General features: G+C 69.6%; 47 protein-coding genes and 3 tRNA genes. 21 read left to right on the top strand and 29 right to left on the bottom strand.

What is annotated here, in order from left to right; translation table 11 throughout:
* Positions 1–976 (bottom strand): exodeoxyribonuclease VII large subunit (gene xseA, locus ACJQWL_RS03660; protein WP_330969861.1); only part of this gene is annotated, 976 nt, incomplete at its 3' end.
* Positions 977–1,230: 254 nt separating this feature from the next.
* On the opposite strand from xseA, the gene ispG reads away from it, so the two are divergent.
* The gene (ispG, locus tag ACJQWL_RS03655) at positions 1,231–2,499 is read left to right on the top strand and encodes a flavodoxin-dependent (E)-4-hydroxy-3-methylbut-2-enyl-diphosphate synthase (RefSeq protein ID WP_330969860.1); all 1,269 of its coding nucleotides are present in this window, start codon (positions 1,231–1,233) and stop codon (positions 2,497–2,499) included.
* Positions 2,462–3,253: a phosphatase PAP2 family protein gene (locus ACJQWL_RS03650; protein WP_330969859.1), complete on the top strand. Its 792-nt coding sequence runs from the start codon at positions 2,462–2,464 to the stop codon at positions 3,251–3,253. Before ispG ends, ACJQWL_RS03650 begins: the two co-directional genes overlap by 38 nt.
* Positions 3,254–3,272: 19 nt before the next feature.
* On the opposite strand, the gene ACJQWL_RS03645 is transcribed toward ACJQWL_RS03650, so the two are convergent.
* The 11 genes from ACJQWL_RS03645 to rnd form a co-directional block, all read right to left on the bottom strand.
* Positions 3,273–4,178, bottom strand: coding sequence for a DMT family transporter (locus ACJQWL_RS03645; protein ID WP_411300710.1), 906 nt, complete (start codon positions 4,176–4,178; stop codon positions 3,273–3,275).
* 31 nt (positions 4,179–4,209) lie between these two features.
* The gene (murB, locus tag ACJQWL_RS03640) at positions 4,210–5,289 is read right to left on the bottom strand and encodes a UDP-N-acetylmuramate dehydrogenase (RefSeq protein ID WP_330969857.1); all 1,080 of its coding nucleotides are present in this window, start codon (positions 5,287–5,289) and stop codon (positions 4,210–4,212) included.
* A 55-nt stretch (positions 5,290–5,344) separates the two neighbouring features.
* Complete coding sequence (locus tag ACJQWL_RS03635) at positions 5,345–6,406, bottom strand: quinone-dependent dihydroorotate dehydrogenase (RefSeq protein ID WP_330969856.1); 1,062 nt, start codon at positions 6,404–6,406, stop codon at positions 5,345–5,347.
* A 4-nt stretch (positions 6,407–6,410) separates the two neighbouring features.
* Positions 6,411–6,695 carry a DUF4190 domain-containing protein gene (locus tag ACJQWL_RS03630; RefSeq protein ID WP_330969855.1) on the bottom strand — a complete coding sequence of 95 codons (285 nt, stop codon included), beginning with the start codon at positions 6,693–6,695 and terminating at the stop codon, positions 6,411–6,413.
* 22 nt (positions 6,696–6,717) lie between these two features.
* Entirely contained in the window at positions 6,718–8,250 is a 1,533-nt protein-coding gene (gene amaB / locus ACJQWL_RS03625) for an L-piperidine-6-carboxylate dehydrogenase (RefSeq protein WP_330969854.1), read from the bottom strand.
* 129 nt (positions 8,251–8,379) lie between these two features.
* Positions 8,380–8,456 (bottom strand) — tRNA-Arg (locus tag ACJQWL_RS03620).
* A gap of 80 nt (positions 8,457–8,536) precedes the next feature.
* The gene (locus tag ACJQWL_RS03615) at positions 8,537–9,877 is read right to left on the bottom strand and encodes an APC family permease (RefSeq protein ID WP_330969853.1); all 1,341 of its coding nucleotides are present in this window, start codon (positions 9,875–9,877) and stop codon (positions 8,537–8,539) included.
* Between the two features lie 34 nt (positions 9,878–9,911).
* On the bottom strand, positions 9,912–10,703 hold the full coding sequence (locus tag ACJQWL_RS03610) for a L,D-transpeptidase family protein (RefSeq protein WP_411300709.1): 792 nt from the start codon (positions 10,701–10,703) through the stop codon (positions 9,912–9,914).
* 40 nt (positions 10,704–10,743) lie between these two features.
* Positions 10,744–12,183 (bottom strand): C40 family peptidase, encoded by a 1,440-nt coding sequence (locus ACJQWL_RS03605; RefSeq protein WP_411300708.1) that lies wholly within the window; start codon positions 12,181–12,183, stop codon positions 10,744–10,746.
* A 70-nt stretch (positions 12,184–12,253) separates the two neighbouring features.
* Positions 12,254–12,329, bottom strand: a tRNA-Ala gene (locus tag ACJQWL_RS03600).
* Positions 12,330–12,482: 153 nt separating this feature from the next.
* Positions 12,483–13,574, bottom strand: a complete 1,092-nt coding sequence (gene rnd / locus ACJQWL_RS03595; RefSeq protein WP_330969556.1) for a ribonuclease D — start codon at positions 13,572–13,574, stop codon at positions 12,483–12,485.
* Positions 13,575–13,728: 154 nt separating this feature from the next.
* On the opposite strand from rnd, the gene ACJQWL_RS03590 reads away from it, so the two are divergent.
* Both ACJQWL_RS03590 and ACJQWL_RS03585 read left to right on the top strand, forming a co-directional pair.
* Entirely contained in the window at positions 13,729–15,594 is a 1,866-nt protein-coding gene (locus tag ACJQWL_RS03590) for an SUMF1/EgtB/PvdO family nonheme iron enzyme (RefSeq protein WP_330969539.1), read from the top strand.
* Positions 15,595–15,661: 67 nt separating this feature from the next.
* Positions 15,662–16,573, top strand: coding sequence for a M48 family metallopeptidase (locus ACJQWL_RS03585; protein ID WP_330969540.1), 912 nt, complete (start codon positions 15,662–15,664; stop codon positions 16,571–16,573).
* Positions 16,574–16,665: 92 nt separating this feature from the next.
* Here the strand turns inward: ACJQWL_RS03585 and phbB (ACJQWL_RS03580) are convergent, their stop codons facing one another.
* From phbB (ACJQWL_RS03580) to gluQRS, 4 genes are all read right to left on the bottom strand, one after another.
* On the bottom strand, positions 16,666–17,412 hold the full coding sequence (gene phbB, locus ACJQWL_RS03580) for an acetoacetyl-CoA reductase (RefSeq protein ID WP_330969541.1): 747 nt from the start codon (positions 17,410–17,412) through the stop codon (positions 16,666–16,668).
* Positions 17,413–17,441: 29 nt separating this feature from the next.
* The gene (gene phaR / locus ACJQWL_RS03575; RefSeq protein ID WP_330969542.1) at positions 17,442–17,930 is read right to left on the bottom strand and encodes a polyhydroxyalkanoate synthesis repressor PhaR; all 489 of its coding nucleotides are present in this window, start codon (positions 17,928–17,930) and stop codon (positions 17,442–17,444) included.
* A 186-nt stretch (positions 17,931–18,116) separates the two neighbouring features.
* Positions 18,117–18,857 (bottom strand): acetoacetyl-CoA reductase, encoded by a 741-nt coding sequence (gene phbB / locus ACJQWL_RS03570; RefSeq protein WP_330969543.1) that lies wholly within the window; start codon positions 18,855–18,857, stop codon positions 18,117–18,119.
* A 58-nt stretch (positions 18,858–18,915) separates the two neighbouring features.
* Positions 18,916–19,839 carry a tRNA glutamyl-Q(34) synthetase GluQRS gene (gene gluQRS / locus ACJQWL_RS03565; protein ID WP_330969544.1) on the bottom strand — a complete coding sequence of 308 codons (924 nt, stop codon included), beginning with the start codon at positions 19,837–19,839 and terminating at the stop codon, positions 18,916–18,918.
* A gap of 126 nt (positions 19,840–19,965) precedes the next feature.
* Between gluQRS and htpX the strand changes: the two genes are divergently transcribed.
* On the top strand, positions 19,966–20,862 hold the full coding sequence (htpX, locus tag ACJQWL_RS03560; protein WP_330969545.1) for a protease HtpX: 897 nt from the start codon (positions 19,966–19,968) through the stop codon (positions 20,860–20,862).
* Between the two features lie 129 nt (positions 20,863–20,991).
* On the opposite strand, the gene ACJQWL_RS03555 is transcribed toward htpX, so the two are convergent.
* Together ACJQWL_RS03555 and epmB are read right to left on the bottom strand one after the other, a co-directional pair.
* Positions 20,992–23,070 carry a GGDEF/EAL domain-containing response regulator gene (locus tag ACJQWL_RS03555; RefSeq protein ID WP_330969546.1) on the bottom strand — a complete coding sequence of 693 codons (2,079 nt, stop codon included), beginning with the start codon at positions 23,068–23,070 and terminating at the stop codon, positions 20,992–20,994.
* Between the two features lie 124 nt (positions 23,071–23,194).
* Entirely contained in the window at positions 23,195–24,211 is a 1,017-nt protein-coding gene (gene epmB, locus ACJQWL_RS03550; protein WP_330969547.1) for an EF-P beta-lysylation protein EpmB, read from the bottom strand.
* Between the two features lie 113 nt (positions 24,212–24,324).
* Between epmB and efp the strand changes: the two genes are divergently transcribed.
* The 7 genes from efp (at position 24,325) to ACJQWL_RS03515 (ending at position 31,788) form a co-directional block, all read left to right on the top strand.
* Positions 24,325–24,891, top strand: coding sequence for an elongation factor P (efp, locus tag ACJQWL_RS03545; protein ID WP_330969548.1), 567 nt, complete (start codon positions 24,325–24,327; stop codon positions 24,889–24,891).
* 277 nt (positions 24,892–25,168) lie between these two features.
* Positions 25,169–26,512, top strand: coding sequence for a TRZ/ATZ family hydrolase (locus tag ACJQWL_RS03540; protein WP_330969549.1), 1,344 nt, complete (start codon positions 25,169–25,171; stop codon positions 26,510–26,512).
* Positions 26,513–26,685: 173 nt separating this feature from the next.
* Positions 26,686–27,411 carry a bifunctional 2-polyprenyl-6-hydroxyphenol methylase/3-demethylubiquinol 3-O-methyltransferase UbiG gene (gene ubiG, locus ACJQWL_RS03535; RefSeq protein WP_330969550.1) on the top strand — a complete coding sequence of 242 codons (726 nt, stop codon included), beginning with the start codon at positions 26,686–26,688 and terminating at the stop codon, positions 27,409–27,411.
* Between the two features lie 56 nt (positions 27,412–27,467).
* Positions 27,468–28,136, top strand: a complete 669-nt coding sequence (gene gph / locus ACJQWL_RS03530; protein ID WP_330969551.1) for a phosphoglycolate phosphatase — start codon at positions 27,468–27,470, stop codon at positions 28,134–28,136.
* On the top strand, positions 28,133–28,873 hold the full coding sequence (locus ACJQWL_RS03525) for an isoprenoid biosynthesis enzyme family protein (RefSeq protein ID WP_330969552.1): 741 nt from the start codon (positions 28,133–28,135) through the stop codon (positions 28,871–28,873). Before gph ends, ACJQWL_RS03525 begins: the two co-directional genes overlap by 4 nt.
* Positions 28,874–28,963: 90 nt before the next feature.
* On the top strand, positions 28,964–29,893 hold the full coding sequence (gene folE2 / locus ACJQWL_RS03520; RefSeq protein ID WP_330969553.1) for a GTP cyclohydrolase FolE2: 930 nt from the start codon (positions 28,964–28,966) through the stop codon (positions 29,891–29,893).
* Positions 29,894–30,033: 140 nt separating this feature from the next.
* Entirely contained in the window at positions 30,034–31,788 is a 1,755-nt protein-coding gene (locus ACJQWL_RS03515; protein ID WP_411300707.1) for a diguanylate cyclase, read from the top strand.
* Positions 31,789–31,804: 16 nt separating this feature from the next.
* Here ACJQWL_RS03515 and ACJQWL_RS03510 read toward each other — a convergent pair whose 3' ends face one another.
* The 3 genes from ACJQWL_RS03510 to yidD all read right to left on the bottom strand — a co-directional run bounded on the left by ACJQWL_RS03510 (position 31,805) and on the right by yidD (position 34,361).
* Positions 31,805–32,707, bottom strand: coding sequence for a M23 family metallopeptidase (locus ACJQWL_RS03510; RefSeq protein ID WP_411300706.1), 903 nt, complete (start codon positions 32,705–32,707; stop codon positions 31,805–31,807).
* The gene (locus ACJQWL_RS03505; protein ID WP_330969059.1) at positions 32,704–34,050 is read right to left on the bottom strand and encodes a dihydroorotase; all 1,347 of its coding nucleotides are present in this window, start codon (positions 34,048–34,050) and stop codon (positions 32,704–32,706) included. Before ACJQWL_RS03505 ends, ACJQWL_RS03510 begins: the two co-directional genes overlap by 4 nt.
* 80 nt (positions 34,051–34,130) lie before the next feature.
* Positions 34,131–34,361 carry a membrane protein insertion efficiency factor YidD gene (yidD, locus tag ACJQWL_RS03500; RefSeq protein WP_330969060.1) on the bottom strand — a complete coding sequence of 77 codons (231 nt, stop codon included), beginning with the start codon at positions 34,359–34,361 and terminating at the stop codon, positions 34,131–34,133.
* Between the two features lie 204 nt (positions 34,362–34,565).
* On the opposite strand from yidD, the gene dksA reads away from it, so the two are divergent.
* Positions 34,566–35,696, top strand: coding sequence for an RNA polymerase-binding protein DksA (dksA, locus tag ACJQWL_RS03495; RefSeq protein ID WP_330969095.1), 1,131 nt, complete (start codon positions 34,566–34,568; stop codon positions 35,694–35,696).
* Positions 35,697–35,837: 141 nt separating this feature from the next.
* Here the strand turns inward: dksA and ACJQWL_RS03490 are convergent, their stop codons facing one another.
* From ACJQWL_RS03490 to cysS, 3 genes are all read right to left on the bottom strand, one after another.
* Positions 35,838–37,103, bottom strand: a complete 1,266-nt coding sequence (locus ACJQWL_RS03490) for an MFS transporter (protein WP_411300705.1) — start codon at positions 37,101–37,103, stop codon at positions 35,838–35,840.
* A gap of 56 nt (positions 37,104–37,159) precedes the next feature.
* Positions 37,160–37,612: a SufE family protein gene (locus ACJQWL_RS03485; protein WP_330969062.1), complete on the bottom strand. Its 453-nt coding sequence runs from the start codon at positions 37,610–37,612 to the stop codon at positions 37,160–37,162.
* A 79-nt stretch (positions 37,613–37,691) separates the two neighbouring features.
* Positions 37,692–39,068: a cysteine--tRNA ligase gene (gene cysS / locus ACJQWL_RS03480; RefSeq protein WP_330969063.1), complete on the bottom strand. Its 1,377-nt coding sequence runs from the start codon at positions 39,066–39,068 to the stop codon at positions 37,692–37,694.
* Positions 39,069–39,203: 135 nt separating this feature from the next.
* Between cysS and ACJQWL_RS03475 the strand changes: the two genes are divergently transcribed.
* The 7 genes from ACJQWL_RS03475 to ACJQWL_RS03445 all read left to right on the top strand — a co-directional run bounded on the left by ACJQWL_RS03475 (position 39,204) and on the right by ACJQWL_RS03445 (position 47,367).
* The gene (locus tag ACJQWL_RS03475) at positions 39,204–39,659 is read left to right on the top strand and encodes a hypothetical protein (protein ID WP_411300704.1); all 456 of its coding nucleotides are present in this window, start codon (positions 39,204–39,206) and stop codon (positions 39,657–39,659) included.
* 279 nt (positions 39,660–39,938) lie between these two features.
* Entirely contained in the window at positions 39,939–40,991 is a 1,053-nt protein-coding gene (locus ACJQWL_RS03470) for an N-acetylornithine carbamoyltransferase (RefSeq protein WP_330969064.1), read from the top strand.
* 61 nt (positions 40,992–41,052) lie between these two features.
* Entirely contained in the window at positions 41,053–42,297 is a 1,245-nt protein-coding gene (locus tag ACJQWL_RS03465; protein WP_330969065.1) for an argininosuccinate synthase, read from the top strand.
* A 225-nt stretch (positions 42,298–42,522) separates the two neighbouring features.
* Positions 42,523–43,608 carry an acetylornithine deacetylase gene (locus ACJQWL_RS03460; protein WP_411300703.1) on the top strand — a complete coding sequence of 362 codons (1,086 nt, stop codon included), beginning with the start codon at positions 42,523–42,525 and terminating at the stop codon, positions 43,606–43,608.
* A gap of 86 nt (positions 43,609–43,694) precedes the next feature.
* Complete coding sequence (locus ACJQWL_RS03455; protein ID WP_330969067.1) at positions 43,695–45,035, top strand: acetylglutamate kinase; 1,341 nt, start codon at positions 43,695–43,697, stop codon at positions 45,033–45,035.
* Positions 45,032–45,997 (top strand): N-acetyl-gamma-glutamyl-phosphate reductase, encoded by a 966-nt coding sequence (gene argC / locus ACJQWL_RS03450; RefSeq protein ID WP_330969068.1) that lies wholly within the window; start codon positions 45,032–45,034, stop codon positions 45,995–45,997. The genes ACJQWL_RS03455 and argC overlap by 4 nt, the downstream gene beginning before the upstream one ends.
* A 71-nt stretch (positions 45,998–46,068) precedes the next feature.
* Positions 46,069–47,367 carry an argininosuccinate lyase gene (locus ACJQWL_RS03445; RefSeq protein WP_411300702.1) on the top strand — a complete coding sequence of 433 codons (1,299 nt, stop codon included), beginning with the start codon at positions 46,069–46,071 and terminating at the stop codon, positions 47,365–47,367.
* Here the strand turns inward: ACJQWL_RS03445 and pgaD are convergent.
* The 4 genes from pgaD to ACJQWL_RS03425 are packed head-to-tail and all read right to left on the bottom strand — an operon-like array spanning position 47,364 to position 53,079.
* Entirely contained in the window at positions 47,364–47,843 is a 480-nt protein-coding gene (pgaD, locus tag ACJQWL_RS03440) for a poly-beta-1,6-N-acetyl-D-glucosamine biosynthesis protein PgaD (protein WP_330969069.1), read from the bottom strand. The genes ACJQWL_RS03445 and pgaD overlap by 4 nt on opposite strands.
* A complete protein-coding gene (gene pgaC, locus ACJQWL_RS03435) occupies positions 47,840–49,096 on the bottom strand; it encodes a poly-beta-1,6-N-acetyl-D-glucosamine synthase (protein WP_330969070.1) in 1,257 nt (418 codons plus the stop codon). Before pgaC ends, pgaD begins: the two co-directional genes overlap by 4 nt.
* Before the next feature lie 12 nt (positions 49,097–49,108).
* Positions 49,109–50,992 (bottom strand): poly-beta-1,6-N-acetyl-D-glucosamine N-deacetylase PgaB, encoded by a 1,884-nt coding sequence (pgaB, locus tag ACJQWL_RS03430; RefSeq protein WP_411300701.1) that lies wholly within the window; start codon positions 50,990–50,992, stop codon positions 49,109–49,111.
* An 11-nt stretch (positions 50,993–51,003) separates the two neighbouring features.
* On the bottom strand, positions 51,004–53,079 hold the full coding sequence (locus tag ACJQWL_RS03425) for a tetratricopeptide repeat protein (protein ID WP_411300700.1): 2,076 nt from the start codon (positions 53,077–53,079) through the stop codon (positions 51,004–51,006).
* Positions 53,080–53,340: 261 nt separating this feature from the next.
* Between ACJQWL_RS03425 and ACJQWL_RS03420 the strand changes: the two genes are divergently transcribed.
* The gene (locus ACJQWL_RS03420; RefSeq protein WP_330969072.1) at positions 53,341–54,639 is read left to right on the top strand and encodes a nucleotide sugar dehydrogenase; all 1,299 of its coding nucleotides are present in this window, start codon (positions 53,341–53,343) and stop codon (positions 54,637–54,639) included.
* Between the two features lie 70 nt (positions 54,640–54,709).
* Here ACJQWL_RS03420 and ACJQWL_RS03415 read toward each other — a convergent pair.
* A tRNA-Pro gene (locus ACJQWL_RS03415) sits at positions 54,710–54,786 on the bottom strand.
* Between the last annotated feature and the right edge of the window lie 38 nt (positions 54,787–54,824).

Here is a 54,824-nt window from a genome sequence, read left to right as displayed (position 1 = left end):
GGCGCCGCAGCGCTTCGTCGCGGCGGCGGGCCAGCAACTGCAGGCGGGCCTGCGGACGCAGCGCGTTCAGCCGCAGCGCCGCGCGGTCCGTCGACTGCATCGCCTGCTGCAGGCGGTGGCCCTGCAGTGAACGCAGCCGGCCGTGCAGGGTGCGCAGGCGGGCCGCCAGGTCGTTGCGGTCAGGCACCAGCAGTTCAGCCGCGACCGAGGGCGTCGGGGCGCGCACGTCGGCGGCGAAATCCACCAGCGAGAAATCCGTCTCGTGGCCGATCGCCGATACGATCGGCACGACGCAAGCGGCGACGGTGCGGGCGAGGGCTTCGTCGTTGAACGCCCACAGGTCTTCCAGCGAGCCGCCGCCGCGCGCCAGCACGAGGACGTCATAGCGGCCCGAGGCCTCCGCCCGTACAAGCATGTCGCGGATCTGCGCGGGCGCAGCCTGGCCCTGGACCGGCACCGGCAGCACGTCCACCTCGACCAGCGGGAAACGGCGTGCCAGCACGCTGAGCACGTCCCGCACCGCAGCGCCGCTGGGCGATGTGACCACGCCGATCCGCCTGGCGTGCGCAGGCAGCGGTTGCTTGCGGGCGTCGTCGAACAGGCCTTCGGCCGCCAGGCGCGCCTTCAGCTCATCGAATGCGCGGCGCAGGGCGCCCTCGCCGGCCTCCTCCATGTGGTCGAGCACCATCTGGTACTCGCCCCGCGCCTCGTACAGCGTCAGCCGGCCGCGCACCAGCACGCGCATGCCTTCGCGCGGCTGGAAGTTCAGCCAGGTGCTCTTGGGCTTGAACATCGCCGCCCGGACCTGGGCGCGGGCGTCTTTCAGCGTGAGGTACAGGTGACCGGAGGCGGGCCGGGCGACGTTGCCGAGCTCGGCCTCCACCCACACCGCCGGGAAGCTGCCTTCCAGCAGGTCGCGCGCCAGCGTGTTGAGCTGGCTGGGGGTCAGGACGGCGTTGGGGTCGTCAGGGGTCATCGGGGTGGCTGCGCCGGCGGCCGGACACCGTACCCCAGGGCACCAGGCCGGTCACGCTCCCCAAGCCCACCTGTAGGAGCGACGTGAGTCGCGACCGGACTTGCACGAGCTGGCATGCCCCGGCTTCGACCGCCGTACCAGCCCCCTGCATTCCGGAGAGCGGAGCGCTTGCGGCCCCTCGCAGACCCCACACAGCGATCGCAGCTGAAGCCGCGCCGACAGGCACCGCGCCCCCCGGCGCTACAATGCGCGGCATGGATTTCGACCCCGTCCCGCCCTGTTCGACCCCGCCGTATGGCCCCCAGCCCCGCCGCATCACGCGGGGTGTGGAGATCGGCGGGGTGCGCGTGGGCGGCGGCGCGCCGGTGGTGGTGCAGTCGATGACCAACACCGACACCGCCGACGTCGTGGGCACCGCGCGGCAGGTGGCCGAACTGTGGCGCGCGGGTTCGGAACTGGTGCGCATCACCGTCAACACCGCCGAGGCCGCGGCCTCGGTGCCGCGCATCGCCGACCGGCTGGCGATGATGGGCGTGTCGGTGCCCCTGATCGGCGACTTCCACTACAACGGCCACCAGCTGCTGACCGCCGAGCCGGCCTGCGCGGAGGTGCTGGCCAAGTACCGCATCAACCCCGGCAACGTGGGTTTCGGCAAGAAGCGCGACAGCCAGTTCGCTACGCTGATCGAACTGGCGATCCGCCACGACAAGCCGGTCAGGATCGGCGCCAACTGGGGCTCGCTGGACCAGGCGCTGGCGGCCCGGCTCATGGACGAGAACAGCGCCCGCGCCGAACCGTGGGACGCCGGCCGCGTGCTGCGCGAGTCGCTGATCCGGTCCGCGCTGGATTCGGCCGACCGGGCGGTCGCACTGGGGTTGGCGGCCGAACGCATCGTGCTCAGTGCCAAGGTCAGCGGCGTGCAGGAACTCATCGCGGTGTATCGCGAACTGGCCGTGCGCGGTGACTACGCGCTGCACCTGGGGCTGACCGAGGCCGGTATCGGCAGCAAGGGCATCGTCGCCTCGTGCGCCGCCCTGGGCGTGCTGCTGCAGGAAGGCATCGGCGACACCATCCGCATTTCGCTGACCCCGGAGCCGGGCCAGTCGCGCACGCACGAGGTCATCGTCGCCCAGGAGCTGCTGCAGACCATGGGACTGCGCGCATTCACGCCGATGGTCACCGCATGCCCCGGTTGCGGCCGCACCACCAGCACGTTCTTCCAGGAGCTGGCGCAATCGGTGCAGTCGCACGTGCGCGCGAAGATGCCGGAGTGGAAGATCAGCCACCCGGGCGCGGAGAACCTCACCCTCGCGGTGATGGGCTGCGTGGTCAACGGGCCGGGTGAGTCCCGCCACGCCAACCTCGGCATCTCGCTGCCGGGCACGGGCGAAGCGCCGTCCGCGCCGGTGTTCGAGGACGGTGAAAAGACCGTCACCCTGAGGGGTGAGAACATCGCGGGCGAATTCGTTGCACTGATCGATGACTATGTCGAACGCAAGTACGCCGCCCGGGGCACCGGCTGACCGGACGCCCGATGGCCCGATTCGCCGGGCCTTCCACGCCAAGCTGTGGACGCTCCTGGTCGAGGGCCGCTTCGGGCTCAATTTCCTGCGCCGCTACTGGCGGCGGATGCTGCTGGTGTTCGTGGCGTTGCTGCTTCCGCTGTGGGGCTTCGCCGAGCTCGCCGACGAGGTGACCGACGGCGACCCGTTCGCCTTCGACGAGCCGCTGTTGCGGTGGGCGCATGCTGCGTCCGCGCCGGCGGCGGACCGCTTCTTCTCCCTCGTCACCCACCTGGGCTACGAGTGGCTGGTTATCCCGCTGGACATCGTGCTGGTGCTGGTGCTGGGCTGGCGCGGACGGATGCGCGAAGGACTGTTCGCGGCGCTGGCACTTGGCGGCTCGGCGTTGCTGAACATGGCGACCAAGCAACTGTATGCGCGCGAACGGCCGGACCTGTGGACGTCGCTGCTTCCCGAGGAAACCTACAGCTTCCCGTCGGGGCACGCGATGGGTTCGATGACCCTGGCCGCCGTGGTGATCCTGCTGGCCTGGCCCACGAGATGGCGTTGGACGGCGCTGCTGCTCGCCGGCGGTTTCGCGGTGCTGGTAGGGGCATCGCGGGTGTACCTCGGGGTGCACTTCCCCTCGGACATCCTGGCCGGCTGGACGGCGGCCTGGGCCTGGGCGGTGGCGAGCTTCCTGATGGTGTTCCACCACCACCGCCATCCCTGGGAGCGCCCCGACGCGCCGATCGACAACCCCGAGGACGTCTGACGGCGTCACGCCGTGGCGGTCATTCGCCCGGCTTGGCCGCTTCCACCGGTGCCTGGGTCGCGGCCCGGCGCGCCAGTTGCGCTTCGCGGTGCGCAATGTAGGCATTGGCCGCGAAGATGATCCCCGCGCCCACGACCGTCCAGCGGTCCACCGCCTCGTCGAACAGCACGAAACCCAGGACCGCCACGATCGGCAGCTGCATGAAGCTGATCGGGGTCAATGCCGAGACGTCGCCCAGCTTGAGTGCCCGCGTCCACAGCATGTGCCCACCGGTGCCCAGCACGCCGGCGGCGGCCACCCACAGCCAGGTGATGCCCTGCGGCCACTCCCACACCGCGAGTGCCGGCAACAGCGACATGGGCACCCAGAACATGGTGGTGAGCAGGACGATGCGATCGGCCGGCTCGGTACGCGAGAGCTGCTTGATCTGGATCGCGACGATGCCACTGAGCACCGCGGCCGACACCGCCACCAGGCTGGCGGAGGTGAACCCGGCGGTGCCGGGCCGCACGATCACCAGCACGCCGATGAAGCCGACCACGACCGCTGCCCAACGGCGCATCCGGACCTGTTCGCCCAGCCAGATCACCGCCGCGATGGTCACGAACAGCGGGGTGGAGTAGGACAGCGAAACCGCCTGCGCCAAGGGCAGGTGGCCGATGGCCCAGAAGCCGCAGAACATCGACACCACGCCGATCAGGCAACGGATGAAATAGCGCGGCAGTTGGCGGGTACGCAACAGGCCGGGGCCGTGGTGGAGCAGCAGCGGCAGCGCTGCCAGCAGGCCGAAGAAGTTGCGGAAGAACGCGATCTCGAACGTGTGCAGGGTCTCGGACGCCAGCCGGATCGCGATCACCATCAGCGCGAAGAACGCGGTGCTGCCCAGCATCAGCAGGGCAGCACGGCCATGGGTCGTCATTGGCATGGAGCAGGCGATCGCGTCGGGGGTGGCGGGCTCACCAGCGGTCCCCGACGAGGCGGGGCTCGGGCTCCAGCGCCACCCCGAAGCGTTCCTGCACCGAGGCGGCGATGTCACGTGCAAGCGCCAGCAGCTGCGCGCCAGTGGCGCTGCCGTGGTTCACCAGCACCAGCGCGTGCGTGGCGGCGACGCCCGCATCGCCCCGGCGATGCCCCTTCCAGCCACAGTCATCGATCAGCCATGCCGCGGACAACTTGCTGCGCGGCCCTTGCGGGGTTTCGCCATGGGCCAGTGCGTCGGCGGGGAAGGGGCCGACCGGGAACACCGGCAACCCGGGATGCGCTGCACGCAGTGCCTCGGCCTGGCCTGCGGGCACGATGGGATTCTTGAAGAAGCTGCCGGCATTGCCGAGCACGGCCGGGTCGGGCAACTTGCTGCGCCGGATCTCGATGACCGCGTCGGCCACCTGTCGCGGCGTGGGGGCGGCGTGGCCGGCCGCGGCAAGGGCGTCGCCCAGCCCGGCGTAGTCGATGCGGACCTGCGGCTGGCGCGACAGTGCGAACTCCACCGCGGTGACGATGAAGCGGTCCGGCTGGCGCTTGAACAGGCTGTCGCGGTAGCCGAAGGCGCATTCCCCCGCAGGCAACCGGTGCCACCGCCCGGTCGCAGGCTCGAACGCCTCGACCGCATGGATGCGCTCGCACACTTCCACGCCGTAGGCGCCGATGTTCTGGATCGGCGCCGCACCCACGGTCCCGGGGATCAGGGCGAGGTTTTCCAGCCCCCCCAGGCCGCGCGCCAGGGCCTGCATGACGAAGTCGTGCCATTGGGCACCGGCCTCGGCGCGGAGGATGGTTTCCGCACCGTCGTTGGAACGTTCAGTGACGGCATCGCCGACCAGTACGACCACCGGCTGGTCCGGGTCGCCGGCGAACAGCAGGTTGCTGCCGGCGCCCACCACCAGGGGCCGGGCGCCAGCGAAGCCGTCGCCGGCAAGCAGCCCGGGAAGTGCCCGGGCATCGTTCACTTCCGCCAGCAGTGCGGCCCGCGCGGGCACACCGAAGCTGTTGCGCGCGGTGAGCGGGGCATCGCGCAGGAGACGGACGGGACTGCTCATGCGGCGTGGCGCACGCGGTGTCCCTGCACGCCAGGCGCGGTCACGCGTGGCACGGTCATGCCGTGGGCGGCATGTTGCCGCGGCTGGGGGCGAACTTGCGGCGCCGGATCGCCTCCACGCACTCGTTGACCAGGTCCGGGCCGCGGTAGACCAGGCCCGTGTACAGCTGCACCAGGCTGGCACCGGCGGCCAGCTTGGTCACCGCATCGGCGCCCGACAGGATGCCGCCCACCCCGACCAGCGGGATCGCCTCGGGCAAACGCGTGCGCATCATCCGCAGCACGGTGGTGGACTGGCCCATCAGCGGGCGACCGGACAGGCCGCCGGGCTCTTCGGCGTGGCGCGCGCCCTCCACCGGCACGCGCGCAATGGTGGTGTTGGTGGCGACCACGCCGTCCACCTCCAGTTCCGCAAGCACCCTCGCGCAGGCATGGATGTCGTCGTCCGACAGGTCGGGCGCGATCTTCACCAGCATCGGCACGCGCTTGCCGTGCTTGGCGCCCAGGCGCTCCTGCTCCTCGCGGAGCGTCCCGATCAGCCGGCGCAGCAGCTGCTCTTCCTGCAGCTCACGCAGTCCCGCGGTGTTGGGCGAGGAGATGTTGACGGTGATGTAGTCGGCCAGCGGGTATACGCGCGCCAGGCAATACATGTAGTCGCCGTCGGCGATCTCGTTGGGGGTGTCCTTGTTCTTGCCGATGTTGATGCCCAGCAGCCCGCCACCGGGCCGGCGTGCACGCTCGACGTTGCGAACCAGCGCATCCACGCCTGCGTTGTTGAACCCCAGGCGGTTGATGACGGCCTGGTGCTCGGGCAGGCGGAACATGCGCGGCTTCGGGTTACCCCGCTGCGCCTTGGGGGTGACGGTGCCGACCTCCACGAACCCGAACCCCAGCGACAGCAGTGCGTCGATGTGTTCGCCGTTCTTGTCCAGCCCCGCGGCCAGGCCAACGGGGTTGGGGAAATCCAGGCCGAAGGCATGGGTGGGCAGTGGCTCGGGAGGGCGGCCGACCAGCGGGTTCACTCCGGTCCGGTAGGCCAACTCCAGTGCGCGCAGGCCCAGGCCGTGGGCGCGCTCGGCATCGACGTTGAACAGGAACGGGCGCGCCAGTCGGTACATGCGGTCAGTTCGCCATCCAGCTCAGCCAGGCCATGCCGCCGAAGAACACCACGAACACCATGACGGCCAGCACCCCCACCAGCAGGTTGGTCCAGCCCAGGGCAAGCCCGGCGACGGCGAGTGCATCGCCGTCGACCGAGCCGGCAGCGCGCCGGATCTCGCCACGGGCCACGTGCCCGGTGACCACCGCCACCACCCCGCCCACCAGCGGCAGCACGAACCACGACAGGATGCCGAAGACCAGGCTGATGACCGCGGCGGTACTGGTGCGGGGGACGGGCATGTTCATGTCGGCGGGCTCCGTGGTGGGTTCAGAGGTCGAACTTGATGCCCTGTGCCAGCGGCAGGTCGTTGGAGTAGTTGATGGTGTTGGTCTGGCGGCGCATGTAGGCCTTCCACGCGTCCGAACCGGACTCACGGCCACCGCCGGTCTCCTTCTCGCCGCCGAACGCGCCGCCGATCTCCGCACCGGACGTGCCGATGTTGACGTTGGCGATGCCGCAGTCGCTGCCGGCCGCCGACAGGAACGCCTCGGCGTGGCGCAGGTCGGTGGTGAACACCGCCGAGGACAGGCCCTGCGGGACGGCGTTCTGCATCTCCAGCGCCTCTTCGAGATTGCCGAACTTCATCACGTAGAGGATCGGTGCGAAGGTCTCGGTCTGCACCACCTCGGCCGAGTTGGACAGGCCGGTGACGATCGTCGGCAGCACGAAGTTGCCCTTGCGGTCGACGCGTGCACCGCCGGTGGCCACCGTGCCGCCCGCGGCCTTGGCCTTCTCGATGGCGTCCAGGTATGCCTGCACGGCGTCGGCGCTGTTGAGCGGGCCCATCAGGTTCTTCGGGTCGGTCGGGTCGCCGATCTTTCCCTCTACCTGCTTGTAGGCGGCGACCAGCTTGGCCAGCACGTCGTCATGGATGTCCTCGTGGATGAAGACGCGGCGCGTGCTGGTGCAGCGCTGGCCGGCGGTGCCGACCGCGCCGAACACGATCGCCGGGATCGCCAGCTTCAGGTCGGCGGTCCTGTCGACGATCATCGCGTTGTTGCCGCCCAGCTCCAGCAGCGAGCGGCCCATGCGGCGCGCGACGCGCTCGCCGACGTGGCGGCCCACCCGGGTGCTGCCGGTGAAGCTGACCAGCGCGATCCGCTTGTCGTCCACGAAGTCCTGCGCCAGCTCGGTGCCGGCGTCGTTGAACAGGAAGAAGATGTCCGGGAAGCCGGCCTTCTGCAGCGCCTCGTTGCAGATCTTCATCGAGGCGATCGCCGAAAGCGGGGTCTTGGGCGAGGGCTTCCAGATGCAGATGTCGCCGCACACGCCGGCCACGAAGGCATTCCACGCCCACACCGCCACCGGGAAATTGAACGCCGAGATGATCCCGACGATACCCAGCGGGTGCCACTGCTCGTACATCCGGTGGCCCGGGCGCTCGGAATGCATGGTCAGGCCGTAGAGCTGGCGCGAGAGGCCGACGGCGAACTCGCCGATGTCGATCATCTCCTGCACTTCGCCGTCGCCTTCGGGCTTGGACTTGCCCATTTCCAGCGCGACCAGCGAGCCGAGCTCATCCTTGTGGGTGCGCAGCGCGTCGGCGCACAGGCGGATCGCCTCGCCGCGGCGCGGGGCCGGGGTGGTGCGCCACACCTTGAAGGCGGCCTGGGCGCGCTCGACGATGGTCTCGTAGTCCTCCCGGGACGACGCCCGCACCCGCGCCAGCACTTCGCCGTCGGTCGGGTTGATCGGCTCGATGATGCCGGCATCGTCGGTGCTGGCCCATTCGCCATTGCCGAGGTAGGTGCCGGATTCAGTGCCGGTCAGGCCGAGGGCGGTGAGGACGGGATGGGTCATGGGGGAACTCCTGTAGTGGGAAACGAAGCGGTAGTAGCGACGTCAGCCGCGACGGACCGCACCGGGTGATCCGGATCGGCGGTAGTCGCGGCGCAAGCCGCTACTGCTGCACCGCCGATAGGCGATGGGTGGCGACCCCGACACGATTCGAACGTGTGACCTTCCCCTTAGGAGGGGGATGCTCTATCCAGCTGAGCTACGGGGCCAAGGCCGGGACGGGCCCGGTCAGCCCCGGGATTTTCGCATGCGGGAGCTTGTCGGGGCCAATCGAGGCCGATCGGGCGGGTCAGGGTGCGGATCCGCCCGGGAGCGGGGGGCGGCGAAAGGCATACACGACCGCGCCCAGCGCGATCGCGGCGGCCCCCATCGCCAGGTTGGCCAGGCTGGCGCTGGCCAACAGCGCAAGCGACAACACGATCGCCGCGACCGGGATCAGTGGCCCACCGGGCAGGCGGAGCGCGCCCTCGCGGTGCGGATGCCGGCGCTGCAGGACGATCGCCGCGCAGGCCGTGGCCACGTACGCGAACAACCGGGCGATCACCGACAGCAGCGCCAGCTCCACGAACGAGCCGGTCAGCGCGAGGGCGACCGCCAGACCGGCCTGCACGATGATCGCGACAACCGGCGTTCGCCAGCGCGGATGCAACCGTGCCAGCGGCCGCGGGAGGTAGCCGTCGAGGGCCAGCGCATACATGTAGCGGGGGCCGAACAGCATGGTGTTGAAGTTGGTCCCTAGGATCGAGATCGCCGCGCCCACCGTCAGCAACAGCGCCGCGCCGCGGCCCGCGAACCCCGCCGCGGCCTCCGCCAGGGGCGTTTCCGATTGCGCCAGCGCCGGCAGGGTGCCCTGCGCGACCATCTGTACCAGCACGTACAGCGCGGTGACCAGCGCGATCATCGCCACCAGCGCGAACGGCACGTCGCGGCGCGGGTTGCGGTACTCGCCGGCCGCGGCCGGGGTGTTCTCGAAACCGGCGTAGGCGAACAGCAACAGCAGTGCGGCCTCGCCCAGTTGCGCCGGCTGGTCCAGCGGCAGCGCCTCCAGTCGCACGGCCGACCAGTCCATGTACGCCAGGCCGACAACGACGAAGAACAGCAGCGGCAGCAGCTTGGCGATGGTCAGTGCCACGCCCGCGCGCGCTGCGGTGCGCACGCCGACCAGGTTGATCCACGTCAGCAGGCCGAGCGACGCGACCACGATGGCGGTACGCCCCGGGACCGTGGACGCCCATGGCCAGAACAGCGACACCGCCAGCGCCAGTCCGTTGCTGAGCGCGGCGGCGACGGTGACGCGGGTGATCAGCGTCATCCAGCCGGTCAGGAAGCCGGCGAAGGGACCGAATGCTTCGCGTGCATACAGATACGCACCCCCGGGCCCCTCGAAGTGGCTCGAGGCCTGCGCGTAGCACAGCACCAGCAGCGTGACCGCCAGGCCGGCGGCGAGGATCGCCCACAGGCTGGCGCCGCCCAGCAGCAGCGCCGCCGCGGCAGGCAGCAGGTAGATGCCACTGCCGACCACGTCATTGATCGACAGGCCCACGATCTGCCAGCGTCCGACCGCCCGCACCAGGCCGGTGGCGGGGTCGGTTCCGGGCGGGTGGGAAGGGGGTGCGGGTGGCAGTGGCATGCGGACTCCTTGGGTAACGAAGGCAGCGGTCTGATCAGTCCCCGGCGGGGGCGGGCAGCCCCCACGCGGCATGCAGGCGTGCGTGCTCGGGCGTGGGCAGCAGCACGAACAGCGGTCGGGCGGCGGGGTCCAGCCACGCCAGCAAGGCCTGCATGTGCCCGGCGTCCATTGCCGTGCAGCCGGCGGTCGGGGTCTGCGGGGACTTCCACACGTGGGCGAAGATGCAGCTGCCGGCACGCGGTACGGCGGCGGTGTTGTGTTCGATCACGAAGCCCAGCACGTAGCGCGCATCACCCTGCTTGTGCAGGTCGCGCCGCATGGGCTCGGTCGAGCCCACGATGGCATCGGCGCCCACGTCCTGGACGCTGACGATCCGGTTGTACAGCGGTGAACCGGGCACGTCGATGCACCAGTCACCGGCGGTCATGGCCCGGTAGGGCAGGGCGGTGTCGGCCGTGGCGGCATAGCCGAACGCATCGCCGATGGCGAACACGCCGGCCGGCGCGCGGCCGTCGCCCTCGCGCTTGACCGGGCCGCCCGCGACCGCCGGATGCAGCCCGGTGCCCCACGCCGCGCCGGTGCGGCCGATGATCGCGGGCCAGGGTTCGCCCACTTGCCGCCACGTGCCGCCCTCGCGGCGGTAGCGGCGAACGGTGGCATCGCTGTTGTCCCAGCCGGCGGTGGTGACCAGCACCAACTGGTCCGAGCCCGCTGCCAGCGGCGCCGGCGGAACCACCCTGCTCGCGCAGCCCGCTGAAGCCAATACCACGAGCGCGGCCAGCAGCCATCGGGTGGCGGATCGGAAGGGCAGGGTCGGCTGCTGCATGCGGGTGCCTCGCGGGAGCGGGGGTGGGCGTTCGGGTCGGTCAGCGGATGGCGTAGGGGCGGACGATGGCGTTGGCCCGGTCCACGTAGGGGGTTCCGTCTTCGAATACCAGGCTGCGCAGCGTGGTGACCACCACACCGTTGAGCCGGAGGCGCGCGACGCCGCCATCCGCATCGCGCTGGCCGCCGCCATGGATGTCGTGGATCACGTACGGTTCGCTGTTGGCATGGCCGATCACCAGCATCACATGGCCGGGCACGTACACGAGGTCGCCGACCTGCAGGGTAGACAGCGCCGCGGCGCGGGCGCCTGCGTCGTCCAGCGGCTGGATGTCGAGCACCGGGCTGCGCGCCTGGTCGCCGGTGTTGCGCGGCAACAGCACGCCCATGCTTGCGTAGACCTCGGATACGAACCCGCTGCAATCGCGCGCGTTGTAGTCGTGGCCCCAGCCGTAGCGCTCGCCGAGGAACTTGAAGGCCTGGGCAATGGTGTTGCTGCGGGTCAGCGGCAGCGGGGCATCCGCGGTATCGGCGCTGCGAGGGAGCAGGGCCGGCTGCAGCGCGAGGCGTCCGGCCGCGTCTCGCACCGGCACCTCCACCACGTGGCCGCTGCCCGGGTGCTGGCGGTTGACGGCATGCGTGGGCGACGTGTCCGCCACCGGCAGCCGTGTCCCCATGTCCAGCTGCAGCGCCGACACCGCCGGGGCGTCAGGGGCAAGCACGGTATGCGCGGTCGCGCCCGTCACCAAGCGGAAGGGGGTGCGGTTGGCGAATCCGAGCACCGTGTCGGCGTCGCCTTCGGCCACGCCGCCGGCTTCGATCCACGCCGCGTAGCGCGGGCTTACGACGAACAGCCACTGGCCGTCGCGGCTGGCGTGCGCGATCACCACCGGGGTGCCGGGGAACAGCGCGCTTTCCTGGAACCGGTCGATGTCGGTGTCGCCCGGTGTGCTGAACACGCGCAGGCCGGTCGGGAACGTGCGCAGGGCCGCCCGGCGCACCACCAGCCCGTAGCGCGTGGGCTGGCGTGCCGGCACCGCATCCAGGGCGAGAGCATCGAGCAGGGCGTCGAAGGTGGTGGCCGGCACCGGCGCGCCCGACGCGTCATGGCGCGGCGCTGTCGGCCGGCGGGAAATCGACTCGATCCAGTCGACCACCCTGGCACGTTCCAGCACCGGTCCGATTGCCGCGAGGTCGTGCAGCGACGGGTCTTCGCGCAGCAGGCGGGTATTGCGGGCCTCGATCAGCCCGGGTGAAGCGAGGACCTGTCCGGCGTCGGGCGCGCGCTCGATCCAGTACGCCGGGGTCCAGCGCGCAGGGTCGTCCATGCCGGTGATCGCAGGTGCCGGCTCGCGCTGTGCCGCATGCGCGACCTCGGCCACGCAGGCGGCCACGCACGCGGCAAGGCCCAGCGCGAACAGGGCGGGCGCGATGCCGGCCAGCGGGCGGCGACGGGGGCGGGCGGCGACGGCATCAGGCATGCGGGCGAGCATAGCGCGCAAGCGAAAGGCCCCGGCGTCTGCGCGACGCCGGGGCCTTCGGGAATCCAGATGGTGGAGCGGAGGGGGATCGAACCCCTGACCTTCGCGATGCGAACGCGACGCTCTCCCAGCTGAGCTACCGCCCCACGTGGCACGGAGTCTATCCGGCTGCCGGCATCGATACCAGCCCGCAATCCTGGCCGGGTGCACGCAGGTTCGGCGTTGTCGCGTGCCGTGACGCAGGCCCTTCGCAAGCCCGATGGTGGCCGTCGAAGCCGCCTTGCAACGGCGGATCCGGCTCAGCGGTCAAGCAACGGGCGCAGTTGCGGTTCCAGGGTTTCGCGCCGCCATCCAGCCAGCGCATCGGGCCATTGGCCGTGGTCAAGCAGGGCTTCCAGCCAGCGGCGCGAGGCCAGGACGCCGTCGGGCAGGCCCAGCTCCGCGCTGAGCGCTGCGACCGCATCCTGCAGTTGTCGCAGTGCCTGCTTGTCGCGGCGCTCGGACACGCTGGCGTCGGGGGCATCGAGCTCGTCGTCGAGGGGGTGCTGCAAGGCGTCCCAGATGGCGTCGCCCAGCTTGCGCGGTGCTTTGGGGTGCGCATCGAGTTGCGCCTGCAGTGCGCCCCGGTCGGCGGGGGGCATGCGGGCGATGGCGACGGCGAGCTCGTTATCGAGGATCCACGTGCGCGGACGGTCGTTGTCGCGCGCGTAGCGGTCCCGCCAACGCAGCAGGCGCACCAGCCGGCGCTGCGCGCCCAGGTCCAGGAACTGCGCGCTGCGCAGCGACAGGTGCGGCCAGCGTTCGATGTCGCCGCTGTCGGCGTTGGCGAGCGTGCGCTCGGCGTCTTCGGCCAGCCACTCGCGCCGGCCCAACCGGTCCAGTTCGGACGCGAGCGTGTCATGCAGCTCGAACAGGTGGCGCACGTCGTCGGCTGCGTATTCCAGCTGTGACGGGGAGAGCGGCCGACGTAGCCAGTCCGAGCGGGTCTCGCCCTTGGCCAGCGCAATGCCGGTCACGCGCTCGACCAGCTTCTGGTAGCCCATGCCGCCTGCGATGCCGGCAAGCGCTGCGGCCAACTGGGTATCGAACAGCGGCCGGGGCACCGTATCGCATGCATGCTTGAAGGCGACCAGGTCCTCGCTGGGGCTGTGCATCACCTTCAGAACGCGGGTGTCTGCCAGCAAGGTGCCCAGGGCATCGGTCATTCCCGGCACGAGCGGATCGACCAGCAGGATGTCGAGTCCATTGCCGGTTTCGATGGCGATCTGCACGAGGGCCAGTTGCGGCCAGTAGGTGCGCTCGCGGATGAATTCGGTATCCAGCCCGATGCGCGCAGGCGGGCTGGAGAAGCAGGCGAGCAATTCGGCGGGGTCTTGGATCCAGCGTGGCACGGGTCGGGGCACCGGGGTTCACGGGCAGGTTGCCGGGGCGGGCGACAATAGCCTACTTTCGCCGGGCCAACCGCCCCGGTGGCGTGGGTGGCTGCCGGCGCGCACCTGCGCCAGTGTGCCCTGCGCCCACACCCACGAGCCCCCTGGAGGACGTTTGCACCGACCCCGTACTGCGATTGCTTGGACCGTACTCGCGCTGGCGGTGCTGACGGTCGGCTGCGGGCGTGGCGACGATGCTTCAGGATCCGACCCCGCCAGCCCTGCGACCTCGCAACCCACGGCGCGCGCACCCATCGTCACCGTCAGCGCCGACCAGGCGGTCTCGCCGGTTGCGCCCTGGTCGCTTCCCGCCGTGCCGGTGGAAGACGCCGCATTCGCAAGGCTCAAGGCGCAGGCGGCGGAGGCACTGGAATCGGGGCGCCTGTTCGATGACGCACGCTCGGCCATCCCGTTGTATGTCGCCCTCACCCGGCACGCACCCGACGACGCAGAGGCGAAGGCCGGCCTGCAGCAGGCGCTGTCGGCCCTGGTCGCAAGGGGCGATGCCGCGCTGGCGGAAATCGACCGCAACCCGGCGGCCCTGCGCGTCGCACACGAGGTCGGCGCCGTGGTCCGGGCCGTTGCCCCGGAGGGTGCCCCATCGGAGGCCTACCTGTCGCGGCTGGAGACGGTCGACGAGGCGCAACGCGCCAACCGGCTGGGCGAGGAAGCACTCAATGCGGGTCGCGTGGGCGAGAACGGGGAACACGGCGCACTGGCGCTGTTCCGGCAGGCGCTCGAGCTCCGACCGGGCGACGTGCGCGCGATGCAGGGCATTGCAGCGTCGGAAAGTGCATTGATCCGGCGTGCCGAAGTCGCCGCCGGCGAGGACGATTTCGACGGTGCGGAACGCTGGCTGCAGGCAGCAGCGGAGGTGCGTCCCGGGTTCGAGACGGTTGACCATGCCCGCCAGCGCATCGCCCGGCAACGTGCCGCCCGCATCGGCGACCTGCGTGACCAGGGGCTCGCGGCGCTGGGCGAACCCGGCGGGCTGGGAGAGGCGCGCACCCACCTGGCCGAATTGCTGCGCATCGCCCGGCCCGGCGACCCCGCCGCCGCCCAGCTGCGTGAGCGCATCGACCTGGCCGCCCACTACGGCCTGTTCCGGCCGGGGCAGGCCTTTACCGACGCCCTGCGCAATGGCGGCCGCGGGCCGGAGCTGGTGGTCGTCCCGCACGGCGCCTTCCGCATGGGCGCGGGCGATGCCGAGCGCGATGCCACCGATGCCGAGCGGCCGACGCGCAACATCCGCTTTCCGCGCGGGCTGGCGGTCGCACGCCACGAAGTCACGGTGGACGAGTTCGGGCGCTTCGTCGCGGCCAGTGGCTACGAGCCGCGCGCCACCCGCAGGGGCTACTCCATCGCCTACGACGAACGCAGCGGCAACCTGGTCAGGCGCAGCAACGTCGACTGGCGCTCGGACTACACCGGCAAGCGCGCCGATCCGTCGATGCCGGTGGTGCACGTCAGCGCGCAGGACGCGCTTGCCTACGCCGAATGGCTTTCGGCGCAGACCGGCCAGCGCTACCGGCTGCCCAGCGAGGCGGAGTTCGAGTACGCACTGCGCGCCGGCAGCCCGGCGCGCTACCCGTGGGGCAACGGCGGGCCGCCGGCGCGGGCGGGCAATTTCACCGGCGGCGGGGAGCGTTCTCCGAGTGGTCGGGAATGGCGCAATTCATTCGAGGGCTATGACGACGATGCATGGGGGCCTGCTCCCGTGGAGAGCTACCGTCCCAATGCATTCGGTCTTCACGACATGGCCGGCAATGTCAGCGAGTGGGTGGCGGACTGCTGGCACGACAACTACCGCCGTGCGCCGGACGATGGCCAGGCGTGGGTCAATCCCGGTTGCCGCACCCGCGTGGTGAGGGGCGGTTCTTGGGCGAGTTCGCCCGCCCATACCCGGTCGGCGTGGCGCGTGGCCAGCCAGTCCGATACCACCAACGCCCGTATCGGCTTCCGGGTGGTGCGCGAGATCTGATCGCGCCCGCCCCCGCTGGATGCGGTGATGTCCAGGCCAGTTGTGCAACGTTGACGAGGGCGTTCGAATGAGGATCGGTTCGGTGGGCAGGCAGGCGTCGGCAGGTGGGCGTCGTCGTGGTTTCGGTGGCATGCGCTGGTGGATCCTGCTGCTGTTCGCAGGCTATGCCGCGTGGTCCTGGTTCGGGAACGCCGAGGTCGATCCGTACACCGGCGAGAAGGCGCGCTACGGGGCGTCGGCAGAGGAAGAGGTGCAGCTCGGGGCGCAGGCGTTCGACCAGGTGCTGGGCGATGCGAAGGCCCAGGGCGCGCTGATGCCGCCCGATGCCCAGGTCAGCCAGCAGGTGCGTGAAATCGCGCAGCGGCTGGTGGAGCGGGTGCCCGAAGTGACCGCCGAACTTGCCGCGCTGAACCAGCAACCCGCTCCGACCGACTACGAGTCGTTCCAGTGGGACGTGGCGGTGATCCAGTCAGACCAGGCCAACGCTTTCTGCTTGCCTGGCGGCAAGATGGCGGTGTACACGGGCCTGCTTCCCATCGTCGAGAACCAGGACGGCATGGCGGTGGTGATGGGCCACGAGATCGCCCACGCGCTGTTGCGGCACGGCAGCCAGCGCATGGCGCAGCAGAAGCTGGTGCAGATGGGGCAGATCGCCGCGGGCATGGCGGTGGGCGGCATGGACCCGCAGCAGCAGCAGGCGGTGATGGCCGCACTGGGTGCGGGCGCGCAGTACGGTTTCGTGCTGCCCTACGGCCGGGACCACGAGACCCAGGCCGACGAGGTCGGGCTGATGCTGGCCGCGGCGGCGTGCTATGACCCCAACGAGGCGGTGCCGCTGTGGCAGCGCATGTCGCAGATCGGGGGCGGGGAGCGCCCGCCGGAGTTCGCTTCGACCCACCCCGACCCCGCGAACCGCATGCAGACACTGCAGTCGCTGATGCCGCAAGCCGAGGCGTTCCGCGCGAAGTATTGCCGGTAAGGTCCGATCATGGGCCGGCCACCGGACGGCGGTCAGTACTGCCACAGGCACATCCTGCAGCGGGAGCCTGGGGGTCGCAGCGTCGCGAGTGCTCAGAAGCTCATGAACAGCCCGCCGTTGACCGGCAGGTTGGCACCGGTGATGAAACCGGCATCTTCCGCGGTGAGGAACGTCACCGCGCGGGCGATCTCAGCCGGGCGCCCCAGCCGTCCCACCGGAACGGACTCGACGATGCGTTCGAGAACCGCGTCGGGCACGGCCATCACCATCGCCGTTTCGCAGTAGCCGGGCGAGACCGAATTCACCGTCACGCCCTTGCGCGCCACTTCGCGTGCCAGGGCCATGGTGAACCCGTGCATGCCGGCCTTGGCTGCGGCGTAGTTGGTCTGTCCGTACTGCCCAGTCTGCCCGTTCACCGAGCTGATGTTGACGATGCGGCCGAACCCGCGCGCGACCATCCCGGCGACGACATGCCGGCACAGGTTGAACACGCCGTCCAGGTTGACCCGGAGCACGTCGTCCCATTGCGCCTGTTCCATGTTCGCCAGGCGCGTGTCGCGGGTGATGCCGGCGGCGTTGACCAGGATGTCGACGGTGCCGTGCTCGCGTTCAATGCGGTCGATCACTGCCCGGCAGGCCGCGAAGTCACCCACATCGGCCGTTTCAAGTTGGACGTCGAGCGCTTCGGTCCGTTCCCTGAAACATGACAGCCGGTCGGCACCCGCGGGCAGGTCGATCGCCACCACGCGATGGCCTTCCAGCGCCAGCGCGCGGCAGATCTCGCTGCCCAGTCCACCGATCCCGCCGCTGACCACGGCCAGCCTCGCCTGCCGCGCCATGGGGCCCGGGGCCCCGCCGGTCGCCGCCTTCAACGCTCGCGCTTGTCGGTCTTGGGCTTGGTCGACGCCGGGCTCTGCCCGACGCTGCCCGACAGGTTCTGCTGCAGTTCCTTCCACGCCGCCATGTTGCGTTCGGTCAGCTGGTTCATCATCGCCCAGGGTGTCTGTCCGAGCATCCCGCCGACCTGCTTGCGGAACTGCTGCTGCTGGTCGAGGAAGGCCTGCATGGAGCGTTCCAGGTAGCTGCCCATGAAGCCCTGCAGCGAGTCGCCATAGAAGCGGATGATCTGGCTCAGCAACTGGGTCGAGAGTATCGGTTCACCGTCCTGCTCGTGCTCGGCGATGATCTGCAGCAGCACCTGGCGGGTTAGATCATCACCCGAGCGCGCGTCGCGCACCTCGAAATCCTCGCCATCGACGATGAGTTGCCTCACGTCCTCGATGGTGATGTAGCTGGAGATTTCCGTGTCGTAGAGACGCCGGTTCGGGTACTTCTTGATGACGCGCATCGAGGCCATGGAGGAGCGGGGACCCTGGATCGTGATGCTCCGCAGCACGGCCCAGGGGGCGGGACCTTGCAACTTGCGCCGAGTCCTCTCGCGGCATGCGGGAGCGACATTCGCCGAGGCCGGATGACGGGTGGCCCGTTCATCCTGGGTCGCGGTTGGCGCCGCGACCCCAGGTGTGCCGACTACCAGTGTCGACTACCAGCCCATGTACTGCCCGCCATTGGCCGACAGATTGGCGCCGGTGATCCAGCCGGCCTCATCGGGAATGAAGAAGCTGACCGCGTAGGCGATCTCGTCGGGCTCGCCGAGGCGGCCGGTCGGGATCTGCGCGACGATCTTCTCGCGGATTTCCTCGGGTACCGCCATCACCATGTCGGTGCCGATGTAGCCGGGGGATACGGTGTTGACGGTGATGCCGAACTTCGCGTTTTCCTGCGCCAGGGAAATGGTGAAGCCGTGCATGCCGGCCTTGGCCGCGGCGTAGTTGGCCTGGCCGTATTGACCCTTCTGGCCGTTGATGGAGCTGATCTGGATGATCCGGCCCCACTTGCGCGCGCGCATGCCTTCGATGACCGGGCGGGTGACGTTGAAGCAGGAGTTGAGGTTGGTGCAGATCACCTCATTCCACTGCTCGGGCGACATCTTGTGGAACGTGGTATCCCGCGTGATACCGGCGTTGTTGACCAGGATCTCGACCGGCCCGAGCTGGCGCTCGACCTCGGTGACCAGCGACTTGGCGCCCTCGGCGGTAGCGACGTCGCCCTGCGCGATCGCCACCTCGATGCCCTCGGCCTTCATCTTCTCCTGCCAGGCATGTCCGCGGGCCTCGTCGCGGTAGTTGGTGGCCACCTTGTGCCCCGCCCGCGCCAGGCGGCGGACGATGGACGTGCCGATGCCACCGGTGCCGCCGGTGACCAGTGCAACTCGTGACTGCATGCGTTCTCTCCCTGGCCGCACGGTGCGGCCCTGCCGCGCCTACTCTAGTGCTCGTTTGTTAAAGCGCTGTTGTGCATCGCGGCGATGTCGGCACCGTCGCCGGTATCGACGCCGATTCGGGAGCGGGGATGCGGTCCGGGTCGAAGTGGCGCAGGGCAGTCTGCAGCAGGGTGGTGGTGTCCGTGCAGCTGGCAATAGCCTCGCCGGGCTGCCCGAGCGTCGCCCACGCCGCACGCAACGCGGGGAGCGGATCGGCGGGGTCGACCGGTACCGCATCGCCCGACTTCGACAGCTTGCGTCCGTCCGGCGTGCACACCAGCGGCAGGTGCGCGTAATTCGGCGTCGGCAGGGCCAGGGCACGTTGCAGGAGGATCTGGCGGGGGGTGGAATCGAGCAGGTCGGCGCCGCGGACCACGTCGGTGACGGCCTGGTCGGCGTCGTCGACCACCACCGCCAGCTGGTAGGCCCACAGGCCGTCGGCCCTGCGCAGCACGAAGTCGCCCACTTCCCGGTCGACCCGCTGGACCTGCCTGCCTCGCAGCGCGTCGACGAAACCCACCTCGCAACGGTCAGGTACCCGTAACCGGACGGCCGGCACCGGCCGCGTACCGCTCCCGACGCAGGAACGGTGGATGCCGCCGGTGTCCGCAAGGTCGCTGCGACTGCAGTGGCACCGGAACGCCGCACCGCTCGCGAGCAGGCGATCGAGCGCATCCTGGTAGAGCGCTCCCCGCCGACCCTGCCGGACCACTTCACCATCGGGCTGCAGGCCGAACGACCGCAGGGCGGCCAGTTGCAGGTCGCTCGCGCCGGGGACCTCTCGCGGCGGGTCGAGATCCTCGATGCGGACGAGCCACTCGCCACCGGCACGGCGCGCCAGCAGCCAGCTGCCCAGCGCAGCCATCAGCGAGCCCAGGTGAAGCTCGCCGGTGGGGGAGGGTGCGAAGCGGCCGCGGTAGCGGTTGGGGGGAGCTGGACGCATCAGGCCCCCGCCACCCGGCACCACCGGATGGCCCGATGCCGGGGGGGTGCGGTCACTTGAAATTCCGCCGCGCCTGCCACACTTCCCAACTCGACCGCGCATGGTGCGCGTGCAGGATCCATCACGATGTTCAAGCGAATTGCCCTCTTCCTGGCCACCAACCTGGCCGTGCTCGCCCTGGTCAGCATCGTCATGTCGGTGCTGGGACTGAATCCTGCCACCAACGCCGGTCTGCTGGTGATGGCGGCGGTGTTTGGTTTTGGCGGTTCGTTCCTGTCGCTGGCCATTTCCAAGTGGATGGCCAAGCGCTCCACCGGTGCGCACGTCATCGACCAGCCGCGCAACGAGTCCGAGCAGTGGCTGGTCTCCACCGTGCGGCGCCAGGCCGAGGCTGCCGGGATCAAGATGCCCGAAGTGGCGGTCTACGACGCACCGGAAATCAATGCCTTCGCCACCGGGCCAAGCCGCAACAACTCCCTGGTCGCAGTGTCCACGGGCCTGCTCAGGGCGATGGAGCGTGATGAAGCCGAAGCCGTGCTGGCGCACGAGGTCAGCCACGTCGCCAACGGTGACATGGTCACCATGGCGCTGATCCAGGGCGTACTCAATACCTTTGTGATCGTGCTGGCCCGCGTGGTTGGACGGGTGATCGACGGCTACATCAGCGGTGGGCGTGACGGTGCGCCGGGCCTGGGCTACTACGCGATCGTGTTCGTGCTGGATATGGTCTTCGGCCTGTTCGCCAGCATGATCGCGATGTGGTTCTCGCGGCATCGCGAATTCCGTGCCGATGCGGGCGGCGCCAGCTTGGCTGGGCGGCAGAAAATGATCGCCGCGCTCGAGCGCCTGTCGCAGACCTACGGCCAGAGCACGCTGCCCAAGCAGGTGGCGGCGTTCGGCATCAGTGGTGGCGTAGGCCACGGCCTGAAGAAGCTGCTGATGACCCATCCGCCGCTGGTGGAGCGCATCCAGGCGCTTCGCGATGCACCGCTGGAGGCAGCGCGGGGCCGCGTGATGGGCTGAAGCCGGCCCTGCCGGACGTGGAAAAAGGCCCGCCAATTGGCGGGCCTTTTTTCGTTTCGGGGAAGCGTGCAGCCTGATGCGGGTTGCTCCGCGGGTTGAGGAGCGTCCGTGGCATTGGCCTTCCCCGCGCTACTGGAAGTCGTAATCCATTTCCGGCCCTGCGGCGGCCAGGAAGTGTCCCTGTGCGTAATCGACGCCGGCGCCGAACAGCACGGTCATGCTGCCGGCGTCCTGCACGTACTCGGCGATCGTCTGCTTGCCGGCCTCGCTGGCCTTCGCTGCGATCTCGCGGATCCCCGCCTGGTGCTCGGCATTGGCCGCCAGGTCGTCCATGAACGACCGGTCCAGCTTCAGGAACGCCGCATCGAAGTGGCTCAACAGCTGGAACGAATTCAGGCCGCTGCCAAACTGCTCAAGCCCGAGGCGCACGCCCATCTTGGCCACGGCCTGCTGGAACGTCTGCGCCGCCTTGAGGTGGGTGAACACCTTGGATTCGGGCAGTTGCAGCACCAGCAGGCTGCCCTCGGCGCCATGCTGCGCCAGCTGCTCGATGATGTGGTGGACCAGGCTGTCGTCCTGCAGCGAGACTTCGGAGATCTTGACGATCAGCGTCGTGCGCTTGCCGGCGCGCAGGCGTTCGCCGATGACGGCGATGGCACGGCCCACCACCCAGCGGTCGATTTCCCACAGCAGGCCATGCTCCTCGGCGATCTGCAGGAACGTCAGCGGCTGCACCAGTTCCCCGGGGTCGCCCTGCATGCGCACGTAGCCGTTGTAGAGCTCCTGGCCGTCGCCGTGCAGGCTGATCAGGGGCTGGTAGTGCAGGACGAAGCGGTCGCCGTCGAGGGCGGCGCGGATGCGCGCAACCCAGGCCTGGACGCGCTCTTCCTCGGCACGGTCCACGGCGCCGGGGTCGAAGATCTCCGCGCGGTTGCCGCCAACGCCGATCGTGGACTGGAGGCCCTGCGAGGCCTTGCCCAGCACCGACGACACGCTGGCGATCTTCTGGCCGATCTGCACGCCGCCGATACTGACGGTGGCGGTGAGCGAGCGGCTGCCGGCCTCCAGCACGCTGTCGGCAAATGCCTTTCGGACGGCCTCGGCGAGTTCGACGGTGCCCCGATGGTCGCTGCCGCGGCGCAGGACCGCGAACTGGTGCTCGGCAAAGCGTGCAACCGTCTCGTCCTCGCCCAGCACGGTGCGCAGGCGCTCGGCGAACGCCGCGACCAACTCGTCGGCGGCATCCAGCCCGATGTCCTGCAGCAAGCGTGCGTAATGGTCGGGCTCGATCAGCAGGAACGCGTAGTGGGTGGCGTTCTGCGCCGCGTCGGCCACCGCGTCCTCCAGGGTCCGCAGGAAGGTGGCGCGGTTGAGCATGCCGGTGGCCTGGTCGCGCTGGCGCAGTTCCTCCACCTCGCGTGCCAACTCGGGATCGAACTCCTGCTTGCGCAGCACCACCTGCTGGCAGGCTTCGCCTTCGTAACTGGCGTTGGTGAACTCCATTACCGCCGGGAAACTGTTCCCGTCCATGGTGCGGGCCTCGATCTCGTGGCGCGGCGCGACGGGTTCGCCCTTGGACATCTGCTTGAGCAGCTGCTTGAAGCCGTCCACGTGCGACGGCGCGATCATGTCCAGCAGCGACATGCCTTCGATCTCATCGAACGAGTCGAACCCGAACATCTCCAGGTACGCCGAGTTGGCGCGGATGTGCATGCCCTCGTGGACGTAGGCGATGGGGTCGCGCGAGGATTCGATCAGCGCATCGCAGCGGCGCTCGGTTTCGCGCACCTGGCTTTCCAGCCGGCGCAGCGCACGGCGGGCTTCCAGGTCCGCCCATTCGGCGCGGATGGTGTCATGCAGGTGGGCCATGTGGCCGCGCAGCAGCACCCCGCGGGCGCCGATTTCGCGCGCCTCCAGCAGCCGGGCGTCGTCGATGGTGTCGTGCAGGATCAGGACCGGCAGGTCCTTGCCGCTGGCGTCCACGTGCTGCATCAGCTTGTCCAGCGGCACGGTGGTGGCGTCGGGCGATGCCAGGACCAGGTCCGGTGGCTGGGTGCCCATCTGGGCCGCGAGCGCGTCCTCGGATTCCGGGCGGGTGGGCCGCACCGCGATGCCGTTGTTGCGCAGGCCGCTGACGATCCCCTCCGCCGCCTCGACGCTGTCGTCGATGATCAGCAGGCGCAACACCTTGTCTTTGCCGAATTGCATGTGCACCTCCTGGAGCCTGCCGCTGGAGCCCGGTTGATACCGACCCGGGCCCGGGTTATGACACGAAGGGCGGGCGGTCGTCCATGCGCCCCGTCGACCTCTTAACGGCCGGTGGGGCCGGAAGCTACAGCGGGCGCTTGCCGGGGTCGCCGGCCACTTCGCGCACCAGCCGCGGTACCAGGTAGCCTGATAGACGTGCCGACAATGCAGCGTGCAGGCCGCGTGCCCGCTGGTCGTCCACCTCGAAGTGGGCGGCGCCCTGCACCCGGTCCAGCTGGTGGAGGTAGTAGGGCAGCACACCGGCGGCGTGTCCGCGCTCGCTCAGCGCCGCCAGGGCGTCGACGTCGTCATTGACCCCCCGTAGCAGCACGGCCTGGTTGAGCAGGGTCGCGCCGGCGCCGCGCAGTGAAGCCAGCGCGGTGTCCACCGAAGGGTCGAACTCGTTGGCATGGTTGGCGTGGATCACCACGGTGACCGGCCACGGGAGCGACGCGACCCACTCCACCAGTCCGCGGTCGACCCGTTCGGGCAGCACGACCGGCAGCCGCGTGTGCACCCGCAGGCGCCGCAGGTGCGGCATCTGCGCAAGCGCGTCGGTCAGCTCGGCCAGCTTGCCGGTGGCAAGCGACCATGGGTCGCCGCCCGACAGGATGACCTCGTCGATGCTGGCGTCGGACCGGATCACGTCGATCGCGCTGCCCCAGCTGCCCGCGGCCGCGGTCTCCTCCGGATAGGGGAAGTGCCGGCGAAAGCAGTAGCGGCAGTGGATCGCGCAACTGCCGGTGCTGACCAGCAACGCCCTGCCACGATATTTTCGGATCACCCCATCGGCGGCCTTGGCCGCGCCATCGCCCACTGCATCCAGGCTGAAGCCGGGCATCGGGCGCATCTCCTCGTCCAGCGGCAACACCTGCCGCAGCAAAGGGTCGGCCGGGTCGCCATGGCGCATGCGTGCCACGAAACCCCGGGGGACCCGCAACGGGAACTGGGCGGCCGCGGCGTCGGACGCGGGGGCGGCCGGGCCGTCCAGTCCGAGCGTGGCCAGCAGCTCGCGCGGCTCGCGGATGCATTCGCGCCATGCCTGTTGCCAGCGCTGGGGGGAGTGCGACGGCTGCAGGGGGTGGGGGGCTGCGGGTATCATGCCGATCCGGTTTCGCTGCGCGCACCTGGCGCTGCGCAGCCCGACATTCTAGCCGCTGCAACCCGACGCTCGCCGGCGGCCCACCGCTTCAACTATCCGCAGGAGCTGTACCGATGGCCAGCTATGGCATGAACGACGTAAAGAACGGCATGAAGATCATCGTCAACGGCGAGCCCTGCGTGATCACCGACACCGAATACGTCAAGCCGGGCAAGGGCCAGGCCTTCACCCGGATCAAGTATCGCTTCATCAAGTCCGGCCGCGTCGTCGAGCTGACGATGAAGGCCACCGACTCGCTGGAAGTGGCCGACGTGGTCGATACCGACATGCGATTCCTGTACGCCGACGGCGAGTACTGGCACTTCATGGACCCGGAGAGCTTCGAGCAGGTTCAGGCCGACAAGGCCGGGGTGGGCGACGCGTCCAAGTTCCTCAAGGGCGAGGAGGACTGCGTGGTCACCCTGTGGAACGGGACCCCGATCGCGGTGCAGCCGCCGAACTTCGTCGAGCTCAAGATCACCGAGACCGATCCGGGCGTGCGTGGCGACACGTCAGGCGGCGGCGGCAAGCCGGCCACCCTGGAAACCGGCGCGGTCGTGCGCGTGCCGCTGTTCGTCAACCAGGACGAAATGGTCAAGGTCGATACCCGTTCGGGCGAGTACGTCGGCCGGGTCAAGTAACGCTCTTGGTGGTTGACCCGGTGTGCCGGGCCTTGCAGGTCCGTCGGCAGGGTTGGCCCGAGCGGGATCCACCCGCTGCGGGCCAACATGCCCCCCGCGGCCGCCACGGCCGTCACCGTCGAGAGGATGAGTGACGCCAACGGGTAGCGGGAAAGGGGATTCGCGGGGTTCGACCTGATCCGCTCCGTCCGCCGTGCCGACCCACCGACGCCCGTCCCCCGCCCGAGGGGAGGGGGTTGGCGTTTTCTTGCACCAGCAACCATCCGAAGAGGTAGGCATGACCCAGGACCACACCCTCCAGCCCTGCGACCTGTTGATCGAAGCCGGCTGGGTGGTGCCCGTCGAGCCGCATGCGGTGGTGCTGGAGGACCATGCGGTGGCGGTGACCGGCGGGGTGATCCAGGCGGTGTTGCCCACTGCCGAGGCGCGCAAGCGCTGGTCACCGCGCGAGACGGTCAGCCGTCCCGGGTCGGCCCTGATCCCGGGACTCGTCAACGCGCATACCCACAACCCGATGACGTTGCTGCGCGGTGTCGCCGACGACCTGCCCCTCATGGAATGGCTGCAGGGCCATATCTGGCCGGTCGAGGCGGCGGTGATCGGCCCCGGGTTCGTCGCCGATGGCGTCACCCTGGCCATTGCCGAGATGCTCCGTGGCGGCACCACGTGCGCCAACGAGAACTACTTCTTCCCCGATGTCCAGGCCGCCACCTACAAGCGCCACGGTTTCCGGGCGATGGTGGGCCTGCCGGTGATCGACTTCCCCACCGCGTGGGCCGGCACCGATGACGAATACTTCGACCGCGCCGCCGAGGTCCACGACCAGTGGCGGGACGATGCGCTGGTGTCCACTGCGTTCGCACCCCATGCGCCCTACACCGTGTCGGACGCCAGCTTCGAACGCATCCGGATGCTGGCCGACCAGCTGGACCTGCCGGTGCACCTGCACACCCACGAAACCGCGCAGGAGATCGAGGATTCCCTGCGCGACCACGGCCAGCGCCCGCTGGCGCGGCTGGACCGCCTGGGCCTGGTCAATGACCGCCTGATCGCGGTGCACATGACCCAGCTGACCGACGCGGAGATCCACCTGTGCGCCGAGCGCGGCGTCAGCGTCGTGCACTGCCCGGAGTCCAACCTCAAGCTGGCATCGGGTTTCTGCCCCGCCTGCGCGATCGAGCGCGCGGGGATCAACCTGGCCATCGGCACCGACGGCTGTGCCAGCAACAACGACCTGGACATGATCGGCGAGACCCGTACCGCTGCCCAGCTGGCCAAGGCGGTGGCCCGCGACGCCACCGCGCTGGACAGCGCCACGGCCCTGCGCGCCGCCACCCTTGGCGGTGCCCGGGCGATGGGGCTGGGTGCCAGGATCGGATCGATCGAAGCGGGCAAGCAGGCCGACCTCGCATGCATCGACCTGTCGACCCTGGAGACCCAGCCGCTCCACCACGTGGTGTCGCAACTGGTCTATGCCAGCGGCCGCCACCTGGTGACCGACGTCTGGATTTCGGGCCGGCCCAGGCTGCGCGACCGCGTGCTGGTGGACATGGACATCGACGCGATCATCGCCAACGCGCGGCAATGGCGCAGCCGCATCGCGGGCATCCGCACCTCCTGACCACGCAGTCGGGCCGGGTCCCGGGCGGGCGTTACCCTGTTTTCGGCCGCCAGTCGTTCCCCGCCCGGCGCGCTGACCCGCCGTTCGATCCAGCGCCGCCGCCCCCACGGTGGCAGGCGCGACAACCAGCACGACACCCGGTACGACACCCGGCATGACAACCAGAGGCTCCCATGACCACCTCGTCGCAGCAGGTTCCAACCTCGGACAATTTCAGCCAGGCCGAGCTGGACAAATTCGGAGCGCTGGCCAACCGCTGGTGGGATCCGCACGGGCCGCAGAAGGCGTTGCATGCGCTCAACGCGCCGCGCCTGGACTACGTCGCCGAGCGCGTCGCACTGTCCGGGGCGCGCGTGCTGGATGTCGGTTGCGGGGGAGGCCTGCTGAGCGAGGCGATGGCCCGCCGTGGTGCGGATGTCACCGCGATCGACCTGGCACCGGAGCTGGTCAAGGTCGCCCGCCTGCACGGGTTGGAAAGCGGCGTACGGGTCGACTACCGGTTGCAGTCGGTCGAGGCCCTGGCGGCGGAGCAGGCCGGTACGTTCGATGCGATCACCTGCATGGAAATGCTCGAGCACGTCCCCGATCCGGCGGCCATCGTCTCGGCCTGCGCCACGCTGCTCAAGCCAGGGGGGCGGCTGGTCGTGTCCACGCTCAACCGCACGCCGGCTGCATTCGCGCTGGCGATCGTGGGTGCCGAGTACATCGCGCGCCTGCTGCCAAAGGGCACCCACCAGTACCGGGACTTCATCAAGCCCTCGGAGCTGGCCGCCTGGATGCGCGCGGCGGGCCTGCAACTCGAGGACGTGAGCGGGCTGATGTACGAGCCATGGCGCAACGCCGCGCGGCGCGTTTCGCGCACGGACGTGAACTACCTGGCGTGCGCGCTGAAGGGGTAGAGCCCTGCGCCGCGCCTTACCCCGCTCCCTGTCCCCGATTTCCGAACCTCCAAGCCATGCCCTTTCCCCTCGTAGCCCTGTTCGACCTCGACGGCACGCTGCTCGACAGCGCCCCGGACATGCTGGCGGCAGTCAACGCGATGCGCGCCGGGCGCGATACCGGGCCGATGACGCTGGCCCAGCTCCGGCCGCAGGTGTCCAAGGGTGCGCGCGCGATGCTGGCAGCCGGCTTCCCCGACTGGGACGCCGACGAGCGCGAGCGGCACGTACCGGCCTTCCTTGAGGCGTACGAGCGTGAACTGGGTCGGCACGGCGGGCCGTTCGCCGGGGTCGAGGCCATGCTCGCCCGCCTTGAAGGCGCCGGCTGTCGCTGGGGCATCGTGACCAACAAGCCCGAGTACCTGGCCAGGCAACTGATGCCGGGCCTGGGCTGGGAATCCCGCAGCGCGGTGCTGATCGGTGGCGACACGCTGTCGGTACGCAAGCCAGACCCGCTGCCGCTGCAGGTCGCCGCCGAGCGGATGGGCGTCGACCCGGGCCAGTGCGCGTATGTCGGCGATGACGAGCGTGACATCGTCGCCGCGCGCGCTGCCGGCATGGCTTCGGTGGTGGCGCTTTGGGGCTACCGCCTGGCCGACGACGACCCGATCGCCTGGCGGGGTGACGCCATGGTCGATCGCCCGCTCGACCTGTGTGAGGCCGACGCCTGGCCGGTCGCCCGATGAGCGAGGGCCTGGACACGCCGGCGTCCGGCGGCGCCCAGCAGGCGCTGGAGGCTTTCACCGGCAAGTGGCGTCAGCGGTGGCCGGAATGGACGCTGGCGGAAGTCTTCCTGAGTGCGCCGCAGCGTCCACTGGCGCTGGCATGGGCCGCGCTGCAGCAGGAGCTGTGCGATGCGGCCTGGGGTGGCAGCGACGCCCGGCCCGGGGAGGCCAAGCTCGCCTGGTGGGCGGAGGAACTGGCAGGGTGGGGACGGGGCATGCGCCGCCATCCGCTCGGTGCGGTACTCCAGGCGCGTGCGACCGCCTGGCCCACGCTTGCCGCATCCCTGCCCACCCTGGCGGCCAGCCGGGGCCGGCCTGGCGATCCCGCGGAAGCCGCGAACGCGCTCAAGTCCTTTGCGCACGCAATCACGCTGGTGGATGCGGAGTTGTTCGGAAGCGAAGGCCCAGCGGGGCCCGGCACCGAAGACATACGGGTTGCGCTTGCCTGCCTGCAGCAGGCTCGCTTCCAACAAGGCGATGACGGCCACGTGCCGTCGTCCCTGGGGCGGGCATGGGACGCAGACGCGCGCGCTCGCTGGGCCGCCCTGTTGCTGGCTGACTGGCCCCCCATGCACGGTCCCAGGCCGCGCCGGCTCTGGGCCACGCTGGCGCACCTGCGGCTGGAACGGGGCGACGGGGTCTCCCCGGCGCCCGCGTGGCGGGTGGTCTGGCACGCCTGGCGCGCCGCCCGGAACTGAGCGTTTCGCGCCACCGGGCGGGCGACGGCAGCCGGCCCGGTAGAATGCCCGGCGTCGTCAAACACTCGCCATTCCCGAAGCGTGCCCCCCATGAATCCGCCCCCCGCCCCCCGCCGCCTGCCCGACGTCGCCGATGAGGCCGCGGCCGCTGCACGCCCGCTGGACTGGGTCGGCATGGCCAACATCGCCTTGCCACTGCGCGTGGGCGGGCAGGGGGGCGAACCGATCCAGGTGGCGGCTTCGGTGGACGTGTCGGTGGACCTGGTGCGTGCCCAGGCGCGCGGCATCCACATGTCTCGCCTCTACCTTCGGCTGCAGGACGCCTTCGCATCCGAAGCGGTGACGCCGGCCGGGCTGCGCCGCGTGCTGCAATCGCTGGTGGACTCCCAACAGGGCCTGTCCTCGGCGGCACGGCTGGTGCTGCGGTACGACCAGCTGCTGCTGCGCCCGGCGCTGGCCAGCGGCAACGCCGGCTGGAAGCGTTATCCGGTCGAGATCGATGCCGCGCTGGTCGACGGCCACCTGCAGCTCTCGCTGCGGTTTTCGGTGGAGTACTCCAGCACCTGCCCGGCGTCGGCGGCGTTGTCGCGGCAGATCAACGCCGAGCGCTTCGTCGAGGACTTCCAGGGCGCACGACCGCTGTCGCCTGCGGTGGTGGGTGACTGGCTGGCATCGGAGCGGGGCCTGGCGGCGACGCCGCACGCCCAGCGCAGCCGTGCCGACATCAGCGTGGTGCTGCGTCCGCAGTTCGAGGAGCTTCCGCTGGCCGGGCTGATCGATGCGATGGAACAGGCACTCGCCACGCCCGTGCAGACGGCGGTGAAGCGCGAGGACGAGCAGGCGTTCGCCCGTTTGAATGCCGACAACCTGATGTTCTGCGAGGACGCCGCGCGCCGCGTCGCCGCCGTGCTGGCACGCGATCCCCACGTTGATCGGTTCGAGGCGGACGTGGCCCATTTCGAAAGCCTGCACGCCCATGACGCGGTGGCGCGGGTGACGGGACGCGGCCCCCGCGACTGACCCGCGGGGGCCGACATCGGCCCGCCGGAGCGACGAGCGGTTGCGCGGGGCGGACAGGCGTCGCAGGCGGGCCCCCTGGCCCACCGCCACGGACCCTGCGCTCAGCTATCCTCGGCGGCAGGTACCGCGCGGGATGGGTGATGGGGATCGCCTTACGTCACTGGCTCCAGGGAGTCGCGGTGCTGATCGCGATTGCCACCGGCGTGCCTGCGCAGGCGCATCAGCAGGACGGGCTCCGTGCCACGCCCTCCGCCGCATCCTCCGAGGCCATTTCGTTCCGGCTGTCGCGACTGGACGACGACCCGGTCCCGGCACGCGTGCTGGAAGGCGAGTTCGACGACCGGTTCCGCCCGGCCGTCCCCGCGACCGTGCTCCGCGAGCAAGCGCCCGAACCCCGCTGGTGGCGCCTGACCGTCGACAACGCAGTGGCTGCGGCCGGTGATCCCCACCTGGTGCTGTCGTCGCCTTACCTCACGGTGGTGGAAACCTGGCGACCCGGTGAGCCGCTGCCGGTGCGGCGTGCGCTGATGGGGCGCGGCATGGACGACCTGCACGCCCCCCGGGCGCTGGTGGTGCCGCTGCCGGCAGGGATCGCACCCGGTCAGTCGCTGTACCTGCGGGTGGATGGGCGCGGCGCCAGCGTGCCGATGCGCATCGCCATCGAGCCGCTGCGCGCGGTGCATCGCGCCGACCTGCTGCACGTGGCGTGGCGCGCCGGTGTCCTGGTGTCGCTGCTGGTGCTGGCGGTGCTCGCCCTGGGGTTCTGGATCGGCGTGCGCGAGCCGACCTATGCCTACCTCATGGCGATGTTGCTGGCGCAGGCGGGCTACCTGGTGTCGATGGGCGGGGAGCTGAGGGCCTGGCCCGCGGTTGCCGAGGTGCTGGGTACGGACCCGAGGACAGTGCGGCTGTTCGCGCTGCTGGCGGTGATCGCCGCCAACTTCTTCGTCGGCAGCTACCTGGAGCTGCGCAGCCGCCAGCCGCGCATGCAGCGTGTGCTGGACATCTGCAGCATCGCGGCGGCGGTGCTGTTGACGTTCACCTTCGCCACCGGCGCCCGCTGGATAGCGGTTGCCGGCAACGCGCTGGTGCTGGCGGTGGCGGGTACGGTGATCCTGGCAACGGTGAACGCGATTCGCCAAGGGTTCGCCACTGCCCGCCTGCTGCTGCTGTCATGGTTGCCGCTGGTGGTGCTGGTCGCGCTGCGGGTGGGCGAATTGCTGGGCGGTTGGGTGAATCCGCCGTGGATGGTGCATGCACTGCCGGCGGCGATGGCCTTCTCCGGACTGGTGGTCACCATCGGGCTGGCCGGGCAGCTGCAGCAGTTGCGGCGGGACCGGGACCGCGCCAGCCGGATGGCGTCGTATGACGCGCTCACAGGCGCGTCCTCCCGCCCGGCGATCGAGGAACAGCTCAGGAACGCCGTCCGCGACGCGCACCGCCTGGACCGGCCGCTGTCGGTGGTGTTCTTCGACATCGACCGCTTCAAGCACATCAACGACGAGCACGGACACCGCGCGGGCGACCAGTGCCTGCGGATCATCGCCGCGCGCACGCGCAACCGGCTGCGGACCTACGACCAGATGGGCCGCTACGGCGGCGATGAGCTGGTGGTCGTGCTGCCCGACACCGAACTGCACGAAGCGTTCGGCGTGGCCGAGAACCTGCGGTCGGCAGTCAACTGCCGGCCACTGTCGATGGACGGGGTAATGCTGCAGGCATCGCTCAGCATCGGTGTCGCGCAACTGCAGCCCGGCGAGACCGCCGAACAGTTGCTGGAACGTGCCGACGCCGCGCTCTATGCGAGCAAGGCCGGGGGGCGCGACCGGGTGATGGGCAGCACCCGCGTTACCGACCGGCACCACGCGCTGGCACCCACCGAATTCCCCCGCTGAGGGTCGCGCGCGCAGGCTAAGGCGTGCTGGATCGCTCCAGTACCAGCAATGGGTCGATCCGCACGTCCAGCCAGTTCATGCCCCAGTGCAGGTGCGGACCCGTCGCGCGCCCGGTGGCGCCCACCGCGCCGATGACCTGGCCCTGCTCGACGGTATCGCCCACCTGCACGTCCAGCCGCGACAGGTGCAGGAAGTTGGAGCTGACCCCGTGGCCGTGGTCGAGCAACACGGTGCCGCCGGTCAGGTAGAGGTCTCCGTTGGCGAACGTCACCACGCCCGCCGCCGGGGCCTTGACCGGCGTACCGCTGGCGGCGGCGATATCCATTCCCGAGTGCGCCGATCCCGGCGTTCCGTTGTACACGCGCTGGTTGCCGAAGCGGCCGCTTACACGCCCTTCGACCGGCCACTGGAACGCCTGCGCGAATCCGGTGCGGGCGTCGTAGCGGGTGCGCGCTGCGCTGACCTCGGCCTGTTCGCGCCGGATCCGCTCGGCGATGTTCGGTGGCGGGTCGACGGTGCGGGGTGGCACGCCGTTGACGCGCTCGACCGGCCAGTCGCGGGGATCCACCGCCACCTGGTAGGCGAGGGTGCGTCCGTCGGCCCGGGTGATCGACACCGCCAGCGGACCTTGGGCATCACGCCCCACGCCGAACACGAACGTCCCGTACGGGGTGACGTGCAGGCGTCGGCCGTCGTACTCCACCGCCGCATCAGCTGGTGCGCGACCCACCACCAGGCCGCCCTGCTGTACCCGGGCGGGTACCGAGGTGACGTTCTGGGCGCGGGCGATGGGGCGTGCGTCGGGCGGCAGGGCGGGCGGGCGACCCGGGGCGGCGGTCTGCGCGGTGGCCGCGCACGCGGCCAGGGCCAGCGGCAGGACGGCGCCGGTGCCCAACCGGGAGATCGAACCACGGCTCATCGGGCGAAGGCCAGGCGCTGGCCGTTGGGTGCACCGACAAGCTGTTGCCCGTTCCACGCCAGCACGCCGTTGACCCAGGTAGAGGCGATGCGGGAATGGAATGTACGGCCTTCGAACGGCGACCAGCCGCACTTGGACAGCACGTCTTCGCGCCGCACGGTAAACGGGGTGTCGTCCACCAGCACCAGGTCGGCCGCATAGCCTTCGCGAAGGAACCCGCGGCCCGCGACGTCGAAAAGCTGCGCGGGGGCATGGGCGAACTTCTGCACCACCTGTGCGGTGCTCAGGCGTCCTTCGTGCACCAGCTCCAGCGCCGCGTTGAGCGCGTACTGGACCAGCGGCAGGCCGCTCGGGGCGGACGTGTACGGACGCTGCTTCTCTTCGAGCAGGTGCGGCGCGTGGTCGGTGGCGAGCACGTCGATGGTGTCGTCGGCCACCGCGCGGATCAGCGCCTCGCGATCGGCAGCATCCTTGATCGCCGGGTTGCACTTGATCAGGTGGCCGAGCGCGGCGTAGTCGCTGCGGTCGAAGCGCAGGAAGTGGATGCAAGTCTCGGCGGTGATTTGCTTGCGGCTGCCGTCGGCGCGGATCATCGGGCCGGTCTCGAACAGCGCCAGTTCATCGGCGGTGGAGATGTGCAGCACGTGCAGCCGGGTGCCGTGGCGCCGGGCCAGCGACAGCGCCAGCTCTGTGGACTTCCTGCATGCCTGGCGCGAGCGGATGTCGGGGTGGCACTCGGGCGGTATGTCGTCGCCGTACTTCGCCTTGTAGCGGGCGGTTTCGGCCTCGATCATCGGCGTGTCCTCGCAGTGCGTGATGATCGGCACCGGGGTATCGCGGAATATCGCGTCGAGCGTCTCGGGGTTGTCCACCAGCATGTTGCCGGTGGAGGCGCCCATGAACACCTTGAGGCCCGGCGAAGCCTTGGGATCGATGGCACGTACCGCCTCGAGGTTGTCGTTGCTGGCACCCATGTAGAAGCCATGGTTGCCCCAGGCGCGCCCCGCCGCGCGGCGGTACTTGTCCTCCAGCGCTGCGGCGTCGAGCGTTGGCGGGCTGGTGTTGGGCATGTCCATGAAGCTGGTCAGCCCACCGGCCACCGCCGCGCCCGATTCCACCGCCATGTCGGCCTTGTGCTCCATGCCAGGCTCGCGGAAATGCACCTGGTCGTCGATCATGCCCGGCAGCAGGCGCCGCCCCGCTGCATCGACCACCGCTTCACCGTGGCGGGCGGTCAGGCCGGGGCCAATTTCTGCGATGCGACCGTCCTCGATCCGCAGGTCGCCGTCGAACTCGCGGCCTTCGTTCACCAGTCGGGCATTGATGATCAGGGTATGGGGCATGTGGGGCCTCGTGGTCGGGCGCGTGTTGCGCGTGGGCGGATCTGAGGTTTGCGTGGGTCGGGGGGGCTGCGTGTTCGGTTTCAGGGCGGAGGAACGGGGTCATGGCCGCCGGGGTTGAGCGGGTGGCAGCGGGCGATCCGCCGGATCGCGAGCCAACTGCCGCGCAGCGTGCCGAAACGGGCGATCGCCTGCATCGCGTATTCCGAACAACTGGGGTGGAAGCGGCATCGCGGTCCGAGCAGCGGGCTGATCCAGCGCTTGTAGATTCGCAACGCGGCGATGAACAGACGGTCGATCACGGTGCCTTCCATGCCAGGCGGGGAGTATGCCCGGCGGCGAGTGCGATGGCGCCGTGCCATGCTGGGATGCACAGGTGGCCCCCGGCCCCGTCGCCACGCGCCCAAGTGGCCGCGGAAGCACCGCTGACGTGCACGGTAGCGCGGTTGCCGCAGGTGCCGGGGCAGGGTATAACAGCGCGCTTTCCCGTCACAAGGGAACTAAAGGATCAGCCGATCGTGGCAGTGAAGAAACTACTCAAGAACGCCGTCAAGGCCGTCAAGAAGGCCATCAAGCCGGCAGCGAAGAAGGCGCCGGCCAAGAAGGCGTCGACCCGGTCCGTGGCCAAGAAAGCGCCTGCCCCCAAGGCGGCGGCGAAGAAGGCATCGGCAAAGAAGCCCGTGGCCCAGAAGGCCGCTACCCGCAAGGCCGTGGCGAAGAAGCCGGCCGCAGCCAAGAAGGCGGCGGTAGCCAAGTCGGCGACGAAGAAGGCGCCAGCCAGGAAGGCGGCACCGGCGAAGAAGGCGGTACCGGCCAAGAAGGCGGCACCGGCGAAGAAGTCCGCGCCTGCCAAGTCGGTCGCCAAGAAGCCAGCCAAGGCCGTCGCTCCGAAGAACAGTCCGGCCGCTGGAAAGTCGGGCGTCGGCAAGCCTGCAGCTGGCAACCAGGGTGCCCGCAAGGCCAGCCCCGGTGCAGCCAGGAAGCCTGCCGAGCGCCCGGCCACCAAGACCGCTCCGGTCGATTCCAAGTCCACCCGCGCAGGCTCCAAGCTGCCGGCCAAGAAATCCGCAGCAGCGTCCCCCGCCAAGTCACCGGTGGCCGGGACGGCTGCTGCCAAACCGCCCGTGGCCAAGCGCCCGGTCGGCAAGGTAGCTGTCGCCGTTGCCGCAAAACCGCAGGCACCTGCGCCGAAAGGCAAGGTGAAAGTCGTGCCGTACAAGACCGACGACGCCACTGGGCGTCCCATCCTCCCGGCCGGTTACAAGCCCGGTGCCGACGAGGAATACATGAGTGCGTTGCAGCTCGAATACTTCCGCCAGCGGCTGCTCAAGTGGCGGGCCGACCTGGTCGAAGAGTCCAAGCAGACCATCGAGAACCTCAAGGATGAAGTGCGTGACGTCGGCGACGAGGCCGAGCGCGCGACTCGCGAGACCGAGAATTCGCTGGAGCTGCGCACCCGCGATCGCTATCGCAAGTTGATCAGCAAGATCGACAGCACGCTCAAGCGGGTCGACAACGGTGACTACGGTTTCTGCGCCGACACCGGCGAGGAAATCGGCCTGGACCGCCTGGAGGCGCGCCTGACCGCCGAGCGCACCATCGATGCCCAGGAGCGCTGGGAGCACCTGCAGAAGCAGATGGGCGATTGAGCAGCCCCTGCTGACAGGTGTGCCGGAAACCCCCGCCCCAGGCGGGGTTTCTTGTTTGCAGGGCGCTTCTTGCCCTCCGGCGCGATGCGCGCGCCGCTACGACAGAAGCTGGTGGCCGTCACAGGTGTCGCGCGCGCCCGATCAGTGCAGCTCCCGCAGGTCCAGCCGGCGCAGGCGCGGCGCGAGTCTTGCGGTCGCGCCCACCACCACCAGCGTCATGAAGCCGCCGAACACCACCGCCGGCACCAGTCCCAGCAGGCGCGCCATGCTTCCGGCGTAGAACGCCCCCAGTTCGTTGGACGAGCCGATGAAAAGGCCGTTGATCGACGACACCCGGCCGCGCATCTCGTCGGGGGTGGCCAGCTGCAGGATCGTGGAGCGCAGCACGACCGACACCCCGTCGCACAGGCCCGATCCAAGCAGGAACGCCGCCGACAACCAGAAGTGCGTCGAGAGCCCGAAGCCGATGATGCACAGCCCGAACCCGGCCACCGCCAGCAGCAGCAGCCTGCCGGCGTCGCGGGTCGGCGGGCGGCGGGCCAGCCACAGGCCGACCGTGACCGCGCCTAGGGCCGGCATGGCGCGCAGGGTGCCCAGTCCTTCCGGGCCATGATCGAGGATCTCGGTGATGAAGGCCGGCAGCAGCGAGACCGCGCCGCCCAGCAGCACCGCGAACATGTCCAGCGCAAGCGCACCCAGCAGGATCTGGTGCCCGAACACGAACCGCAGGCCTTCATGGATGCTGGCGAACACCGGCGCCCGTTGCAGCAGCATCGGCGGCTCGGTCACGCGCAGCACGCCGACCGCCAGGGCGCCGGCAAGGGCCAGCACCATCGCGGTGGCGTACGCGACGTCCTTGCCCGCCCAGCCGATCAGCACGCCGCCGATCGCCGGTCCCAGCACCAGGCCCAGCTGGAACGCCACGCTGCCCACGCCGGCGCCGCGCGCGAACTGGTCGCGCGGCAGGACCCGTGCGAACAGCGCGTTGTAGACCGGGCCCAGGAAGGCGCGGACCACGCCGGTCAGCGCGATCGCCATGTAGATGGGCCATGTGCGCGGTGCGGCGGCGGTCCCGGTCGGGATCCAGCCCAGCGCCACCGCCACCAGGATCGACGCCGTCAGCGCCAGCCCGAGGCACGCCACCAGGCCCAGCTTGCGCCGCGGCAGGTGGTCGACCAGGTACCCGGCGAACGGAGCGGTGCAGAAGTAGGGCAGCACCTCCGCCAGGCCGATCAGCCCCAGCGAAAACGGGTCGCGGGTGAGTTCGTAGACGTGCCAGCCGACCGTGACCGCGACGATCTGGTACGAAAGGATCGTCAGGATCCTGTAGCTCAGCAGCCCCAGGAACGCGCGGTTGCGAAGAGGCCCGGTTGGCGAGTGCGACACGGGCGTCGGGCCCGGACGCAACGCGGCGGGCGGACCCGCGGGCCCTACCGGGGGATCCGGCGGGGCCGGCGGCGGGGTCACGCCTCGGCCTTCGCCCGCTCGCGGATGAAGCCCAGCAGCGCGGCCAGCCCATTGCTGCGGGTGGGCGAGAGGTGCTTGGCCAGCCCGATCTCGGCGATGTAGTCCGCGTCTGTCTCGGCAATCTCCCGCGCGCTGCGGCCCGAGTACACGCGAAGCGCCAGGTAGACCAGGCCGGAGACGATCGCCGAGTCGCTGATGGCGTGGAAGTCCAGCCGCTGCGAGTCGCCGGTGGCCACGATCCACACCATCGACTGGCACCCGTGCAGGCGGTGCTGCTCGGTCTTCCATTCGGGGGGAAGGTCGGGCAGCTTGCGCCCCAGGTCGATCAGGTACTGGTAGCGCTCGGCCCAGTCACCGAAGAACGCGAACTCCTCGCGGATCGCGGCCTGGGCTTCGGCCGGGGTCGACTCGATGGGAAACGGGCTGGTGGGGGCTGCGGCGGTGTTCATTGCGATGCGATTTTACGGCCTGGATGAAAGGGCGGACGGCTCCCGACGTCTGGGCAGGCACGTGCGGTCGAACGTGCGATCAATGGCTCAGGCCCCGTTTCCAGCGCACGCCCTGCGGCGTGTCCTCCAGCAGGATGCCTTCGGCCGCCAGCCGGTCGCGGATCGCATCGGCCCGCGCGAAGTCCCGCGCCTGCTTGGCGCCGATGCGCTCGTCGATGAGGGCCTGTATCCGGGCATCGTCCTGGTTTCCGGCGCCGCGTGCGAACCATGCCGCCGGGTCCTGCTGCAACAGCCCCAGTGCAATGCCGGCGCCGAGCAGTTCCGATTTCAGGCGACTGCGCTCGTCAGGCGAGGTTGCCTTGCGTGCCTCGCCCGCGATGCGCGCGATCTCGGCAAGCGCCTGCGGGGTGTTGAGGTCATCGTCGAGGGCGGCATCGAGGGCGGCCGGGATCGCTGGCACAGCCGGGGCGTCACCCAGGTCGCGAAGGGTCCCGTACAACCGGTCCAGCGTGCGCACGCTCTGCTCGATAAGCCCGTCCGACCAGTCGAGCGGCTGGCGGTAGTGCGCCGACAACAACGCATGCCTGAGCGCTTCGGGGGGGTGCGCGCGCACCAGGTCATGGACCTTCTCGATATTGCCCAGCGACTTGCTCATCTTGGCGCCGCCGAAATTGAGCATGCCGTTGTGCAACCAGAACCGTGCGAAAGGCCGGCCGCCGTGCGCGCATTCGCTCTGCGCGATCTCGTTCTCGTGGTGCGGGAACTGCAGGTCAACGCCGCCGGCGTGGATGTCGATGGTCTCGCCCAGGTGCGCCGCCGCCATGGCGGAGCATTCGATATGCCAACCGGGGCGTCCGCGGCCCCAGGGCGAGTCCCAGCCGGGAAGGTCCCCGGTGGAGGGCTTCCACAGCACGAAATCGCCCGGGTCGCGCTTGTAGGGGGCCACGTCGACGCGGGCACCGGCCAGCATGTCGTCCGGATCCCGGCGCGAGAGCGCGCCGTAGCGGTCGAAGCTGGCCACCGAGAACAGCGCGTGCCCCTCGGCCACGTAGGCGTGGCCGGACTCCACCAGGCGCTCGATCATCGAGATGATGGGCCCGATGTGGGCGGTTGCCTCCGGCTCAAGGTCCGGGGGCGGGACGCCGAGGGCGGCCATGTCCTCCCGGTAGGCCCGGGCGTAGCGGCCGGTGATGTCGCCGATCGGCACACCGGCCTCGCTCGCCGCTGCGTTGATCTTGTCGTCCACGTCGGTGATGTTGCGCGCGTAGGCCAGGGTCCCGAACCGCCTGCGCAGCAGGTCGGCCAGCACGCCGAACACCACCGGGCCCCGCGCATTGCCAATGTGCACGTAGTTGTAGACGGTCGGCCCGCAGACATACATCGTGGTGCGCGCCGGGTCGGCCGGCTGGAACGCCTCTACCCGGCGGGTCAGGCTGTTGAACAGGTGCAGGCTCATCGGGAACGGGGGCGTGGTTACGGCCGGCCATTCTAGCCTCTGACCGGCTCCCGGCCCGCCCCGTGACAGGCGCGATTCAGTCCGCAAGCACCTGTTGCACCTACAATTCCGGGACTTGCCCGAGCCCCGAGCCCGATGCGCCTCCTGTTCCTGACGACCACACTGCTGACGCTTGTCGCTGCCGCCGCGCCGTCGATGGCCCAGCAGAACTCAGTCATCCAGGCCGAGAACGTGCGCTTCGACTACGCGCACGTGCTGCGCGTCACGCCCGTCTACCAGACGCTGACGGCCACGCGCATGGAAGAGCAGTGCGACCAGTCGCCGCTGGCGGACGTGGAGGACGAGTCGCGCCTGTCGCGGGTGGTCGATGCCGTCCGCGACGCGCTGGGCCGGGAGCAACCGATCCCCGAGCACGATCCCGAGTGCCGCTCGGTACCGGTGGAGCGCGAGTTCCGGCGCCCCATCGCCTACGACGTGGATTACGTCTACAAGGGCGCCAAGTTCCGCTCGCGGCTTGCCGATGACCCGGGCAACCGGCTCCGGATCCGCGTTTCGGTGTCGCCTGCGGTGGCCGGCGCGCGCATCCGATGAACCGCGTCACGGCCACGCACCTGCGTGGCCGCGCTTGCGTGCCCCCGGGGGCCGTGCGAGCATTCGTCCCCTCATGACCCAGTCCCGCGCCGACGCCGACATCATCACCTCCGCCTGGATGGCGGCGGGCATGACCTCGCGCGCGCGCCGAGCGTTGCCCTCCAACCTGGCTGGGTAACGGCGCGTCGCGCGCCTGCGTCGTATGACGAACCCGGCCTCCGCGCCGGGTTTTTTCGTTCCAGGGAAGCCCGGCCATCGCCCTCCACGATGGACCTCCCCATGACCGCCACCCCCCCGACCGCCACGCCGCGCCATTTCCTCAACACCCAGGACTGGTCGCGTCCCGACCTCGACGCCCTGCTGGCCCGTGCCGCCGAGTTCAAGCGCATCAAGGCAGGTGGGCAACTCAGGGGCAAGTCGATCGCGCTGGTGTTCTTCAACCCGTCCATGCGGACCCGCACCAGCTTCGAACTGGGCGCCTTCCAGCTGGGCGGGCATGCGGTGGTGCTGCAGCCCGGCAAGGACGCGTGGCCGATCGAGTTCGAGCTGGGCACGGTCATGGACGGCGACACCGAAGAGCACATCGCCGAGGTCGCCCGCGTGCTGGGCCGTTACGTGGACCTGATCGGCGTACGCGCGTTCCCGAAGTTCGTGGACTGGTCGATCGACCGGCAGGACCGGGTGCTGCAGGCGTTCGCCCGGTACTCGCCGGTGCCGGTGATCAACATGGAGACGATCACCCATCCGTGCCAGGAACTGGCCCACGCGCTGGCGCTGCAGGAGCACTTCGGCACCACCGACCTGCGCGGCAGGAAGTACGTGCTGACCTGGACATACCACCCCAAGCCCCTCAACACCGCGGTGGCCAACTCCGCGCTGACCATCGCCACCCGCCTGGGCATGGACGTGACCCTGCTGTGCCCAACCCCGGAGTACATCCTTGACGAGCGCTACATGGGCTGGGCGGAGGCCAACGTGGCTGAAAGCGGGGGTTCGCTCACCGTCAGCCATGACATCGAAAGCGCCTACGCCGGGGCCGACGCGGTCTACGCCAAGAGCTGGGGCGCGTTGCCGTACTTCGGCAACTGGGGACCGGAGAAGCCGATCCGCGACCGCTACACGCACTTCATCGTCGACGAGGCCAAGATGGCGCTCACCAACGACGCCATCTTCAGCCATTGCCTGCCGCTGCGCCGCAACGTCAAGGCCACCGACGCGGTGATGGATTCGTCCAGCTGCATTGCCATCGACGAAGCCGAAAACCGGCTGCACGTGCAGAAGGCGGTGATGGCGCGGCTCGCCGGGTTCGCGGGACCGCGGAGCGGGGAGTAGCAAATAGAAATCCGGGCTGCTTTCTGCGACCACCTCCAACGAATCACCAGGTACCCACCCCATGTCCATCAGCGCGAAGTTACCCACTCCCCAGGCCCCACCCCCGGTTCCCGGTTCCAAGGACATCGTCCTCGCCTTCTCCGGAGGCCTCGACACCAGTTTTTGCGTGCCCTACCTGCAGGAGCGCGGCTGGAACGTCCACACCGTATTCGCCGATACCGGCGGCGTGGATGCCGATGAGCGCGCCTTCATCGAGGGCCGCGCGATCGAACTGGGCGTGGCCTCGCATGTCACCGTCGACGGCGGGCCGGCGATCTGGGACGGCTTCGTCAAGCCCTTTGTCTGGGCAGGGGAGGGCTACCAGGGCCAGTACCCGCTGCTGGTCTCGGACCGCTACCTGATCGTCGAAGCGGCCCTCGCGCGCTGCGCCGAACTGCGCACGCGTGCGATCGCCCACGGGTGTACCGGCATGGGCAACGACCAGGTGCGGTTCGACCTGGCGGTCAAGGCGTTGGGTGACTACGACATCGTGGCGCCGATCCGCGAGATACAGAAGGAGCACACCGAGGTCCGCGCCTACGAGCAGGCGTACCTCGAGGAGCGGGGCTTCGGCGTGCGCGCAAAGCAGCAGGCGTACACCATCAACGAGAACCTGTTGGGGTTGACCATGTCCGGCGGCGAGATCGACCGCTGGCAGGCGCCCGGCGAAGGCGCGGCCGGCTGGTGCAAGCCCCGCGCCGAATGGCCGACCGCCCCCCTGCGCGTCCGCGTCGGTTTCCAGAAGGGCGAGGCGGTCTCGCTCGATGGCCAGCCCATGGCCGGCCACGACCTGCTCGGCCGGCTCAACGGGCTGTTCGCGCAGTACGGCGTCGGCCGCGGCCTGTACACCGGCGACACCACGATCGGCCTGAAGGGCCGGATCATCTACGAAGCCCCGGGGCTGGCCGCGCTGCTCACCGCGCACCGCGCCCTGGAAGAAGCCGTGCTGAGCAAGTTGCAGAACCGATTCAAGCCCGACGTGGCGCGAAAGTGGGTGGAACTGGTGTACGAGGGGTTCTTCCACGATCCACTCAAGACCGACCTGGAGGCGTTCCTGGCCTCCAGCCAGTCGACCGTCAATGGCGAGGTAGTGCTGGAAACCCATGGCGGCAGCGTCGGCGCGGTGGCGATCGATTCCCCGCACATCCTCAATGCCAAGGGCGCGACGTACGCGCAGGCGGCGGACTGGGGCGTGGAGGAAGCCGAGGGCTTCATCAAGCTGTTCGGGATGAGCAGCACGCTGTGGGCCGAGGTCAACCGCGGTTGACCGGCTTGTTGCAGGCGCGGCTCCAGTCGCGATGCGCACTCGGCGACATGGTGTGCGTCACGCCTGCGTCGTCCTTCAGACATTGCTCGGATGTAGGAGCGACGTGAGTCGCGACCACACGGTCAGACCGAGCATCAGCTTCGCGACTCACGTCGCTCCTACAACGAACCGAACCGCAGAATCGCTCGCGGCTGAAGCCGCTCCTACAGGATCCCGGTCACCGACATGTTGTCCGACACCCTCCGCCACCTCGAAGCACTCGTCTCGTTCGATACGCGCAACCCGCCGCGCGTGATCGGGACGGGTGGCATGTTCGACTACCTGCGCACGCACCTGCCCGGATTCCACCTCGAGGTCACCGACCACGGCGACGGCGCGGTGTCGATGCTGGCCGTGCGTGGCGCCCCCCGGCGCGTGTTCAACGTGCACCTGGACACGGTTCCGGATTCGCCGGCGTGGACCGCAAGCCCGCATCGGCTGCGTGTTACCGACGATCGCGCCATCGGGCTGGGCGCCTGCGACATCAAGGGCGCCGCCGCCGGATTGCTGGCCGCAGCGGCGGAAACCACGGGCGATGCCGCCTTCCTGTTCTCCACCGACGAGGAGGCCAACGACGCGCGATGCATCGCGGCGTTCCTGGCCGGCGACCACGGCTTCCACGAGGCGATCGTGGCCGAACCCACTCGGTGCGAAGCGGTACTCGCGCATCGGGGCATCAGCTCCGTGCAGGTGGACTTCCGCGGCGCGGCCGGCCATGCCTCCGGCGCCAACGCGATGCAGGCCAGCGCGCTGCACCACGCCATGCGCTGGGGCAGCCGCGCGCTGGACCTGGTCGAGGCCGAGTCGCACCAGCGCTTTGGCGGCCTGACCGGCCTGCGCTTCAACATCGGCAAGGTGGAGGGGGGGATCAAGGCCAACATGATCGCCCCCAGCGCGCAGGTGCGCTTCGGCTTCCGGCCGCTGCCATCGATGTCGATCGACGGACTGCACGAGCGGTTGGGAACGCTGGTCCAGGCCGGGGCCGTGGAGCGCTACCAGGAAACCTTCCGTGGCCCGCCGCTGCCCTCCGGCGACATCGCCACTGCCGAAGACCGCCGCCTGGAAGCACGCGACCTGGCCGAGGCGCTGGACCTGCCGATCGGCAACGCGGTGGACTTCTGGACCGAGGCTTCGCTGTTCTCGGCCGCGGGCTTGACCGCCCTCGTCTACGGCCCCGGCGACATCGCCCAGGCGCACACCGCGGATGAGTGGGTGGCGCTGGAGCAGCTGGAACGCTACGCGCACTCGTTCAGGCGCATCCTCGCCACGTGACCTGTAGGAGCGGCTTCAGCCGCGAATGCATTCCGGAAACCTTTGATCGCGGCTCAGGCCGCTCCTACAACGACCTGACGCAACGAATGAACGCCACGCCCGCCCCGCACGACCCGCAGACACGCCAGACCATCGTCCGGCTGCTTTCCTCCATGGCCAGCGCCAAGGAGATCAGCCAGTACCTCAAACGCTTCTCGCAGCTGGACGCCGCGCGATTCGCGGTGGTCAAGGTCGGCGGCGCGGTCCTTCGTGACGACCTGGAGGCGCTCACCTCCTCGCTGGCGTTCCTGCAGGACGTCGGCCTGACCCCGATCGTCATCCACGGCGCCGGCCCGCAGCTGGACGCGGCCATGGCCGTGGCGGGAATCGACAAGCTCACAGTCGACGGACTGCGCGTGACCTCCCCGGAGGCACTGGCGGTGGTGCGCCGGGTTGCGCACGCCGAGAACCTGCGGCTGGTGGAAGCCTTGCAGGCGGCCGATGCGCGCGCCACGTCGATCGTGTCGGGCGTGTTCGAGGCCGACTACGTTGACCGCGACCGGATGGGCTTGGTGGGGCAGGTGGCCCGGGTCGATCTCGCATCCATCCAGGCCAGCCTGCAGGCCGGCTCGATCCCGGTGATCGCCAGCCTGGGCGAAACCGTGGGCGGCCAGATCCTCAACATCAACGCCGACTTCGCGGCCAACGAGCTGGTGCGGGTGCTGCAGCCCTACAAGATCGTCTTCCTGACCGGCACCGGCGGATTGCTGGATGGCGAGGGGCGGGTGATCGACTCGATCAACCTGTCCACCGAGTACGCCCACCTGATGGAGCAGCCGTGGCTCAACGGCGGCATGCGGGTGAAAGTCGAGCAGGTCAAGCAGCTGCTGGACCGGTTGCCGCTTTCGTCCTCGGTGTCGATCACCCGCCCTTCGGAGCTGGCCAAGGAATTGTTCACCCACAAGGGCTCGGGCACCCTCGTGCGTCGCGGCGAACGGGTGGTGCAGGCCGCGGCCTGGTCGGAACTGGACCTGCCACGGTTGCGGTCGCTCATCGAGTCGGCCTTCGGCAGGACGCTGGCGCCGGATTACTTCGAACGCACGGCGCTCCACCGTGCCTATGTCAGCGAGAATTACCGCGCCGCGGTGGTCCTCACCCGCGAGGACGCCGGCATCTACCTGGACAAGTTCGCCGTGCTGGACGACGCGCAGGGCGAGGGCCTGGGCCGTGCCGTCTGGCAGATGATGCGGGAGCACGAAAGCCGGCTGTTCTGGCGATCCCGGCACGGCAACCCGGTCAACGCGTTCTACTACGGGGAGGCTGACGGCCACGTGCGCCAAGCGCAGTGGAACGCGTTCTGGATCGGGCTGGACGACTTCGACGCGATCGCGCGCTGCGTGGCGCATTGCCGCGACCGCGTGCCGACCCTGCTGGAGACCCCGTCGTGAAAGGTTCCGAGGCGATCACCGTCGGCCTGGTGGGTGCCCGAGGCCACGTGGGCGCCGAACTGGTCGCGCTGGTCGACGCCCACCCGCGCTTCGCGCTGGCCTATGTCTCGTCTCGCGAACTCGCCGGCCAGCCGCTGGCCGCACACCACCCGCATCACCGCGGTGGGCTCCACTACAGTGCGCCCCCGCTGGATACCCTGCCTTCGCTGCACGCAGATGCCGTTGTGCTGGCGTTGCCCAACGGCCATGCCGCGCGGGCCGTACAGGCCTTCGACACCGCCGGGCCCGATCCTGTGATCGTCGATCTCTCGGCCGACTACCGTTTAGATCCTGCGTGGTACTACGGATTGCCGGAACTCACCCGCCGCACGGGCGGCGATGCGCGACGCATCAGCAATCCCGGGTGCTACGCCACCGCGATGCAACTGGCGATAGCGCCGATGCTCGATGCGCTTGCCGGTCCGGTCCAGTGCTTCGGCGTTTCGGGGTGGTCGGGCGCCGGCACCGCGCCGTCCGAGCGCAACGATCCCGGGCTGCTGCGCGACAACCTGATGCCGTACGCGCTCGCCGGTCACGTCCACGAGCGTGAAGTGACCCGGCACCTGGGTCATGCGGTGGAGTTCATGCCGCATGTCGCCCCGCACTTCCGCGGCCTGACGGTGACCGCCAACCTGCACCTGTCGCGGGCATTCACGACGGACGAAGTTGCAAGGCGGTACCACGCTCTTTTCGATGGGGAACCGCTCGTCCACGTGGTGCACGACGCCCCCTGGGTCAGCCGCATCGCCGGCCGGCACCATGCGGAGGTCGGTGGCTTCACGCTATCGGACGATGGAAGGCGGCTGGTGGTGGTATCGACGCTGGACAACCTTTTGAAGGGCGCGGCGACGCAGGCGCTGCAGAACCTCAACCGCGCGTTCGGACTCGACGAGTTCGAAGGCATTCCCCCAATGCCCATGTAGGAGCGGCTTCGGCCGCGAACGCTCCTCCGGATTCCGATGATCCGCTCCTACGAAGTCAAGAAGGCGTACCCATGACCGACCTCCTCTGGCAGAAGCCCGGCGTCCGCATCGACGAACGCATCCAGCAGTTCTGCGCCGGCGATGACGTGGTGCTTGATCGCGAGTTCTTCGCCTTCGATATCCAGGCCAGCCGGGCGCATGCGCAGGGTTTGCAGCGCATCGGCATCCTCTCGGGCGAGGAGCTGGCAGGCATCGAGCGTGAGCTCGACGCGTTGGCCGCCGATTTCCATGCCGGCCGGTTCATCCTGGACGCGCGATTCGAAGACGGCCATTCGGCCATCGAGGCCAGGCTGGTTGAGCGGCTGGGCGATGCCGGCCGCCGCATCCACACCGGGCGCAGCCGCAATGACCAGGTGCTGGTGGCGACCCGGTTGTGGCTGAAGGCCCGCCTTGCACGCGTGCACGCGCTGTGCCTTGAGGTTGCCGCGGTTTCGTTGGACCGGGCGCACGCCGAAGCGATGCTGCCGTTGCCCGGCTACACCCACCTGCAGCGCGCCGTCGTCTCCTCGTGCGGCATGTGGTGGGCGGGGTGGGCCGAGGCGTTCATCGACAATGCCGTGCGCGCCGGCGACACGCTGGCGTGGGTCGACGCCAACCCCATGGGCAGCGCAGCCGGCTACGGCGTCAACCTGCCGTTGGACCGGGACCATGCGACCAAGGCGCTGGGGTTCGGGCGACTGCAGGTTGCCGCTACCTATGCCCAGCTGTCACGGGGGAAGTTCGAACTGGCGGCGATCGAATCTCTGGGCTCGGCCGTGCTTGACCTGCGTCGACTGGCGTGGGACCTGAGCCTGTTCACCAGTGCGGAATTCGACTTCGTCGCATTGCCTGCTCAGTACACCACCGGCAGTTCGATCATGCCCAACAAGCGCAACCCCGACGTCATCGAGCTGATGCGTGCCAGCTACCCGGCGGTGGCCGCAGCGCGCACCGAAATCGAGCAGCTGCTGTCGTTGCCCTCGGGCTACCACCGCGACCTGCAGTTTTCCAAGGGCGCGATCATCCATGCGTTCGGGCGGGGGCTGGGCGCCCTGGAGCTGTTGCCCGAGCTGTTGCGCAACCTGCAGTGGAAGCCCGAGGCGATGCGCGCGGCGCTGGACGCATCGATGTATGCCACCGACCTGGCGGTCGACCTGGCGCGTGGCGGGGTGCCATTCCGCGACGCCTACGTGCAGGCCGCCGATCCCGCGCGTTGGGAGCAGGGCGACCCGGCCGCGAGCCTGGCGGCGCGCACCTCGCCGGGTGCGGCGGGTGATCCCAGGCTCGAAAACCTGCGCGAACGTCTGTCGACGCTCGGCAAGCGCGCCTAGCCCCAGCCGGGAGTCGTTGCCGGGGTGGCGAGCGGCTGGGTAACGGCGATGTCGGTGACCAGCGCCTGTTGGTCCAGTCGCAGGGTGGCAACCCGAGCCCCCCGCAGGCGTTCGGCGAGGGCATGGGGCGCCCCCATCGCGTCGGCGATCTCGATCGGGGTGGCATCGTCGTTCTGCAGGCGGCGTTCGCGGTTCTGGAACCGCGCCCGGTTGAACTCGGCCCAGCCGATCAGCACCAGTGCGCATACCACTGCAAGGATCGGCAGGGTCAGGGCCAGGGTGCGGTCGAAACCGGCCTCGGGAAGCCAGAGTTGCACGTAGCTTCCGCGCAGCCCGAGCCACCACAGCAGCAGGGTGATCAGTGGCAGGACCAGGTAGACGTACACCGCCCACGCCAGCAGGGTGATGGTCCCGTACAGGCTGCGCTGCACGGTGGATTGGCGGTGCGGGGAATGGATCAGGACTTGGGTGTTCATCGCAGGCCTCGGTCGGGGCTGGTCCAGAGGGCGCGCTTGTTGCGACGCCCAAGCAGGGTCGTCGGCAGCGCCACCACGGTGGTGAAGAGGGCCAGCATCCAGTAGGCCGCGGGGTACCACACCATCCAGTAGTAGTTGCGACCGATGCGCGGCTCGTAGCGGCGATCGATCAGGAGGCTGATGGCGAACTGCAGCAGGCACACCACGCCCAAAACCATGCCGTGCCAGCGCGGAAGCAGCGTATCCACCGCCAGGGCTCCCGGCAGGTCAAGGAACTTGCCCAGCAGCCACAGCACGATGATCAGGAACATCACGTACGCCCACGCCACGCTCAGGCTGTACTCGGCCAGCACGCCCCACATGCGGCGGCGGCGCCAGTTGAACAGTTCCGCGCCGTGCCGCCGTGCGACCTCCACGCCGCCCTTCGCCCAGCGCAGGCGCTGGTTCCACAGGCCGCGCAGGGTCTCGGGCATCAGGATGAAGCACCTCGCGTTGGGTTCGTAGCGGATGTCCCAGTGCGCGATCTGCAGCCGCCAGCTGATGTCGATGTCCTCGGTGACCATGTCGTCGGACCAGTAGCCCACGCTGTGCAGTGCGGTCCGCCGGAACGCGCAGATCACGCCGGATACGGTGAACAGGCGGCCATAGACGCGCTGGGCGCGCTTGATCATGCCGATGATCGAGCTGAACTCGCCCACCTGCAGGCGTCCCAGCAGGGTGGAGCGGTTGCGTACGCGCGGGTTTCCGGTCACCGCGCCCACCCGCGGACCGCTGGTCAGGTGCCACACCATCCAGTGGGTGGCGTACTCGTCCAGCAACGCGTCCCCATCGACGCACACCAGGTACTCGCTGCGCGCCGCCAGGGTGCCCATGCGCAACGCATTGGCCTTGCCCTGGTTGCTCTCCAGGTGCAGCACCCGCAGGCGCGGGTAGCGGCGGGCAAGGGCGTCGAGCGCGGCGCCGGTCCCATCGGAACTGCCATCGTTGATGGCGATGATCTCGAAGTCCGGATATGCCTGCGAGTCCAGCGCCTCGATGGTCTCGGCGACGTTGTCCTCCTCGTTGTGGCAGGGCACCAGCAGGCTGGCCATCGGGTAGGACTTCATCGCTGGCGGTTCATCGCGCAGTGGCGTCCCGCGCTCGCGGCGGAAGAAGTAGTACAGGCCACCGATCATCCACAGGAACGACATGGTGATGGGGTAGTAGAAGGCGAACTGGAAGAGGACATCCAACAGTTGCACGGGCGCAGTCATGTCAGCGGCCTCTCAACGCGGTGGGTACGGAAAACTGCGGGCACTGATGGCCGCGCGGGTGGGCACGAACGCGGGCAGGTCACGCAGGAAGTCGTCGGGGTAGTAGCCCAGGTGGCGAACGCCCGCCGCCTGCATCGCCCGCATCTGGGCCTGGATCCGCTCGCCGGGGATCGGGGTGCGGGTCCGCCAGTCCACCGTCTGCAGTTCGAACACGGTGCGGTCAAGGCCATCGGGGTGGCGGGCGACGGTGGCAACCAGCCGCTGCAGCCAGGCGTCCGGGTCGGCCGCCCCTTCCATCCATGGCATCGCCATCAGGGCGGTGTAGTCATAGGCGTGCAGGAACGCATCCAGCCGCTGGCCGAACCACGCCTCGCTCCCGGGCTGGAGCACGGGCCGCGCATAGAGGTTGCGCACGGTCACCAGCTTGGGCCGCCAGCGCTCGGCGCGTTCGGCCAGTGCCAGGCTGAAGTCGATCAGAAGGCGGGTGCGCGCCGCGGGCTGCTCGGGCCCGTCCGCACCCAGGTCGCCGTCACGCAGGTAGGCGTCGTCGTGGAACAGCAACCCCTCCAGGTAGCTCGCGATGGCGAGGTCTTCGTAGATGTCGCCGACGTAGGCGAGCACGCGTGGGTCCGACGGATCCAGCCGGATGACCTCGCCGGTCGAACCGGGCTCGCCCGGGAGCAATGCCTGGCCGGCGAAGGCCGCGTCGGTGGGTTCGAAGCCCAGCACGGGCAGCCAGGCGATCACCCCGACGCCGGCGCGCGTGCGCAGTTGCCAGGCGACGCGGTTGTACAGGTCCGCCCGCATCGGCAGGTGGCGATTGGGGAAATAGAGCGCGTCGGCAGAGCCGTTGCCGTCCGGGTCGGCGAAGGCCTGCAGGAACACGTGGCTGGGCCCCAGTCCGCGGATGCGCTCGATCAGCGCATCAAGGTTGCGTTCCAGTTGCGCCGGGTCCGGGTCATAGACGTAGTCCAGGTCGACCTGGACGGCGCGCATCGCGGAGCGCTCCTCCTCGCGACGCAACTCGGTGGCGAACTCGGGCAGGTCGGGGTTGTCGGTCAGCAGCAGGCGGGCCAGCCCGTGCAGGTCGGCCAGCGGACGCTGGCGGCCCTCCAGGTCGAACGACACCTCCAGCCCAAGGCCGTCGGCGACCTTGTTGGCCTCGTCGCTGTATGCCGCGTAGGGCCAGACGATCGCACGCGGGCGCGCGGGGGTGTTGCTGGAGATGGCTTCGACGCTGCGCGCCAGGTCCGCGCGCAGTCGCTCGCGGTAGGCCGCTTCCGATTCGTAGCGTGCGGTGGACGGATCGAAGATGCGGGTGATGGCCGCGGGCGTCATGTTGCCCTGCGGGTTGGCCAGCACGCCCAGGTGCAGCGCATGGCTGTGCGAGGCCACTTCCACCAGCCCCGACGCCTGCATTTCGCGCACCTGCGCCCAGGTCAGGAAATCATTTCCGTCGAACGTGCGCGGACCGTAGTCCACCGACCGCCCCGGCGCCATCCCGACCCAATCGGTGACCAGCGCCATGAGCGCGGGGTAGCCGTAGGCCTGCAGCAGCGGGAACACATGCGTGTAGTGGCTTCGCAGCCCGTCATCGAATGTCAGCAGCACCGCCTTGGGTGGCAGCGGCGGCCCCCCGCGCTGCGCGGCGATGATCCGGTCCAGGTCCACCGGCACATAGCCCTGGGCGGACAGCCAGTCCAGGTGCGCGGCGAAGTTGTGGGTGCTGGTGGCGTACCCGTCCGGGTCGCCGCTGGCATCCACGTCGTCGCGGATGTCGTGGTAGCTGATCACCAGCAGGTCCGCCGGCGGCGCGGCGACCACCCAGGCCGGGAGGCACAGCAACATGGCCAGCAGCGCCCCTGCTACGGCGCGACGGTGGCGGGGTTTCGTCATCCGGACCATCCTCATTCCCCCCATGCCACGCGCAGGTCGAAGCCGACCCGGTCCTCGCGCACGCCGTCGTACACCGGGCGCGAATAGCTGATGCCGTAGCCCAGTTGCCGGCCCGCGGCCCACTGCCACTCGTGTTCGTAGCGCACCTGCGGGTACCAGGCGGCGCCGAAACCTTCCTGGCGATAGTTCACCGCCGATACCGCGAGCCGGTGGCGGAAGTGGCGTTCGTAGCGGCGCCAGACGATCTGGTCGGCGCGCAGGCCCAACTCCAGCGACGTGTCGCGGGAGGGGTTGAAGTAGGGCGCGTCATCGCGCGAACCACGCCCGGCGTGGAGCCCGCCGAATGTGTTGAGCAGGACGTGCGGCCGGCTTAGCAGTCGCTGGTCGAAGCTGGCCGAAACCGCCTCGCGTCGATTGCCGTCCTCGTAGCGGATCTGCTCCAGGCCGGCCTGGAGCGAGGTGGATTCGTTGGGCGTGTAGTCCACCCGGATGCGTGCCGCATCCCCGGTAATGCCTGCACGGCGCGCCTGCAGCGATGCATAGGGGTCGTTGCGATAGAAGGAGGCGCCGCCGGCCAGTACATCGCTGAAGCGCCACCGGCCCCACGTGCCCACGGTGGTGCCGTCGTCGTAGTCGTCGCCCGGGGTGGCGGCTTCCAGCCCCCACTGCAGGCGGTCGTTGACGTAGGTCACGCCGGCGCCGAGCAGCCGGTGCCGTACGCGCTCTCCAAGGAAGTCAGCGCTGGCCTGGCTGGCATGCGCCGTCAGTCGCCAGCGGTCGTGCATGAGCGGCGACGCGAGGCGCAACACGTGGCGCGCATCGCGCGTGCCCAACGGCGAAGCCCCGCCGGCTGCCGTCGCATCCTCGTTGGTGTTGCGGCCCCAGGCGCCGTCGTAGGTGACCTGCCAGCCTTGCCGGCGCTCCCATCGATCGTGTGCGCGCCGTGCATGCAGGTTGTCGGGGTGCAGCGCCATCAGTTCGTGCAGCAGCGGCCGGGCCTGGGCGGTGCGGTCAAGGTCCAGCAGCGCCTGCACTTCGCCGACGCGTGGGGCGGCGGCCTCCGGGTCCAGGGTGCGTGCGACTCGATGGCGCTCCTGGCCGCGCTCGCCCCAGCCGCGCTGCAGGTACACCGAGCCCAGGGTCTGCTGCAGGTTGGCGTTCATCGCGCCCACGCCCACCAGCGCTTCCGCCTGTCGTTGCGCGTCAGCCAGCGCGTGGGCAAACGAATCGACCAGCACGCGCGTCACGTCCGCGTCGTAGCGGCGCCAGTTGGCGTATTCCTGCCGGGCGCCGGCACGGCTCAGCCATGGAGATTGGCTGGCCTGCATAGAATCGAGCAGCGCGTAGGCGTCGTCGAAGCGTTCGCTCTCGACGTAGGCGTAGACCAGCAGGACGCGTGCCTGGTGGGCGTCGGGGTCGGCTGCCAGGGTGGCCTCCAGTGCATTTACAGCCAGCTCGGGGTTGCGGGCCGACAGCAGCGAGTCGCCCACCGCGCCTCCGACATACGCGGGTAGGGTGCCGCCCTCGGCCGTCACCCGGCGGTAGCGCGCACTGACGGCTTCGTGCCGCCCCAGCGTGTTCAGGGCGATGAGCTCGTCGTTGGCGAGTCGCTCCCGCGTCGTAGCGGTTTCATCGGTCGGGGCGAGTCGGGCGTTGAGCGCCGTCAGCGCAGCGTGCGCGGCCTTCATCTCGTCCAGCCGGGTGGCCGGCGACTCAGGATGCAGGCCGCCCCAGACGATCATCCGGGCCACGCGGTCGGCTTCCAGGCGGCGGGCAATGCCGGGCTCGAACAGCTGCGGGCGTGCCAGGTAGAGCTCCCATGCGCGGTGCGACGCGCCCAGGTCGGACAGTGCCAGTGTCCTGAGGCGGTAGGCGTCGCCGTCGCCGGGGTCGCGCGCGAGCAATGCTTCGCTGATCGCAAGCGTTTCAATCCAGCGGCCTTCGTCGCGCAGCCGCCAGGCCTCGACCATGGCCTCGCCCCGCGGCATGGCGGCAACGGCGGCGGCAGTCAGGCGTGGGGTGTCGTGCTCGGCGGGCGTGGCGGGTGCATCCGCACGGGCCAGACCGGCGGCACAGGCGTGGGCCAAAGCCAAGCCTGCGCATAAGCGCATTGCGGTACTGCCCACGTATGCCCCCTGTCAGACAACAATTGCGGTCTCCGCGTCATGCAGACATGCATGGCCTGGGCCAGACTGCCCATGAGACGCGTACGAATGTGAAGTGGATCACACTTTCACGTCCATAAGTAACGTTGAGTGCGTGAAAGGGGGGACACGGCGGCGGTCGCCCATGCGTGATGTTCAGGCGGCTAGACTTGCGGCCCCCGCTTGCGGCCGGTGCCTCCACCCATGCCCAGTTCTCCTCTCCAGCAGTCCGTCGACGGCACCACGCGGATCGGTGTGGTGGGGCTGGGCTACGTCGGTTGGCCGTTGGCGCTGGCATTTGCGGCCCAGTTCCCGACCCGCGGCTTCGATATCGACGTCGGTCGCGTCGAGGCGCTGCGGCGTGGCGAGGATGCCACCGGCGAGAGCGAGGCCCCCGTCGACGGCCAGCGCCTGCCGGTGCTGGTCGACGATATCGCCGGGCTGGCCGACTGCACCGTCTACATCATTACCGTCCCCACGCCCGTGGACGAAGCCAACCGCCCCGACCTCTCGCCGCTTCGCCAGGCCAGCCGCGCCGTCGGCGCCCTGCTCAAGCCCGGCGACCTGGTGGTCTACGAATCCACGGTGTACCCGGGCACCACCGAAGAGGTGTGCGTCCCTGAGCTGGAGGCCGCCTCGGGCCTGGCCTTCAACCGCGACTTCACCTGTGGCTACAGCCCCGAGCGGATCAATCCCGGCGACCGGACCCGGCGGCTGGCCGACATCGTCAAGGTCACCTCGGGTTCCACCGCTCAGGCGGGTGCGTTCGTGGACGCCCTCTATCGCCGGATCATCACCGCCGGTACCCACCTGGCACCGAGCATGCGCGTGGCCGAGGCCGCCAAGGTCATCGAGAACACCCAGCGCGACGTCAACATCGCCCTGGTCAACGAGCTGGCGATGATCTTCAACAAGATGGGCCTGGACAGCCGGGACGTCCTGGCCGCGGCGGCCACCAAGTGGAACTTCCTGCCCTTCACGCCGGGACTGGTGGGGGGGCACTGCATCGGCGTGGATCCCTACTACCTGACCCACAAGGCCACCGTACTGGGCTACCACCCGGAACTGATCCTGGCCGCACGCCGGATCAACAACCGCATGGGGATCTTCGTGGCCCACCAGGTGCTGCGGCTGATGGCGCGCAAGCGCATCAACGTGGTCGATGCGCGCGTGCTGGTGCTGGGGGTGACCTTCAAGGAAAACTGTCCCGACCTGCGCAACACCCGGGTCATGGACATCGTGAACGAGCTGCGCGAGGCACACGCGGGGGTCGACGTGCACGACCCGCTGGCCGATCCGGCGCTCGCCAGGCGCGAGTTGGGGGTCTCCCTGGTGGCCGCGCCCGAGGTGGCAGCCTACGACGCGGTGGTGTTGGCCGTGCCCCACGCCGCATTCGTGTCCGAAGCCGGGCGCGCGGACCTGCGTCGCTGGGCCAAACCCCACTCGGTCGTCTACGACACCAAGTCGGCGCTGGAAGGCGTCGAGGTCGACGGCCGCCTCTAGCGCGTCCCGGGCCGTCGACGGGCACGAAAAAACCGGCCTTGGGCCGGTTTTTTCCGTACTGCCGGTTGATTGGTCGGGGAGACAGGATTTGAACCTGCGACTTCTACGTCCCGAACGTAGCGCTCTACCAGGCTGAGCTACACCCCGACGGCAGAGCCGCGAATTCTAGCCAGTGGGCCGGGTGC

Origin of the sequence: Novilysobacter viscosus, assembly GCF_046600715.1 — a bacterium.
In the GTDB taxonomy this organism is placed as follows: Bacteria; Pseudomonadota; Gammaproteobacteria; order Xanthomonadales; family Xanthomonadaceae; genus Lysobacter_C; species Lysobacter_C viscosus.
The sequence above is the reverse complement of the archived record's forward strand: the minus strand, read 5'-3'. Positions and strand labels throughout refer to the sequence as shown.

Bases quoted from the DNA above. Each gene is read 5' to 3' on its own strand.
- ACJQWL_RS03510 (WP_411300706.1), bottom strand. From the start codon at position 32,707: ATGAGCCGTGGTTCGATCTCCCGGTTGGGCACCGGCGCCGTCCTGCCG.
- ACJQWL_RS03470 (WP_330969064.1), top strand. From the start codon at position 39,939: ATGACCGCCACCCCCCCGACCGCCACGCCGCGCCATTTCCTCAACACC.
- folE2 (WP_330969553.1), top strand. From the start codon at position 28,964: ATGAATCCGCCCCCCGCCCCCCGCCGCCTGCCCGACGTCGCCGATGAG.
- amaB (WP_330969854.1), bottom strand. From the start codon at position 8,250: ATGACCCATCCCGTCCTCACCGCCCTCGGCCTGACCGGCACTGAATCC.
- ACJQWL_RS03475 (WP_411300704.1), top strand. From the start codon at position 39,204: ATGCGCCTCCTGTTCCTGACGACCACACTGCTGACGCTTGTCGCTGCC.
- ACJQWL_RS03650 (WP_330969859.1), top strand. From the start codon at position 2,462: ATGTCGAACGCAAGTACGCCGCCCGGGGCACCGGCTGACCGGACGCCC.
- ACJQWL_RS03610 (WP_411300709.1), bottom strand. From the start codon at position 10,703: ATGCAGCAGCCGACCCTGCCCTTCCGATCCGCCACCCGATGGCTGCTG.
- ACJQWL_RS03615 (WP_330969853.1), bottom strand. From the start codon at position 9,877: ATGCCACTGCCACCCGCACCCCCTTCCCACCCGCCCGGAACCGACCCC.
- pgaC (WP_330969070.1), bottom strand. From the start codon at position 49,096: ATGACTGCGCCCGTGCAACTGTTGGATGTCCTCTTCCAGTTCGCCTTC.
- gluQRS (WP_330969544.1), bottom strand. From the start codon at position 19,839: ATGCGTCCAGCTCCCCCCAACCGCTACCGCGGCCGCTTCGCACCCTCC.
- ACJQWL_RS03420 (WP_330969072.1), top strand. From the start codon at position 53,341: ATGCCCAGTTCTCCTCTCCAGCAGTCCGTCGACGGCACCACGCGGATC.
- ACJQWL_RS03460 (WP_411300703.1), top strand. From the start codon at position 42,523: ATGTTGTCCGACACCCTCCGCCACCTCGAAGCACTCGTCTCGTTCGAT.
- ACJQWL_RS03465 (WP_330969065.1), top strand. From the start codon at position 41,053: ATGTCCATCAGCGCGAAGTTACCCACTCCCCAGGCCCCACCCCCGGTT.
- cysS (WP_330969063.1), bottom strand. From the start codon at position 39,068: ATGAGCCTGCACCTGTTCAACAGCCTGACCCGCCGGGTAGAGGCGTTC.
- ACJQWL_RS03515 (WP_411300707.1), top strand. From the start codon at position 30,034: ATGGGGATCGCCTTACGTCACTGGCTCCAGGGAGTCGCGGTGCTGATC.
- ACJQWL_RS03645 (WP_411300710.1), bottom strand. From the start codon at position 4,178: ATGCCAATGACGACCCATGGCCGTGCTGCCCTGCTGATGCTGGGCAGC.
- htpX (WP_330969545.1), top strand. From the start codon at position 19,966: ATGTTCAAGCGAATTGCCCTCTTCCTGGCCACCAACCTGGCCGTGCTC.
- efp (WP_330969548.1), top strand. From the start codon at position 24,325: ATGGCCAGCTATGGCATGAACGACGTAAAGAACGGCATGAAGATCATC.
- phbB (WP_330969543.1), bottom strand. From the start codon at position 18,857: ATGCAGTCACGAGTTGCACTGGTCACCGGCGGCACCGGTGGCATCGGC.
- ACJQWL_RS03635 (WP_330969856.1), bottom strand. From the start codon at position 6,406: ATGTACCGACTGGCGCGCCCGTTCCTGTTCAACGTCGATGCCGAGCGC.
- phaR (WP_330969542.1), bottom strand. From the start codon at position 17,930: ATGGCCTCGATGCGCGTCATCAAGAAGTACCCGAACCGGCGTCTCTAC.
- ubiG (WP_330969550.1), top strand. From the start codon at position 26,686: ATGACCACCTCGTCGCAGCAGGTTCCAACCTCGGACAATTTCAGCCAG.
- phbB (WP_330969541.1), bottom strand. From the start codon at position 17,412: ATGGCGCGGCAGGCGAGGCTGGCCGTGGTCAGCGGCGGGATCGGTGGA.
- epmB (WP_330969547.1), bottom strand. From the start codon at position 24,211: ATGATACCCGCAGCCCCCCACCCCCTGCAGCCGTCGCACTCCCCCCAG.
- murB (WP_330969857.1), bottom strand. From the start codon at position 5,289: ATGAGCAGTCCCGTCCGTCTCCTGCGCGATGCCCCGCTCACCGCGCGC.
- ACJQWL_RS03485 (WP_330969062.1), bottom strand. From the start codon at position 37,612: ATGAACACCGCCGCAGCCCCCACCAGCCCGTTTCCCATCGAGTCGACC.
- ACJQWL_RS03505 (WP_330969059.1), bottom strand. From the start codon at position 34,050: ATGCCCCATACCCTGATCATCAATGCCCGACTGGTGAACGAAGGCCGC.
- ACJQWL_RS03525 (WP_330969552.1), top strand. From the start codon at position 28,133: ATGAGCGAGGGCCTGGACACGCCGGCGTCCGGCGGCGCCCAGCAGGCG.
- ACJQWL_RS03540 (WP_330969549.1), top strand. From the start codon at position 25,169: ATGACCCAGGACCACACCCTCCAGCCCTGCGACCTGTTGATCGAAGCC.
- ACJQWL_RS03445 (WP_411300702.1), top strand. From the start codon at position 46,069: ATGACCGACCTCCTCTGGCAGAAGCCCGGCGTCCGCATCGACGAACGC.
- ispG (WP_330969860.1), top strand. From the start codon at position 1,231: ATGGATTTCGACCCCGTCCCGCCCTGTTCGACCCCGCCGTATGGCCCC.
- ACJQWL_RS03455 (WP_330969067.1), top strand. From the start codon at position 43,695: ATGAACGCCACGCCCGCCCCGCACGACCCGCAGACACGCCAGACCATC.
- pgaD (WP_330969069.1), bottom strand. From the start codon at position 47,843: ATGAACACCCAAGTCCTGATCCATTCCCCGCACCGCCAATCCACCGTG.
- ACJQWL_RS03555 (WP_330969546.1), bottom strand. From the start codon at position 23,070: ATGCAATTCGGCAAAGACAAGGTGTTGCGCCTGCTGATCATCGACGAC.
- gph (WP_330969551.1), top strand. From the start codon at position 27,468: ATGCCCTTTCCCCTCGTAGCCCTGTTCGACCTCGACGGCACGCTGCTC.
- yidD (WP_330969060.1), bottom strand. From the start codon at position 34,361: ATGGAAGGCACCGTGATCGACCGTCTGTTCATCGCCGCGTTGCGAATC.
- pgaB (WP_411300701.1), bottom strand. From the start codon at position 50,992: ATGACGAAACCCCGCCACCGTCGCGCCGTAGCAGGGGCGCTGCTGGCC.
- ACJQWL_RS03630 (WP_330969855.1), bottom strand. From the start codon at position 6,695: ATGAACATGCCCGTCCCCCGCACCAGTACCGCCGCGGTCATCAGCCTG.
- ACJQWL_RS03605 (WP_411300708.1), bottom strand. From the start codon at position 12,183: ATGCCTGATGCCGTCGCCGCCCGCCCCCGTCGCCGCCCGCTGGCCGGC.
- ACJQWL_RS03585 (WP_330969540.1), top strand. From the start codon at position 15,662: ATGAGGATCGGTTCGGTGGGCAGGCAGGCGTCGGCAGGTGGGCGTCGT.